This is a genomic window from Streptomyces sp. NPDC046862, assembly GCF_040704615.1.
Classification (GTDB): domain Bacteria; phylum Actinomycetota; class Actinomycetes; order Streptomycetales; family Streptomycetaceae; genus Streptomyces.
Genome location: NZ_JBEYXP010000002.1, coordinates 287,045 through 343,884 on the forward strand (window position 1 = coordinate 287,045; position 56,840 = coordinate 343,884).

The 56,840-nt window shown below is 72.4% G+C and carries 52 protein-coding genes and 1 riboswitch (1 of these 53 cut by a window edge); of the genes, 23 read left to right on the forward strand and 29 right to left on the reverse strand.

The window, feature by feature from the left end; genetic code table 11:
- Positions 1 to 6: 6 nt before the first annotated feature.
- From AB0959_RS03210 to AB0959_RS03230, 5 genes are all read left to right on the forward strand, one after another.
- Positions 7 to 852 (forward strand): transporter substrate-binding domain-containing protein, encoded by an 846-nt coding sequence (locus AB0959_RS03210; protein ID WP_366824503.1) that lies wholly within the window; start codon positions 7 to 9, stop codon positions 850 to 852.
- On the forward strand, positions 849 to 1,688 hold the full coding sequence (locus tag AB0959_RS03215) for an amino acid ABC transporter permease (protein ID WP_366824504.1): 840 nt from the start codon (positions 849 to 851) through the stop codon (positions 1,686 to 1,688). The genes AB0959_RS03210 and AB0959_RS03215 overlap by 4 nt, the downstream gene beginning before the upstream one ends.
- Positions 1,685 to 2,479 carry an amino acid ABC transporter ATP-binding protein gene (locus tag AB0959_RS03220; protein WP_366824505.1) on the forward strand — a complete coding sequence of 265 codons (795 nt, stop codon included), beginning with the start codon at positions 1,685 to 1,687 and terminating at the stop codon, positions 2,477 to 2,479. The genes AB0959_RS03215 and AB0959_RS03220 overlap by 4 nt, the downstream gene beginning before the upstream one ends.
- 18 nt (positions 2,480 to 2,497) lie before the next feature.
- A complete protein-coding gene (locus AB0959_RS03225) occupies positions 2,498 to 3,589 on the forward strand; it encodes an amidohydrolase family protein (RefSeq protein ID WP_366824506.1) in 1,092 nt (363 codons plus the stop codon).
- 238 nt (positions 3,590 to 3,827) lie between these two features.
- On the forward strand, positions 3,828 to 4,742 hold the full coding sequence (locus tag AB0959_RS03230) for an SCO1860 family LAETG-anchored protein (RefSeq protein WP_366824507.1): 915 nt from the start codon (positions 3,828 to 3,830) through the stop codon (positions 4,740 to 4,742).
- A 156-nt stretch (positions 4,743 to 4,898) separates the two neighbouring features.
- Here the strand turns inward: AB0959_RS03230 and cobC are convergent, their stop codons facing one another.
- From cobC to cobM, 6 genes are read right to left on the reverse strand one after another with little or no spacing between them, the layout of a single operon-like run.
- Complete coding sequence (gene cobC, locus AB0959_RS03235) at positions 4,899 to 5,996, reverse strand: Rv2231c family pyridoxal phosphate-dependent protein CobC (protein ID WP_366824508.1); 1,098 nt, start codon at positions 5,994 to 5,996, stop codon at positions 4,899 to 4,901.
- Positions 5,986 to 6,942: a sirohydrochlorin chelatase gene (locus AB0959_RS03240; RefSeq protein ID WP_366824509.1), complete on the reverse strand. Its 957-nt coding sequence runs from the start codon at positions 6,940 to 6,942 to the stop codon at positions 5,986 to 5,988. Before AB0959_RS03240 ends, cobC begins: the two co-directional genes overlap by 11 nt.
- Positions 6,939 to 7,583, reverse strand: a complete 645-nt coding sequence (locus AB0959_RS03245) for a precorrin-8X methylmutase (RefSeq protein ID WP_366824510.1) — start codon at positions 7,581 to 7,583, stop codon at positions 6,939 to 6,941. Before AB0959_RS03245 ends, AB0959_RS03240 begins: the two co-directional genes overlap by 4 nt.
- The gene (cobJ, locus tag AB0959_RS03250; protein ID WP_366824511.1) at positions 7,580 to 9,286 is read right to left on the reverse strand and encodes a precorrin-3B C(17)-methyltransferase; all 1,707 of its coding nucleotides are present in this window, start codon (positions 9,284 to 9,286) and stop codon (positions 7,580 to 7,582) included. Before cobJ ends, AB0959_RS03245 begins: the two co-directional genes overlap by 4 nt.
- Entirely contained in the window at positions 9,283 to 10,533 is a 1,251-nt protein-coding gene (gene cbiE, locus AB0959_RS03255; RefSeq protein WP_366824512.1) for a precorrin-6y C5,15-methyltransferase (decarboxylating) subunit CbiE, read from the reverse strand. Before cbiE ends, cobJ begins: the two co-directional genes overlap by 4 nt.
- A complete protein-coding gene (gene cobM / locus AB0959_RS03260) occupies positions 10,530 to 11,423 on the reverse strand; it encodes a precorrin-4 C(11)-methyltransferase (RefSeq protein WP_366824513.1) in 894 nt (297 codons plus the stop codon). Before cobM ends, cbiE begins: the two co-directional genes overlap by 4 nt.
- Before the next feature lie 174 nt (positions 11,424 to 11,597).
- Here cobM and AB0959_RS03265 point away from each other — a divergent pair, with 174 nt between their 5' ends.
- The gene (locus AB0959_RS03265; protein WP_366824514.1) at positions 11,598 to 12,326 is read left to right on the forward strand and encodes a ZIP family metal transporter; all 729 of its coding nucleotides are present in this window, start codon (positions 11,598 to 11,600) and stop codon (positions 12,324 to 12,326) included.
- A 20-nt stretch (positions 12,327 to 12,346) separates the two neighbouring features.
- Here AB0959_RS03265 and cobI read toward each other — a convergent pair whose 3' ends face one another.
- The 10 genes from cobI to AB0959_RS03315 all read right to left on the reverse strand — a co-directional run bounded on the left by cobI (position 12,347) and on the right by AB0959_RS03315 (position 26,233).
- Positions 12,347 to 13,096: a precorrin-2 C(20)-methyltransferase gene (gene cobI / locus AB0959_RS03270; protein WP_366824515.1), complete on the reverse strand. Its 750-nt coding sequence runs from the start codon at positions 13,094 to 13,096 to the stop codon at positions 12,347 to 12,349.
- The gene (locus AB0959_RS03275) at positions 13,093 to 14,640 is read right to left on the reverse strand and encodes a cobyrinate a,c-diamide synthase (protein ID WP_366824516.1); all 1,548 of its coding nucleotides are present in this window, start codon (positions 14,638 to 14,640) and stop codon (positions 13,093 to 13,095) included. Before AB0959_RS03275 ends, cobI begins: the two co-directional genes overlap by 4 nt.
- Complete coding sequence (gene cobO, locus AB0959_RS03280; RefSeq protein WP_366824517.1) at positions 14,634 to 15,233, reverse strand: cob(I)yrinic acid a,c-diamide adenosyltransferase; 600 nt, start codon at positions 15,231 to 15,233, stop codon at positions 14,634 to 14,636. The genes AB0959_RS03275 and cobO overlap by 7 nt, the downstream gene beginning before the upstream one ends.
- Complete coding sequence (locus AB0959_RS03285; RefSeq protein ID WP_366824518.1) at positions 15,233 to 17,239, reverse strand: putative cobaltochelatase; 2,007 nt, start codon at positions 17,237 to 17,239, stop codon at positions 15,233 to 15,235. The genes cobO and AB0959_RS03285 overlap by 1 nt, the downstream gene beginning before the upstream one ends.
- The gene (gene cobN / locus AB0959_RS03290; RefSeq protein ID WP_366824519.1) at positions 17,236 to 20,889 is read right to left on the reverse strand and encodes a cobaltochelatase subunit CobN; all 3,654 of its coding nucleotides are present in this window, start codon (positions 20,887 to 20,889) and stop codon (positions 17,236 to 17,238) included. The genes AB0959_RS03285 and cobN overlap by 4 nt, the downstream gene beginning before the upstream one ends.
- Positions 20,886 to 22,424 (reverse strand): cobyric acid synthase, encoded by a 1,539-nt coding sequence (locus tag AB0959_RS03295; protein ID WP_366824520.1) that lies wholly within the window; start codon positions 22,422 to 22,424, stop codon positions 20,886 to 20,888. The genes cobN and AB0959_RS03295 overlap by 4 nt, the downstream gene beginning before the upstream one ends.
- Positions 22,421 to 23,362: a cobalamin biosynthesis protein gene (locus AB0959_RS03300; protein WP_366824521.1), complete on the reverse strand. Its 942-nt coding sequence runs from the start codon at positions 23,360 to 23,362 to the stop codon at positions 22,421 to 22,423. Before AB0959_RS03300 ends, AB0959_RS03295 begins: the two co-directional genes overlap by 4 nt.
- Before the next feature lie 108 nt (positions 23,363 to 23,470).
- A riboswitch (cobalamin riboswitch) is annotated at positions 23,471 to 23,613 on the reverse strand.
- Between the two features lie 108 nt (positions 23,614 to 23,721).
- Positions 23,722 to 23,943: a hypothetical protein gene (locus AB0959_RS03305; RefSeq protein WP_366824522.1), complete on the reverse strand. Its 222-nt coding sequence runs from the start codon at positions 23,941 to 23,943 to the stop codon at positions 23,722 to 23,724.
- Positions 23,944 to 23,962: 19 nt separating this feature from the next.
- Positions 23,963 to 25,210 carry an inorganic phosphate transporter gene (locus tag AB0959_RS03310; RefSeq protein WP_366824523.1) on the reverse strand — a complete coding sequence of 416 codons (1,248 nt, stop codon included), beginning with the start codon at positions 25,208 to 25,210 and terminating at the stop codon, positions 23,963 to 23,965.
- A 273-nt stretch (positions 25,211 to 25,483) separates the two neighbouring features.
- Positions 25,484 to 26,233, reverse strand: coding sequence for a lysozyme (locus AB0959_RS03315; RefSeq protein ID WP_366824524.1), 750 nt, complete (start codon positions 26,231 to 26,233; stop codon positions 25,484 to 25,486).
- Positions 26,234 to 26,428: 195 nt separating this feature from the next.
- Here AB0959_RS03315 and AB0959_RS03320 point away from each other — a divergent pair, with 195 nt between their 5' ends.
- The 3 genes from AB0959_RS03320 to AB0959_RS03330 all read left to right on the forward strand — a co-directional run bounded on the left by AB0959_RS03320 (position 26,429) and on the right by AB0959_RS03330 (position 30,214).
- Complete coding sequence (locus AB0959_RS03320; protein WP_366824525.1) at positions 26,429 to 27,160, forward strand: class II aldolase/adducin family protein; 732 nt, start codon at positions 26,429 to 26,431, stop codon at positions 27,158 to 27,160.
- A gap of 259 nt (positions 27,161 to 27,419) precedes the next feature.
- The gene (locus AB0959_RS03325) at positions 27,420 to 28,547 is read left to right on the forward strand and encodes a prolyl oligopeptidase family serine peptidase (protein WP_366824526.1); all 1,128 of its coding nucleotides are present in this window, start codon (positions 27,420 to 27,422) and stop codon (positions 28,545 to 28,547) included.
- A 254-nt stretch (positions 28,548 to 28,801) separates the two neighbouring features.
- Positions 28,802 to 30,214 (forward strand): hypothetical protein, encoded by a 1,413-nt coding sequence (locus tag AB0959_RS03330; RefSeq protein WP_366824527.1) that lies wholly within the window; start codon positions 28,802 to 28,804, stop codon positions 30,212 to 30,214.
- 19 nt (positions 30,215 to 30,233) lie between these two features.
- Here the strand turns inward: AB0959_RS03330 and AB0959_RS03335 are convergent, their stop codons facing one another.
- On the reverse strand, positions 30,234 to 30,647 hold the full coding sequence (locus AB0959_RS03335) for a VOC family protein (RefSeq protein WP_366824528.1): 414 nt from the start codon (positions 30,645 to 30,647) through the stop codon (positions 30,234 to 30,236).
- A gap of 417 nt (positions 30,648 to 31,064) precedes the next feature.
- Here AB0959_RS03335 and AB0959_RS03340 point away from each other — a divergent pair, with 417 nt between their 5' ends.
- The 3 genes from AB0959_RS03340 to AB0959_RS03350 all read left to right on the forward strand — a co-directional run bounded on the left by AB0959_RS03340 (position 31,065) and on the right by AB0959_RS03350 (position 34,243).
- Positions 31,065 to 32,663, forward strand: a complete 1,599-nt coding sequence (locus AB0959_RS03340; RefSeq protein ID WP_366824529.1) for an ABC-F family ATP-binding cassette domain-containing protein — start codon at positions 31,065 to 31,067, stop codon at positions 32,661 to 32,663.
- A gap of 383 nt (positions 32,664 to 33,046) precedes the next feature.
- Positions 33,047 to 33,265 (forward strand): helix-turn-helix domain-containing protein, encoded by a 219-nt coding sequence (locus AB0959_RS03345; protein ID WP_019060653.1) that lies wholly within the window; start codon positions 33,047 to 33,049, stop codon positions 33,263 to 33,265.
- A 174-nt stretch (positions 33,266 to 33,439) separates the two neighbouring features.
- Positions 33,440 to 34,243 carry an enoyl-CoA hydratase/isomerase family protein gene (locus AB0959_RS03350; RefSeq protein ID WP_366824530.1) on the forward strand — a complete coding sequence of 268 codons (804 nt, stop codon included), beginning with the start codon at positions 33,440 to 33,442 and terminating at the stop codon, positions 34,241 to 34,243.
- 224 nt (positions 34,244 to 34,467) lie between these two features.
- On the opposite strand, the gene AB0959_RS03355 is transcribed toward AB0959_RS03350, so the two are convergent.
- Positions 34,468 to 35,214, reverse strand: a complete 747-nt coding sequence (locus AB0959_RS03355) for a nucleopolyhedrovirus P10 family protein (protein ID WP_366824531.1) — start codon at positions 35,212 to 35,214, stop codon at positions 34,468 to 34,470.
- An 86-nt stretch (positions 35,215 to 35,300) separates the two neighbouring features.
- On the opposite strand from AB0959_RS03355, the gene AB0959_RS03360 reads away from it, so the two are divergent.
- The 5 genes from AB0959_RS03360 to amaP all read left to right on the forward strand — a co-directional run bounded on the left by AB0959_RS03360 (position 35,301) and on the right by amaP (position 37,916).
- On the forward strand, positions 35,301 to 35,789 hold the full coding sequence (locus AB0959_RS03360) for an Asp23/Gls24 family envelope stress response protein (protein ID WP_366824532.1): 489 nt from the start codon (positions 35,301 to 35,303) through the stop codon (positions 35,787 to 35,789).
- A gap of 296 nt (positions 35,790 to 36,085) precedes the next feature.
- On the forward strand, positions 36,086 to 36,271 hold the full coding sequence (locus AB0959_RS03365; protein ID WP_366824533.1) for a hypothetical protein: 186 nt from the start codon (positions 36,086 to 36,088) through the stop codon (positions 36,269 to 36,271).
- Between the two features lie 5 nt (positions 36,272 to 36,276).
- Positions 36,277 to 36,654 (forward strand): hypothetical protein, encoded by a 378-nt coding sequence (locus AB0959_RS03370; protein WP_366824534.1) that lies wholly within the window; start codon positions 36,277 to 36,279, stop codon positions 36,652 to 36,654.
- Positions 36,651 to 37,334, forward strand: coding sequence for a DUF6286 domain-containing protein (locus tag AB0959_RS03375; RefSeq protein ID WP_366824535.1), 684 nt, complete (start codon positions 36,651 to 36,653; stop codon positions 37,332 to 37,334). Before AB0959_RS03370 ends, AB0959_RS03375 begins: the two co-directional genes overlap by 4 nt.
- A 3-nt stretch (positions 37,335 to 37,337) precedes the next feature.
- Positions 37,338 to 37,916, forward strand: coding sequence for an alkaline shock response membrane anchor protein AmaP (amaP, locus tag AB0959_RS03380; RefSeq protein ID WP_366824536.1), 579 nt, complete (start codon positions 37,338 to 37,340; stop codon positions 37,914 to 37,916).
- A gap of 811 nt (positions 37,917 to 38,727) precedes the next feature.
- Here the strand turns inward: amaP and AB0959_RS03385 are convergent.
- From AB0959_RS03385 to AB0959_RS03400, 4 genes are all read right to left on the reverse strand, one after another.
- On the reverse strand, positions 38,728 to 39,483 hold the full coding sequence (locus AB0959_RS03385) for an SDR family oxidoreductase (protein ID WP_366824537.1): 756 nt from the start codon (positions 39,481 to 39,483) through the stop codon (positions 38,728 to 38,730).
- Positions 39,484 to 39,535: 52 nt separating this feature from the next.
- Positions 39,536 to 39,853 carry a hypothetical protein gene (locus tag AB0959_RS03390; protein WP_366824538.1) on the reverse strand — a complete coding sequence of 106 codons (318 nt, stop codon included), beginning with the start codon at positions 39,851 to 39,853 and terminating at the stop codon, positions 39,536 to 39,538.
- Positions 39,850 to 40,407, reverse strand: a complete 558-nt coding sequence (locus AB0959_RS03395) for a sigma-70 family RNA polymerase sigma factor (protein WP_366824539.1) — start codon at positions 40,405 to 40,407, stop codon at positions 39,850 to 39,852. Before AB0959_RS03395 ends, AB0959_RS03390 begins: the two co-directional genes overlap by 4 nt.
- Positions 40,408 to 40,562: 155 nt before the next feature.
- Entirely contained in the window at positions 40,563 to 42,125 is a 1,563-nt protein-coding gene (locus tag AB0959_RS03400) for a sodium:solute symporter (protein WP_366824540.1), read from the reverse strand.
- 168 nt (positions 42,126 to 42,293) lie between these two features.
- Between AB0959_RS03400 and AB0959_RS03405 the strand changes: the two genes are divergently transcribed.
- The 4 genes from AB0959_RS03405 (at position 42,294) to AB0959_RS03420 (ending at position 46,067) form a co-directional block, all read left to right on the forward strand.
- Positions 42,294 to 42,545: a DUF3311 domain-containing protein gene (locus AB0959_RS03405; RefSeq protein WP_366824541.1), complete on the forward strand. Its 252-nt coding sequence runs from the start codon at positions 42,294 to 42,296 to the stop codon at positions 42,543 to 42,545.
- Between the two features lie 106 nt (positions 42,546 to 42,651).
- Positions 42,652 to 44,823, forward strand: coding sequence for a carbon starvation CstA family protein (locus tag AB0959_RS03410; RefSeq protein ID WP_366824542.1), 2,172 nt, complete (start codon positions 42,652 to 42,654; stop codon positions 44,821 to 44,823).
- A complete protein-coding gene (locus tag AB0959_RS03415; protein ID WP_366824543.1) occupies positions 44,820 to 45,011 on the forward strand; it encodes a CstA-like transporter-associated (seleno)protein in 192 nt (63 codons plus the stop codon). The genes AB0959_RS03410 and AB0959_RS03415 overlap by 4 nt, the downstream gene beginning before the upstream one ends.
- Positions 45,012 to 45,113: 102 nt before the next feature.
- On the forward strand, positions 45,114 to 46,067 hold the full coding sequence (locus AB0959_RS03420; protein WP_366824544.1) for a hypothetical protein: 954 nt from the start codon (positions 45,114 to 45,116) through the stop codon (positions 46,065 to 46,067).
- Positions 46,068 to 46,100: 33 nt separating this feature from the next.
- On the opposite strand, the gene AB0959_RS03425 is transcribed toward AB0959_RS03420, so the two are convergent.
- The 4 genes from AB0959_RS03425 to AB0959_RS03440 form a co-directional block, all read right to left on the reverse strand.
- A complete protein-coding gene (locus tag AB0959_RS03425) occupies positions 46,101 to 46,904 on the reverse strand; it encodes an SURF1 family protein (protein WP_366824545.1) in 804 nt (267 codons plus the stop codon).
- Positions 46,905 to 46,982: 78 nt separating this feature from the next.
- Complete coding sequence (locus AB0959_RS03430; RefSeq protein ID WP_366824546.1) at positions 46,983 to 47,216, reverse strand: hypothetical protein; 234 nt, start codon at positions 47,214 to 47,216, stop codon at positions 46,983 to 46,985.
- 118 nt (positions 47,217 to 47,334) lie between these two features.
- Complete coding sequence (locus AB0959_RS03435; protein WP_366824547.1) at positions 47,335 to 48,309, reverse strand: DEDDh family exonuclease; 975 nt, start codon at positions 48,307 to 48,309, stop codon at positions 47,335 to 47,337.
- A gap of 176 nt (positions 48,310 to 48,485) precedes the next feature.
- Positions 48,486 to 51,581, reverse strand: coding sequence for an NACHT domain-containing protein (locus AB0959_RS03440; RefSeq protein WP_366824548.1), 3,096 nt, complete (start codon positions 51,579 to 51,581; stop codon positions 48,486 to 48,488).
- A gap of 151 nt (positions 51,582 to 51,732) precedes the next feature.
- Between AB0959_RS03440 and AB0959_RS03445 the strand changes: the two genes are divergently transcribed.
- Positions 51,733 to 52,620 (forward strand): sterol desaturase family protein, encoded by an 888-nt coding sequence (locus AB0959_RS03445; RefSeq protein WP_366824549.1) that lies wholly within the window; start codon positions 51,733 to 51,735, stop codon positions 52,618 to 52,620.
- Positions 52,617 to 53,330 (forward strand): lysoplasmalogenase, encoded by a 714-nt coding sequence (locus AB0959_RS03450; protein WP_366824550.1) that lies wholly within the window; start codon positions 52,617 to 52,619, stop codon positions 53,328 to 53,330. The genes AB0959_RS03445 and AB0959_RS03450 overlap by 4 nt, the downstream gene beginning before the upstream one ends.
- On the opposite strand, the gene AB0959_RS03455 is transcribed toward AB0959_RS03450, so the two are convergent.
- The 3 genes from AB0959_RS03455 to AB0959_RS03465 all read right to left on the reverse strand — a co-directional run.
- Positions 53,230 to 54,225 carry a CopD family protein gene (locus AB0959_RS03455; protein ID WP_366824551.1) on the reverse strand — a complete coding sequence of 332 codons (996 nt, stop codon included), beginning with the start codon at positions 54,223 to 54,225 and terminating at the stop codon, positions 53,230 to 53,232. The two genes, AB0959_RS03450 and AB0959_RS03455, sit on opposite strands and share 101 nt — an antisense overlap.
- A 100-nt stretch (positions 54,226 to 54,325) precedes the next feature.
- Positions 54,326 to 55,720 carry a CoA transferase gene (locus AB0959_RS03460; RefSeq protein WP_366824552.1) on the reverse strand — a complete coding sequence of 465 codons (1,395 nt, stop codon included), beginning with the start codon at positions 55,718 to 55,720 and terminating at the stop codon, positions 54,326 to 54,328.
- Between the two features lie 102 nt (positions 55,721 to 55,822).
- Positions 55,823 to 56,840, reverse strand: the 3' portion of a protein-coding gene (locus AB0959_RS03465; protein ID WP_366824553.1) for a S8 family serine peptidase. It continues 503 nt past the right edge of the window; only the last 1,018 of its 1,521 coding nucleotides appear in the window; its start codon lies off the right edge, out of view; its stop codon occupies positions 55,823 to 55,825.

Below are 56,840 nucleotides of genomic sequence, written 5' to 3' on the forward strand. Positions count from 1 at the left end.
GTCCCCGTGAACTCGGTCCCCGGACGCCGGACCCGCATCCTGGCCGCCACCACCGCGACGGCCGGACTGCTGTTCGTCGCCGGCTGTACTTCGACGGACGACGGCGGCAGCGGCAAGCAGACCGCCGCCGGCGGGGTCACCCTGGCCAAGGCCGGCCGGCTCACCACCTGCACCCACCTGCCATACCCGCCCTTCCAGTCGGAGGTCGACGGCAAGGTGCAGGGCTTCGACGTCTCGCTGATCGACCTCGTGGCCAAGGACCTGGGCGTGAAGCAGAAGATCGTCGACACGCCCTTCGAGAACTTCAAGACGGGCGCCTTCCTGAACTCGGGCGAGTGCGACCTCGCCGCGGCCGGTATGACGATCACCGAGGAGCGCAAGAAGAACGTCGACTTCTCCGACCCGTACTTCGACGCGACCCAGGCCGTCCTCGCCACCAAGAAGAGCGGCATAGGCTCCTTCGCCGACCTCAAGGGCAAGAAGGTCGGCGCCCAGGCACAGACCACCGGCGAGGAGTACGCCCAGAGCAAGGGACTCAACCCGACCTCCTTCGAGTCCTCCGACGCCGTCCTCAACGGGCTGCGCACCGGCCAGGTCCAGGCAGTCGTCATCGACTACCCGGTCGTCCAGGGCTGGCTGAAGGACAAGGCCAACGCCGACGCCTTCCAGGTCGCCGACAACGTCAACACCGGTGAGCAGTACGGCTTCACCGTCAAGAAGGGCAACACCAAGCTCCTCGCCGCCATCAACAAGGCGCTGGGGGAGGCCCGGAGCGACGGCACGTACAAGAAGCTGTACGAGCAGTGGATCGGCCCCTACGACGCGTCCGCCGCCTCGCCCTCCGCCTCATGACCGGCACGAAGGTGGAGGTGACGGTCCAGCCGAAGCGGAAGGGCCTGTCCCGGCGGCAGAAGCGCAGCCTGTCGCGCGGCGTCCAGTACGCCGTCTTCGTCGTGGCCGTGATCGCCTTCGCGGCCACGGCCGACTGGGGCCAGCTGAAGAACCAGTTCGCGCAGGCCGACATCGCCGAGCGGATGTTCCCCGACGTCATCACCCTGGCGCTGAAGAACACCGTGCTCTTCACCCTGACCGGCTTCGCTGTCGGACTGGTCCTCGGCATGGTGATCGCGCTGATGCGGCTGTCGTCGGTGGGTCCGTACCGCTGGCTCGCCGGCATCTACATCGAGATCTTCCGCGGCCTGCCCGCCCTGCTGATCTTCATCTTCATCGGCGTGGCCGTCCCCCTGGCGTTCCCGGGCACCGAGATCGTCGGCGGCACGTACGGCAAGGTCGCCCTCGCGCTCGGTCTGGTGGCCGCCGCGTACATGGCCGAGACGATCCGCGCGGGGATCCAGGCGGTGCCCAAGGGGCAGATGGAGGCGGCCCGTTCGCTGGGCTTCTCGCCCGCGCGGGCCATGGTCTCGATCATCATCCCGCAGGCGTTCCGGATCATCCTCCCGCCGCTCACCAACGAACTCGTCCTGCTCTTCAAGGACTCCTCGCTGGTGCTGTTCCTGGGCGTCACCCTGGAGGAGCGCGAACTGTCCAAGTTCGGCCGCGACCTGGCCAGCCAGACAGCCAACTCCACGCCGATCCTCGTCGCCGGCCTGTGCTATCTGCTGGTCACGATCCCGCTCGGATTCGTCGTACGCCGTATGGAGGCGAAGGCCCAGGAGGCCGTGAAATGAGCCAACCGGAGATCCAGGTCAGCGGCCTGCACAAGTCGTTCGGCGACAACGAGGTCCTGCGCGGCATCGACCTGGAGATCGGCCAGGGCGAGGTCGTCTGCGTCATCGGCCCGTCCGGTTCGGGCAAGTCGACGCTGCTCAGGTGCGTCAACCTGCTGGAGGAGCCGGACAAGGGCCAGGTCTTCGTCGCCGGCACCGAGGTCACCGACCCGGACGTGGACATCGACGCCGTACGCCGCCGTATCGGCATGGTCTTCCAGCAGTTCAACCTGTTCCCGCACCTGACGGTGACCGAGAACCTCACGCTGCCGCAGCGCCGGGTGCTCGGGCGCGACAAGGCGGAGGCGGCGCGGGTGGCCGCGGAGAACCTCCGACGGGTCGGACTGTCGGAGAAGGCGGACGCCTACCCGTCCTCCCTCTCCGGCGGCCAGCAGCAGCGCGTCGCCATCGCCCGCGCGCTCGCCATGGACCCCGAGGTGATGCTCTTCGACGAACCGACGTCGGCGCTCGACCCGGAGCTGGTCGGGGACGTCCTCGGCGTGATGCGCGTCCTCGCGAACGAGGGCATGACGATGATGGTCGTCACCCACGAGATGACCTTCGCGCGGGAGGTCGCCGACCGGGTCGTCTTCATGGACGGCGGCGTGATCGTCGAGGAGGGCACCCCGGCACAGGTCATCGGCGCCCCGCGTCACGAACGCACCCGCCACTTCCTCTCCCGGCTCCTGGACCCCGCGATGGCCGAGGTGACGGAGGAGACATCGGACCAGGTGGGCAAGGCGGGCCAGTAGGTCATTAGGGTGCCGTGCATGAGCGATCGCACGGTGCTGCACGTGAAGGGACGGGTGCTCGTCGGGCCCGAGGACGTCCGGGACGAGGTGTGGGTCGTCGACGGCCGGATCTCCTACGACCGCCCCGCCGGCGCCCGCGACGTCCGTACGGTCGAGGGCTGGGCCCTGCCCGGCCTGGTCGACGCGCACTGCCACGTCGGGCTCGACACCCACGGTCCCGTCCCCGAGGACGTCTCAGAGAAGCAGGCCCTCACCGACCGCGACGCGGGCACCCTGCTGATCCGCGACGCGGGCTCGCCCTCCGACACACGCTGGATCGACGACCGAGACGACCTGCCGAAGATCATCCGGGCGGGCCGGCACATCGCGCGCACCCGCCGCTACATCCGCGACTTCGCGCACGAGATCGAACCGGACGAGCTGGTCGCCTACGTCGCGCGGGAGGCGAGGCGCGGCGACGGCTGGGTCAAACTCGTGGGCGACTGGATCGACCGGGACCTCGGCGACCTGTCCGCCTGCTGGCCCCGGGAGGCCGTGGAGGCGGCTATCGCGGAGGCCCACCGGCTGGGCGCCCGTGTCACGGCCCACTGCTTCGCCAAGGACTCCCTGAAGGACCTGGTCGAGGCGGGCATCGACTGTATCGAGCACGCGACGGGCCTCACCGAGGACCTGATCCCCCTCTTCGCCTCCCGCGGCGTCGCCATCGTCCCCACCCTCGTCAACATCGCGACGTTCCCGCGCCTCGCGGACGGCGGCGAGGGCAAGTACCCGCGCTGGTCGGCCCACATGCGCCGGCTCCACGAACGCCGCTACGACACGGTGCGCTCCGCCTACGACGCCGGGATCCCGGTGTACGTCGGCACCGACGCCGGGGGCTCGCTCGCCCACGGACTGGTGGCCGCGGAGGTCGCCGAGCTGGTGACCGCGGGGATTCCGGCGCTCCAGGCCCTGTCGGCGACGGCGTGGGGTGCCCGGAGCTGGCTCGGCCGCCCGGGGCTGGACGAGGGGGCGCCCGCGGACCTGGTGGTCTACGACCAGGACCCGCGAGCCGACGTACGGGTGCTGGCGGCGCCGCGACGCGTGGTGCTGAACGGCAGGGTGGTCGGCTGACGTCGGATGCGGCGGCCGTTGGCGGAGGTGGTTTGACGGTGGCCGTTGACGGAGAGTAAAGGGCGTGAGCGTCGGGAAGCGCTGATCGGGTGACTGTGGAGAACGTGCGTGCCCGAAGATTCGAAGATGTGCACGGAATGGTCACGTAGGGGTGAAGTCCCGTCAGATTGCTGACGGTTCACCCTCCGTCCGCGATTCTTGCGGGGTCCCGAAGCGATACTTCCCTGGGAGCCCATCCTTGAACGGCAACAACTTCCGCCTGCCCGCACGCCGTTTGGCCGCCATAGCGGCGGCCACGGTCATGACCGCCGGTCCCGCGGTCCTGGCCGGTGCGGGCGCCGCCCACGCGACCGAGGACCACGGTCGCGCGAGCGCCGTCGTGCTCCGCACCGGGCTCGACGTGCACCTGGCGAACAAGACCGTGAACGTCCCCCTCGCGGTCTCGCTCAACGAGGTGAAGGCACCGGCCGACGCCCAGCGGAGCACGCTGAGCGCGCGGCTGGACGGAGTGGACGGCGGTCAGCCGTTCAGCGTGCTGCGAGCGGATGTGGCCACGGCGAAGGCGACGGAGTCCGCGACGAAGGCCGAGGGCCGCACGGACCTGGCGGGCGCCAGGATCCACGTGCCGGGTCTTCCTCTCCTGTCCCTGATCGAGCTGGAGGGTGTGACGTCCCGCGCGACGTGCGAGGCGGGCAAGAAGCCGGTGGCCGAGTCGGACGTGGCGGGCGCGGTGACGGTGCTCGGCAAGAAGGTCACGGTCTCCGCGGGTGGTACGACGGAGGTCAAGGTGCCGGGGGTCGGCGAGGTCACCCTCGACCTCTCCCGGACCAAGACCACGTCCCGTACGGCGGCCGCGACGGCCCTCGAACTCAAGGTGTCCGTCAATCCGTTGAAGCTGAACGTGGCCGAGGTGGAGGGCACGGTCACGCTGGCGGGGGCGACGTGCGAGTCGCCGGCGGCCGCGTCCTCGTCGTCCGACCCCGGGTCAGGCTCCGACTCCTCGTCCGAGGTGAAGCCGCAGGGTGGCGGCTCGGGGTCCGACCTCGCGGAGACCGGGAGCAACTCGATGACGCCGTACGTCGCGGGTGGGGCGGTCGCCTTGCTGGCTGCGGGCGGGGGAGCGGTGGTGCTGGCGAGGAGGGGGAGGGGCTGAGGCCCTCCGGGGCCGGGGAAAATTCAGCCCCTCCGGCGTTTGAGGAGCGGGGGTCCGGGGGGCCGCCCCCCCCGGAAGCGGGGTTGAAGGGGCGGAGCCCCTGGGGGTGGGACGGGTAGGGGCGGCGGGGGCGAAGGAAACCCGTAGCCGAACCCCTCACCGCCCCGCCAGCGTCACCGCCCTGTCCAGCGCCTGCAGGAACCGGTTCACCGTCACCCGATCCCGCACAGCCAGCCTCAGCCACTCCTCGTCGAGCCCGGGAAACGTGTCCCCACGGCGAACGGCGAAGCCGAGGTCGCGCAGGTGGTGCCGTACACGCGCCGCGCGCGGCAGACGCACCAGCACGAACGGCCCCTCCGCGGGCTCGGCGAGGACGAGCCCGTCGGGCGCGAACTCACGGAGCCCGGCCACGAGATGGTCACGGTCCGCGGCGCCGCGGCGCGCCGCGGACGCCGCCTCCGCCAGCGCGAACGCCGACATGCACGCCTCGGCCGCCGCGAGCGCGGGCGTCGACACCGGCCACAGCGGCTGGGCGCGCTCCAGCATGGATATCGTCTCCGGCGCCGCCAGCACGTACCCGATCCGCAGCCCCGCCAGCCCCCACGTCTTGGTGAGAGAGCGCAGGACGACGAGTCCGGGCACGTCCGACCGCCCGGCGAGCGCCTCACGTTCGTCCGGCACGGCGTCCATGAACGCCTCGTCCACCACCAACGTCCGCCCCGGCCGGGCGAGTTCGCAGAGAAGCCCCGCCGGGTGCAGCACCGACGTCGGGTTCGTGGGGTTGCCGATCACCACCAGGTCCGCGTCGTCGGGCACCGCCCCGGGGTCCAGCCGGAAACCGTCCGACGCACACAACAGCACCCGGTCCACGGAGTGCCCGGCATCCCGCAGCGCCGCCTCGGGCTCCGTGAACTGCGGGTGGACCACGACGGGTCGGCGCACCTTCAGGGCGCGCGCCAGCAGCACGAACGCCTCCGCCGCACCCGCCGTCAGCAGCACCCGCTCCACGGGCAGCCCGTGCCGCGCCGCCACTGCGGCCCGCGCGGCCCGGCCGTCCGGGTAGGCGGCCAGGCCGGTCCCGGCCAGCGACTCGGCGATCCGCTCCCGCAGCCACGCCGGGGGCGTGTCCGCGCGGACGTTCACCGCGAGATCGGTGAGCGCGGCCCCGTCGTCCCGGACCTCGGCGTCACCGTGGTGGCGGAGGTCGTGGGCGTCGTCGGGGCCGGGCGGCCCGCTGTCGTGGTCAGTGCGCATGCGTGTGTGCGTGCCCCCCGTGGTGGTGATGCCCGTGATGGTGACCGTGGTCGTGGTGATCGTGGTGGCCGTCGTCGTCCGGGTGGTAGTGCGGCTGCTGCGGCATGCCCACCTTGTCCTCGAAGCCCGGCAGCGCGATCCGGTACACGCACGAGTCGCAGTTCATGCGCAGGTCGCCCTTCACCGCCTCCTCGTACCGCTCCATCACCAGGTCAAGCAGCTCCGGCTCGGGGCCGATGACATCGGCCGAGCGCACCTCGACCTCGGGGTGCGCGGCCGCCCAGCCCTCGGTCTGCTGCCGCACCCGGTCCGGGAGGATGCCCGTGAAGAGGAAGTACGGCAGGACCACGATCCGCCGGGCGCCCAGCATCACGCACCGGTCCAGGCCCGCCGGCACGTCCGGCGCCGCCAGCGACACGAACGCCGTCTCCACGCCCGCGTACCCGCGCCCCTCCCACAGCAGCCGCGCCGCCTTGTGCACCTCGGCGTTGGCGTCGGGGTCCGTGGAACCCCGCCCGACCAGCAGCACGGTGACATCGGCCCGGTCCCCGGGAGTACGGCCCTTGCCGCCGCCCAGCGCCTCGTCCAGGCGCCGCTCCAGCACGTTCAGCAGCGACGGGTGCGGGCCCAGCGGACGGCCGTAGGAGTACGAGATCCCGGGGTGCCGCTCCTTCTCACGGGCCAGCGCCGCCGGGATGTCCCCCTTGGCGTGCCCGGCGGACACCAGCATCAGCGGTACGGCGGCGAAACGGCGCACCCCGCGCTCCACCAGCTCGGCGACCGCGTCGCCCAGCGGCGGCGGGGACAGCTCGATGAACCCGCCCGCCACGGGCAGTTCGGGGTGCCGGAGTCCCAGCTCCCGTACGAAGGACCGGAACGCCTCGGCGCCCGCTTCGTCCCGGGTGCCGTGACCGGCGATGAGCAGGGCGGGGGACGGGGTGGTCACGACTTCTCCTTCGAGACGGGCGCTACGGGGGATGTGAATGATGTGGTGGGTGACGATACGGGGTGGTAGAGGAGAGCGTTCAACGCGGCTGCCGCCACCGCCGAACCGCCCTTCTCGGAGATGTTGCTGACGGCGGGCAGCCCGCTCTCGCGCAGCGCGGCCTTGGACTCGGCCGCGCCCACGAAACCGACGGGCAGCCCGATGACGAGCGCCGGGTCCGCGTCCAGCGTGAGCAGCTCCTCCAGGGCGGTGGGCGCACAGCCGATCACCCACAGCGCCCCGGGGCCGACCTCCTCGTACGCCAGCCGGACCGCGTGCGCCGAACGCGTCAGCCCGGGGCCGGACGTCGCGTCCTTGAGACGGCACACGGTCTCGCGGCGCGTGATGCCCGCCGCGACCATCTCCACGTCGACGACGACCGGCGCCCCGCCGTGCAGCGCGGCGTGCGCCTTCTCCAGCGCGCCCTCGTCCGTGACGAGGTCCTCGGCGTACTCAAGGTCGGCCGCCGAGTGGATCACCCGCTCCACCACCGCGCGCGTCAGCGGCGGGAAGTGCGAGGTGTCCAGGCGGGCACGCAGCCGCCGGAAGGACTCCTGCTCGATCGGGTGCACGACCCGGCCCTCGGGGAACACCTGGCTCACTTGGGCTCCTCCTGCCATCGGTAACCGCGGGGCGTCACCATGCGCCCCGCGATCTGCCTCGTCGCGGTGTTGCCGACGGTCACGACGGTCATCATGTCGACGGTCGCCGGGTCCAGGGCCTGAAGCGTCGTCAGACGGCTGGACTCGTCGGGGCGTGAGGCGTTGCGTACGACACCGACCGGCGTCGTCGGCTCCCGGTGCCCGGCGAGGATCGCGAGCGCCTTCGGCAGCTGCCAGTCCCGGCCCCGGCTGCGGGGGTTGTAGAACGTCACCACGATGTCGGCCTCGGCCGCGGCCCGCACCCGCCGCTCGATGACCTCCCAGGGGGTGTGCAGGTCGGACAGGCTGATCGACACGTGGTCGTGGCCGAGAGGGGCGCCCAGGATCGCGCCGGCCGCGAGCGCCGCCGTCACGCCGGGCACGCCCACCACGTCGATGTCGTCGGACGCCTCCGCGAGCGCGGGCGACGCCATCGCGTACACGCCCGCGTCGCCGCTGCCGATCAGCGCGACCGCCTGCCCGCGCCGGGCCTCGGCGACCGCCGTGCGCGCCCGCTCCTCCTCGGCGCCCAGCCCGGACTCAAGGATGCGGGTGCCGGGACGCAGCAGGTCGCGGATCTGGTCGACGTACTGGTCGAGGCCCACCAGCACGGAGGCGCGGCGCAGTTCGGCCTTCGCGCGCGGGGTGAGCAGGTCGCGGGCGCCGGGACCGAGCCCGACGACCGCGAGCCGGCCGCGCGCGGGGCGCCGTACGACGGCACAGGTCGCCATGGCGGGCCGGCCGTCCGCGCGCTCGGACTTCCGCTTGGGGACGAGGAGTTCACCGCCGCGCACCAGGGCCGCGGCCTCGGCCACGGACGGCGTGCCGACGGCGGCGAGCGGCGCGTCCGAGGGGTTGGGCACCTGTACGAGGGCCAACTCCTCGGCGCCGTACGTCACCACGGGTACCCCGAGCCGCTCGGCCGCCCCGACGATGCCGGGCTCACCGGCCTTGGCGTCCACGGTCGCGAGCTCGGCCACGGAGCCGGCGGACAGTCCCGCGTCGCGCAGAGCGCCCTGGACGAGGTCGAGGACCTCCTCCACCGGGGCGTCCTTGGAGGCGCCCACACCGACGACGAGGGACGGCGGACGGAGGACGACCTCGCGCTCGGCGGGCCGTTCGACGGCACGGTCGGTGAGGCGGATGACGTACGCCCCTTCGTCCGCCCCCTTGTTCGCCACCTTCAGCGGAGGCAACGGCCAGGCCACCTCCGCCTCCAGCACGACCGGCTCACCGTCCAGCAGAGCCCGCGTCACCCCCGCGACATCGCCCTCCACGGGCAGCCCGAGCGTGTCCAGCCCCGGCACGCCCACCGCGTCCGTCGCCGTCGTCACCACCGGCTTGGCGCCCAGCAACTCGCCCACCTCCACGGCGAGTTCGTTGGCTCCGCCCGCGTGCCCGCCGACGAGGGACACGGCGAACCGCCCGGCCTCGTCCACGCACACCACGCCCGGGTCGGACGCCTTGTCGCCCAGCAGCGGAGCGAGAAGCCGGACCACCGCGCCCGTGGCGAGGAAGCACACCAGCTGCTCGCACTCCCCGAACGCCCGCCGCACGGCATCCGGTACGGACCCGTCGTACACACGCGTGCGCTCCGGCCACGCCGCGGCCAGCCGGTCACGGGCGGCCGCGCCCGCCGCCGTGGCGGAAATCAGGCCGATCACTGGGACACTCCTTCAGCTCGCGCCGGAGGCCTGGCGCCCCACAGCAGGAAAACGGGGTTGGTCGCCGCCAGCCGGGTCACGTCGCCCGGCAGCGGCGCCAGCCGCGACGACTGCAACAGGACGCCGTCACAGTCGAATCCGGCGCCGGAGAGCGCCTCGCGCGCGGCGGGAACCCGGTCGAGCGCCGCCATGGCGACCACCACGGTCCGCCGGGCGCGCCGGGCGCAGGCGGTGACGATGGCGGGCAGCTCGCGTCCCCCGCCGCCGATGAACACGGCGTCCGGGTCGTCGAGATCGGACAGCACGGTGGGCGCCGCCCCGTGCACGACCTGGACGTCGACGCCGTGCGCCGCCGCATTGGCCCGGATCCGCTCCACCCCGTCCGGCGTCTTCTCGACCGCGGTGACGGCGGCGCCGAGGCGCGCGCACTCCACGGCCACGGAACCGGAGCCGGCGCCGATGTCCCACACCAGGTCACCGAGGCGCGGACCGAGCCGGGCCAGCGCCAGCGCCCGCACCTCGAACTTGGTGATCATCGAGTCGCGGTGCGCGAACGCCTCCTCGTCCAGAGCCCATCCGGCCGGACGTGGCGCGGGCCCGGCCACGGTGCGCAAGGGGGCGACCGTCCGCTTCTCGTCCAGGCACAGCACGACGTTCACCGCGTCGCCCCACCCCCGGCTCGCTGCCTCGGCCGGTGTGACCCGCTCGATCCGCTCGCGCCGGGGATCGCCCAGCGCGGTCGCCACGACGAGGACGCGTCCGCTGGACCGGAGGCCCGCGCCCAGTTCGGCCGGCCCGGAGCCCGGACCCGTGAGCACCGCCACCTTCGGGTGCGCCCGGCACACGTTCAGCGCTGTCCGCAGATCGCGCCCGTGGGCGCTCACCACCACAGCGTCGTCCCACGGCAGCCCGGCACGCGCGAAGGCGGTGGCGACGGACGACACACCGGGCCGTACGTCGAGGCGCCGCGCCCCGAACCGCTGGGCCAGCACCCGGACGATCCCGAAGAAGCCGGGGTCGCCGGAGGCGAGGACGACGATCCGCCGTTCCTCGGCCTTCTCCAGGTGCTCCTGGATCGCGTCCAGCGCGGGCGCCAGCGGACCGAGGACGATCCGCTCGACGGTGCGCGGCAGCCCCGAGGCCTCCAGATGCCTGCGCGCCCCCACGACCAGTGCCGCCCCGTCCAACGCCTTCTTGGCGTCCGGGGTGAGGGGCGCCCCCGTCCCCGTACCGATGACGGTGATCACGTCGTGGCCTCTCGCCCGGCGCCTTCGGCCATGTTCCTTTCGGCCGTGTCCATTCCGGCGGCGGCCCTTTCCGTCGCGTCCCGCCGCGCCTCACGCAGGGCCCTGCGCGCCGCGGGGTCGGCCTTCCGGTAGCCGTGGAAGTGGCCCGGGTGGTACAGGTGCGACCGTGTGCCGTGCGCGTCGAGGGCCGGGCCGACCAGGAACAGCGTGTGCTTCCACAGCTTGTGCTCCTTGACGGTCTCCTCCAGCGTTTCGATCGTGCACCTCACGACCAGTTCCTCGGGCCAGGTGGCCTGGTACGCGACGATCACGGGCGTGCTGGTCGGATAGCCGCCCTCCAGCAGCTCCCGCACCAACTGGCCGCTGCGGGCCGCGGACAGGAAGACCGCCATGGTCGTGCCGTGCCGCGCGAACTCCCGCACCTCCTCACCCGGCGGCATGGGCGTCTTGCCACCGCCGAGCCGGGTCAGCACCACGGACTGCGCGACCTCGGGAATCGTCAACTCGCGCTGGGCGAGCGCCGCCACGGCCGAGAAGGACGACACCCCGGGCACGATCTCGGTCGCGATCCCGATCCCGGCACACCGGTCGAGCTGTTCCTGCGTACCGCCCCACAGGGCCGGGTCACCGGAGTGGATGCGGGCGACCTTCAGCCCTTCCTCGCGGGCGCGTTCGTACACGGCGACGACGTCCTCCAGCGACATGGTCGCCGAGTCCAGGATCGACGCGTCCTCGCGCGCGTGGTCGAGGACCTCCGACTGCACGAGGCTGGCCGCCCAGATCACGACGTCCGCCTCCGCGATCGCGCGTGCGGCACGGAACGTCAGCAGGTCGGCGGCGCCGGGGCCGGCACCGACGAAGGTCACCTTGCCGGTGGGGGCATCGGCCATGGGGATCGGTCCTCTCTGGGGTGGTGCGGGTACTGCTCGGGGGGTTGCGGGTATCGCCAGGGGTGTTGCCGGCCGGCTGTCGCTCAGGGGCGGTGTCCGCTCCCCCTAGGGGCAGTGACGGGCCATGCGGGGTGCCGCGTGCGTGAACGCCCGCCGATCGGATAGCAAGAGCACATGGCGGTCTTCGTCGCGCTCGGCGCGTTCCTGATGACGCTGGCCGGCGGCTGGACGGCACAGCGCGTGACGGACCGCCGTCACCTGGTGCTGGGCCTGGCCGGCGGCCTGATGCTCGGTGTGGTGGGCCTGGACCTGCTGCCGGAGGCGCTTCAGGCGGCCGGCAACGAGATCCACGGCGTCCCCGCGGCGCTCCTGCTCTTCGTCGCCGGATTCCTCCTGGCCCACATGGTGGAACGCCTGCTGGCGGCCCGTCAGGCGGCGCACGGGGCCGAGGAGAGCAACGGCCGCACGCCCGAAGTCGGCCTCACGGCCGCCGCCGCGATGGTCGGCCACAGCGCGATGGACGGCGTCGCCATCGGTGCCGCCTTCCAGGTGGGCGGAGGCATGGGCGTGGCCGTGGCGCTCGCGGTGATCGCCCACGACTTCGCGGACGGCTTCAACACGTACACGATCACCAGCCTGTACGGGAACGCCCGCCGCCGGGCCCTCGTGATGCTGTTCGCGGACGCGGCGGCGCCCGTCGTCGGCGCGGCCTCGACCCTGCTCTTCACGATCCCCGAGCAGGCGCTCGGCTGCTACCTCGGCTTCTTCGGCGGGGCGCTGCTGTACCTCGCCGCCGCGGAGATCCTGCCCGAGGCACACCACGAACACCCGGCGGGCACCACGCTGTTGGCGACGGTCGCGGGCGCGGGGTTCATCTGGCTGGTGGTGGGCATCGCGGGCTGACGCGGAACCCGGATCGCCGCTCACAACTTCCCGCCGCGTCCGCCGTCGCGCGGGGCGGGCGCGATGAGGGTGGAGAGGTAGGGCAGCGGCCCGTCGTCGAGTGCGTCGGCGGACCGGATGGACTCCTCGGGCAGCCCGAGCGCGGACCCCCACACGGCTCCCTCGACCCGTCCGGTCTCGCGCAGCACCTCGGCCACCTCCCGTGCCTGCCGCCCGAACTTGTACGCGACGACCGTGCCGGGCCCGCTCAGCGCCTCCTTCAGCGTGGCGGCCCCCGCGGTCACCGGCACGAGCGTGAGCGGCTCGGTCCCCTCGGTCAGTACGGCACCGGAGCGGGCGGCGAGATCCTGCATGGCGGTGATCCCGGGCACGGTCTCGACTCCCACCCCAGGCACCAACTCCACGATGGTCTGGGCGAGATAGGTGAACGTGGAGTACACGTTCGGATCACCGATGGTGGCGAAGGCGACCGAGGGGTACTTCCCGAGCAGCTCGGCCACCCGCCGCCCCGCGGCGTCCCACGCGGCCTCGCGCCGCCCCCGGTCGGTGCGCTCGTTCAGCGCGAACACGACCCGTACGACCTTCTCCTGCGGCACGTAGTGCAGGACGGTCGCCTCGGCCCGCCCGGGCTCGACGCCATCTTTTCCATCCGACGCAGCCATCACCGGCACGACGACGACGTGCGCCGCACGCAGGGCGTTGACGCCCTTGACGGTCACCAGCTCGGGATCGCCGGGCCCGACCCCGACTCCGATCAGCCTGCTGCTCATGACGTCCGGCACCTCTCCACGAACCGACGGGCCACACCGGGCGAGGACGCCCAGTGGGTGTGCAGATAACTCGCGTGCACGCCTCGCTGCACGAAACCTTCGACGCGCCTCTCCGGAGCGCGCACGCCCCACGCGGGAGCCGCCCCCGCACCCGGCTCGACCACGGTCCGGTGGAACTCGTGCCCCCGCATCCGGGTCCCGGCGGGGGCGAGCGAACTGTCGCTGACGGCAACGGCGTCCCGGTACCCGAGGGTGAGCCGCTCGCCCATCCCGGCGCTCGCGTCGATCACCCCGCACATGGGCTGCCCGTCGAGCTCCCGGCACAGATACAGCAGCCCGGCACACTCGGCGGCAACGGGAGCACCGCTCCCGGCGAGCGCGGCGACGGCTTTCCGCAGGGGTCCGTTGGCGGACAGCTCGGGGGCGTACACCTCGGGGAACCCGCCGCCGATGACCAGCCCGCGGGTCCCGTCGGGCAGTTGCTCGTCACGAAGGGGATCGAACGCGACGACTTCGGCTCCGGCGGCGGCGAGCAGTTCGGCGTGCTCGGCATAGGAGAAGGTGAAGGCGGACCCACCGGCGACGGCGACAACGGGCCGATCCGGCACCCCCGCCCCGTCCGCCACCCCAGGCCGGTCCGGCACTCCCGGCCGGTCCGGCATCCCCGGCTGGTCCGGCATCCCCGGCTGGTCCGGCATTCCCAGCCCGTCCGGCGTTTGAGGACGAGGCCGTTCAGGCCGATACGGGGGTTCGGGGGCGGAGCCCCCGAGGTCGGGAACGGGAAGGGGCGGCGGGGGCGAAGAACCGAGCACCTCAGCCGCGTCCCAGGCCGCACACGACAACGCACCGGCACTCCGCGCCAGCGCGAGCAACCCCTCGAGGTCGCACCCCGCGGTCACCTGCCCCGCCATGGCGTCCACGGCCTCGACCGCCTCGGCCCGCCGCTCCGCGACCGGCACCAGCCCAAGGTGCCGCGAGGGCGTATCCACCTGGGCGACCCGCCTCAGCACCCCCAACACCGGCACCCCGGCCGAGTCCAACGCCTCCCGGAGCAAAGCCTCGTGCCGGTCCGACCCCACCTTGTTCAGGATCACGCCCCCGACCCGCACCTCCGGGTCCCAGGACGCGAACCCGTGCACCAGCGCCGCCACCGACCGCGACTGCGACGACGCGTCGACGACCAGCACGACCGGCGCCCGCAAGAGCTTCGCCACGTGAGCGGTGGACGCGAGTTCCCCCTCGCCCGCGGCCCCGTCGTACAGACCCATCACACCCTCGACGACCGCGAGATCACACCCGCGCGCCCCGTGCGCGAACAGCGGCCCGACCAACTCCGGCCCGCACAGGTACGCGTCGAGGTTGCGCCCCACGCGCCCCGTGGCGAGCGCGTGATACCCGGGATCGATGTAGTCCGGCCCCACCTTGTGCGGGGACACGGCGAGCCCCCGCGCGGCGAACGCGGCCATCAACCCCGTGGCGACGGTGGTCTTGCCGCTGCCGGAGGCCGGCGCGGCAATGACCAACCGGGGCACAGATGTCACCACTCGATGCCCCTCTGGCCCTTCTGGCCCGCGTCCATCGGGTGCTTGACCTTGGACATGTCGGTCACGAGGTCGGCGAAGTCCACCAGCTTTCCGGGCGCGTTCCGCCCGGTGATCACGACATGCTGGGTCCCGGGCCGGTCGCGGAGCACGTCGACGACCTCATCGGTGTCCACCCACCCCCAGTGCATCGGGTACGCGAACTCGTCGAGCACATACAGCTTGTACGTCTCGGCGGCCAGGTCCCGCTTGACCTGCTCCCAGCCCTCCCGGGCCTTCTCCTCGTTGTCCATCTGGGAGTCCCGCTGGACCCAGGACCACCCCTCGCCCATCTTGTGCCAGTCGACGGACCCGCCCTCGCCGGAGGCGCCGAGCACCCGCAGCGCGTTCTCCTCGCCGACCTTCCACTTCGCCGACTTGACGAACTGGAACACCCCGATCGGCCACCCCTGGTTCCAGGCGCGCAGAGCGAGCCCGAAGGCAGCGGTCGACTTGCCCTTCCCGATCCCGGTGTGGACGACGACAAGCGGCCGGTTACGACGCTGACGAGTCGTCAGGCCGTCGTCCGGCACCACACTCGGCTGTCCCTGCGGCACTACGCGGCCCTCCTTGAGTTGCCCTGAACTTCCTTGACCAGCCCGGCGATCGAGTCCGCCCGCAGCTCGTCCAGCGTCACCGCCGTACCACCGAGCTCACCCGCGAGCTGCCCGGCGAGCCCCAGCCGCACCGGCCCCGACTCGCAGTCCACGACCACGGACGCGACGCCCTCGGCCGCGAACAGCCGGGCCGCCCGCCCGGCCAGCGCCACCGGCTCGGGACCACCGGTGGCCCGCCCGTCGGTGACGACCACGACCAGCGCCCGGCGCGCCGGATCCCGCAGCCGCTCCACCCGCAGCACGTCGTGCGCCTTCAGCAGCCCCGCCGCCAGCGGAGTCCGGCCGCCCGTGGGCAGCGACTCCAGCCGGGCCGCCGCGGCGTCCACGGACGACGTGGGCGGCAACGCCACATCGGCCGCCGACCCGCGGAAGGTCACCAGCCCCACCTTGTCCCGCCGCTGGTAGGCGTCCAGCAGCAGCGACAGCACGGCGCCCTTCACGGCGCTCATCCGCTGCCGGGCCGCCATCGACCCGGAGGCGTCGACGACGAACAGCACGAGGTTGCCCTCACGCCCCTCCCGCGCGGCCTGCCGCAGATCGTCCCGCCGTACGACGAGCCCCGGCCCGGACCGCCCCCGCGCCCGCTGGTGCGGCGCGGCGGCCTGTACTGTCGCCGCCAGGTGCAGCTTGGTGAGCGCCCCCCGGGGCCGCCGGGCCCCGGTGGTCCGCCCGTGCTCCGTCCGCGCCCGCGACCGCCGCCCGGCGGCACCCTCACCGATCCCGGGCACGCTCAGCACCTTGGTGCGGAACGGCTCGGAGGCCCGTGCCGCGGACTGCTCGCCCGAGCCGGACGGCTGCGGCTCCCCGCTCTCACCCGCCTCGGGACGGGCCGCGGAGTCACCGCTCTGCGGTTCGCCGTCGTCCGGCGTCGGCTGTCCGCCGTCTCCGCCGCCCCCTCCGGGACCGTCGGGGTCGGGATCCTGGTCGTCCTCCTCGCCGGAGAACTCCTCCAGGGTCTGGTCCAGCCTGTCCTCGTCCAGGCCCGGCGCGTCGAACGGGTTGCGGCGCCGGCGGTGCGGCAGCGCGAGCAGCGCGGCCTGCCGTACGTCCTCCGCGAGGACGTCGGTCCGCCCGGCCCACGCGGCCAGCGCGGTCGCGGTCCTGGCCATCACGATGTCGGCCCGCATACCGTCCACCTCGAAGGCCGCGCAGGTCGCCGCGATCTGCCGCAGCGCCCCGTCGCCCAGCCGCACCGACGGCAACAGTTCGCGCGCCGCCACGATCCGGGCCCGTACGGCGGTCTCCTCGTCGGCCCAGCGCGCCGTGAAACCGGCCGGGTCGTCGTCGTAAGCGAGCCTGCGCCGTACGACCTCCACCCGCTGGTCGGGCTCCCGCGAGGCGGCGACCTCCACGGTCAGCCCGAACCGGTCCAGCAACTGCGGCCGCAGCTCGCCCTCTTCGGGGTTCATGGTCCCGACGAGCAGGAAACGGGCCGCGTGCCGTACGGAGACACCCTCGCGTTCGACGTACGACGCGCCCATCGCCGCCGCGTCGAGGAGGAGGTCGACCAGGTGGTCGTGCAGCAGGTTGACCTCGTCGACGTAGAGGATCCCGCGGTGCGCGTCGGCGAGGAGCCCCGGCTCGAAGGCCTTCACGCCCTCCGCCAGCGCCCGCTCGATGTCCAGCGCGCCCACCAGCCGGTCCTCGGAGGCACCGACGGGCAGCTCGACCATCCGGGCCGGCCGCTCGGCCCCGGCCCCGGCCTCGTGCGGCCCGTCCGGGCACGCCGGGTCCGGCTTCGCCGGGTCACAGGAGAAACGGCACCCGGGGACGACGGGAACCTCGGGCAGCAGCGCGGACAACGCCCGCACCGCGGTGCTCTTCGCGGTCCCCTTCTCCCCGCGGACCAGCACACCACCGACCGCCGGTGACACGGCGTTCAGCAACAGCGCGAGCCGCAGATCGTCCTGCCCGACGACAGCCGTGAACGGGAACGGGGTACTCACTTGTCGTCGCCCTCCAGGTCGCCTTCCAGTTCCAGGTAGGTGGCGCGCAGCCGCTCCAGCGTGTCCGCGTCCGGCTCCGCCCACAGCCCGCGGTCGGCCGCCTCCAGCAGCCGCTCGGTGACGCCGCGCAGCGCCCACGGGTTGGACTTCTTCATGAAGTCCCGGTTCTCCGCGTCGAAGACGTACTCCGCGCTGAGCTTCTCGTACATCCAGTCGTCGACCACGCCCGCCGTGGCGTCGTAGCCGAAGAGGTAGTCGACGGTCGCCGCCATCTCGAAGGCGCCCTTGTAGCCGTGCCGGCGCATGGCCGCCATCCAGCGCGGGTTGACCACCCGGGCGCGGAACACCCGGTGCGTCTCCTCACCGAGGGTGCGGGTCCTCACCTGGTCGGGTACGGCCGAATCACCCACGTATGCCTCGGGGTTGGCGCCGGTCAGGTGCCGCACCATGGCGACCATGCCGCCGTGGTACTGGAAGTAGTCGTCGGCGTCCACCAGGTCGTGCTCGCGCGTGTCCACGTTCTTCGCGGCGACGGCGATCCGCTTGAACGCGGTCTCCATGTCCCCGCGCGCCGCCCGCCCGTCGAGCCCGCGCCCGTAGGCGTACCCGCCCCAGACGGCGTACACCTCGGCGAGATCGGCGTCCGAGCGCCAGTTCCGGGCGTCGATGAGAGGCAGCAGGCCCGCGCCGTACGCCCCCGGCTTGGAGCCGAAGATACGGGCCGTCGCCCGCCGCCGGTCGCCGTGCTCGGTGGTGTCCTCGTCGGCGTGCGCCTTCACGAAGTTCTGCTCGGCGGGCTCGTCCAGCTCGGCGACCTTGCGGACCGCGTCGTCGATCAGCCCCACCACGTGCGGGAACGCGTCCCGGAAGAAACCGGAGATGCGGACCGTGACGTCGATGCGCGGCCTGCCCAGCTCCGCCAGGGAGATGATCTCGAAGCCGGTCACCCGGCGCGAGGCGTCGTCCCAGACCGGGCGGCAGCCCAGCAGGGCGAGGATCTCGGCGATGTCGTCACCCTGGGTGCGCATCGCCGACGTTCCCCAGACGGTGAGGCCGACGGACTTCGGGTACTCACCGGTGTCCTGCAGATAGCGGGCGACCAGTGAGTCGGCGAGCGACTGCCCGACCTCCCAGCTCAGCCGGGACGGAATGGCCTTGGGGTCGACGGAGTAGAAGTTCCGGCCGGTCGGCAGGACGTTGACCAGACCGCGCGTGGGGGAGCCGGACGGACCGGCCGGGACGTAACCGCCGTCCAGCGCCCTGAGGATGTGACCGATCTCGTCGGTGGTCCGCGCCAGCCTGGGCACGACCTCGGTGCACGCGAACTCCAGCACGGCCACCGCCTCGGGGAGTTCGGTGCCGAGCACGTCCCGCACCAGGGACGGCACGGCCGCGGCGTCCCACCCGCGCTCCTCCATGCCCTCCGCGACCCGCCGGCACAGCTGCTCCAGCAGGTCGATGGCGTCGGCAGCCGTACGGGAGGGGCCGTCGACGAGATCCGACAGCTCCACCGGGACCTTCACCGGAGCACCCGGCTCTCCGAGCAACTCCTTCTCCACCAGCCCGAAATGAGCCGCAAGCGAGGCGCGCAGCCCCGGCAGCGCGTTCGCCTGCCCGCCCCACACCTGGGAGGCGCGCAGGACGGCGAGCACCAGGTTGACGCGCGGCTCGTCCTCCGGCCCGCCACCGAGGATGTGCAGCCCGTCGCGGATCTGCACGTCCTTGATCTCGCACAGATAGCCGTCGATGTGCATGACGAACTCGTCGAAGTCGCCGTCCTCGGGCTGCTCGTCGACGTGCAGGTCGTGGTGCAGCTCGGCCGCCTTGACCAGCGTCCAGATCTGCGCCCGGACGGCCGGGGCCTTCGTCGGGTCCAGGTCGGACACGAGCGCGTACTCGTCGAGGAGCTGTTCCAGCTTGGCGAGGTCGCCGTAGGTGTCGGCGCGCGCCATGGGCGGTACGAGGTGGTCGACGACCGTGGCGTGCCCGCGCCGCTTGGCCTGGGTGCCCTCGCCGGGGTCGTTGACGATGAAGGGGTAGACCAGCGGGAGGTCGCCGAGGACGGCGTCCGGCGCGCAGCCACCGCTCAGTCCGAGGCCCTTGCCCGGCAGCCACTCCATCGTGCCGTGCTTGCCCATGTGGACGATCGCGTCGGCGCCGAAACCGTTCTCCAGCCAGCGGTAGGCGGCCATGTAGTGGTGCGAGGGCGGCATGTCCGGGTCGTGGTAGATCGCGATCGGGTTCTCACCGAAGCCGCGCGGCGGCTGGATCATGACGACGACGTTCCCGAACTGCAGGGAGGCGAGCACGATGTCGTCCCCGTCGACGTAGAGGCTGCCCGGCGGCTCGCCCCACGCCTGAAGCATGCCGTCGCGCAGCTCCGGGTCGAGCTTGTCGAACCACGCCCGGTAGTCGGCCAGCGGCACGCGCGCGGGAGCGGCGGCCAGTTGGTCCTCGGTCAGCCACTCGACGTCGTGACCGCCGGCCTCGATGAGCCGGTGGATCAACTCGTCGCCGTTGTCGGGGTATCCCTCGACGACGTACCCGGCGTCCCGCAGCGCGTCCAGCACCCGCACCGCCGACGCGGGCGTGTCGAGGCCGACCGCGTTGCCGACCCGCGAGTGCTTGGTCGGGTACGCGGTGAAGACCAGCGCGAGCTTCTTGTCGGCGTTCGGCTTGTGCTTCAGCCGGGCGTGCCGTACGGCGATTCCTGCGACTCGGCCGGCCCGCTCGGGGTCGGCGACGTACACCGGGACGTCGTCCGGGCCCTGCTCCTTGAAGGAGAAGGGGACGGTGATCAGCCGCCCGTCGAACTCCGGGATCGCGACCTGCATCGCCGCGTCCATGGGGGAGAGGGCGGCGTCGGACTCGTCCCAGGCGCTCCTCGACGAGGTCAGACAGAGACCCTGCAGCACCGGGACGTTCAGTTCGGCGAGCGCCCCGATGTCCCAGGACTCCTCGTCGCCGCCGGCCGACGCCTGCGAGGCGTGCGTGCCGCCGGCCGCGAGCACGGTGGCGACGAGTGCGTCGGCCCGCCCGAGGAGCTCGTACAGCCCGGCGTCCGCGCCGCGCAGCGAACCGCAGTACACGGGGAGGGCGTTGGCGCCGCGTGCCTCGATGGCGTCGCACAGGGTGTCCACGAAGGCGGTGTTGCCGCTCAGCTCGTGGGCCCGGTAGAAGAGCACACCGACGGTCGGCCGGCCGCCGGCGAGGGAGCGCTCGCCGTGCACGCCGTACTCGGGCATCTTCAGCGGCTCGTCGAAGCCCTCGCCGGTCAGCAGCACGGTGTCGGAGAGGAACCGGGCCAGCTCGGTGAGGTTCGCGGGCCCGCCCTCGACGAGGTACCGCAGCGCCTCCGCCACGACACCCGCCGGCACGGACGACTCGGCCATCAACTCCGCGTCGGGCACGGCCTCCCCGCCGAGCAGCACGGTCGGGACGCCGGACGCCCTGAGCGCGGCCAGCCCGTCCTCCCAGGCGCGCTTGCCGCCGAGCAGCCGTACGACGGCGATGTCCGCGCCCTCGATCAGCCCCGGCAGTTCCTCGGCGACATCGACCCGGGTCGGGTTGCCGATCCGGTAGGAGGCGCCGGAGGCACGGGCCGCCAGCAGATCGGTGTCGGCGGTCGACAACAACAACACTGTGCTCATGCGGGCGCTCCCGGTGGAATGAAAGGCAGTCCTTGCGGCGCGCCCGACTCGATGAGCCGCCACAGCGCGTCCGTGTCCGCGTGCTGTTCGATCAGGTCGCCGAGCCGGTCGAGCTGTTCCTCGCGCAGCGCGGCGAACGACGTGTCGGGGGCCGGGACGAAGCGGCGGCTCGCGGCGGCGGCCACCTCGCGCAGGAAGGCCCGCCGGAAACCGTCCGACTCCAGCGAGCCGTGCCAGTGCGTGCCCCACACGGCACCGACCCGGCATCCGTCCAGGCTGTGTCCATTGTCATCAGAGATGAACGTTTCACCGCCGGTGACGTCGGCGACCCCGTGGTGGATCTCGTACCCCTCGACCCGCTCGCCGAGGGCTTCGCCGACGGGGCGGGTGAGGGTCTTCTCGCGGGCGAACCGCACCCGCACGGGCAGGACCCCGAGCCCGTCGACGTGCCCTCGCCGGGACTCGACGTCGTCCTCGATGTGCTCGCCGAGGATCTGGAAGCCACCGCAGATGCCGAGGACCGGACGTCCTTCCGCGGCCCTTCGGACAAGGGCGTCCGCGAGCCGGCGTTCCCCGAGCCACTCCAGGGCCCGTACAGTGCCGCGCGTCCCCGGGATCACCACCAGGTCGGCGTCCGCCAGCTCCTCCGGCCGGTCCACGAAGCGCACCACGACACCCGGCTCGGCGGCCAGCGCGTCCACGTCCGTGAAGTTGGACATGAGGGGGATGGCACAGACGGCGACCCGGAGCACGTCCTCACCCACGCCAGGGGCGACGTTCGACTCCCGTACCGTCCCTCGCAGGGACACCCTCAGCCCGTCCTCCTCGTCGATGCCGAGCCCGTGCCGGAAGGGCAGTACGCCGTACGTGCGCCGTCCGGTGAGGTCGCGGAGCATGTCGAGCCCGGGTTCCAGCAGGGAGACGTCCCCCCGGAACTTGTTGACGAGGAACCCGGCGACGCACTCCTGGTCCTCGCGCGACAGCAGGGCGACGGTCCCGAAGAAGGAGGCGAAGACGCCGCCCCGGTCGATGTCACCGACGACGAGGACGGGAAGCCGCGGCCGGGCATTTCGGGCGATGCCCATGTTCACGATGTCGGTCCGCCGCAGATTGATCTCGGCAGGACTGCCGGCCCCCTCACAGATCACCGCGTCATACGTGCCCCGCAACTCGGCCAGGCACTCCAGCACGGTCCCGAGCAGCTTCTGCTGCCGCCCCCCGTGATAGCCACGTGCGCTCAACTCGCCCACGGGCTTGCCGAGGAGCACCACCTGACTGCTCTGCTCCCCGCCCGGCTTGAGCAGCACGGGGTTCATCAGCGCGGTCGGCTCGACCCGGCAGGCCTGGGCCTGCATGGCCTGGGCCCGCCCGATCTCGGCGCCTTCACACGTCACGAAGGAGTTGAGGGACATGTTCTGCGCCTTGAAGGGCGCGACCTTGACGCCCTGTCGCACCAGCCACCGGCAGATCCCGGCGGTGACGACGCTCTTGCCGGCGTCCGAGGTGGTGCCGGCGACGAGAAGACCTCCGCTCATGCCCCGCGCCCCCTCGCGACGAGCCGTGCGGCGACACCGGCCCCCAACGCCAGCCAGCTCACCCGCCGCGACAGCCTCACGGCCCGTTCGATGTCGCCCACGTCCACGGCACGCCCCTTCCCGTTCAGCACAGGCCGATGCTCCACACGTCCGCCGTACGACAGGATCCCGCCCAGCCGCACCCCCAGCGCACCCGCGAACGAGGCCTCCACGGGACCGGCGTTGGGACTCGGGTGCCGGTCCGCGTCGGCTCGCCACGCCCGTACGGCGCCCCGCGGACGCGGACCCGCCACGGCCGCGAGGACGGCGGTGAGCCGGGCCCCCGGCCATCCCACGAGGTCGTCGAGCCGGGCGGAGGCCCAGCCGTAGCGCCGGTAGCGGGGCGACTTGTGCCCGACCATGGCGTCGAGGGTGTTCACGGCCCGGAAGCCCAGCAGCCCCGGCACCCCCGCGACGGAGCCCCACACCAGGGCTCCCACCACGGCGTCCGAGGTGTTCTCGGCGACGGACTCGACGACGGCCCGGGCGATCCCGTCGGCGTCGAGGGCCTGCGGGTCCCGTCCGCACAGATGCGGCAGCCGCTCCCGGGCACCCTCGACGTCCCCCGCCTGAAGGGCATGTCCGATGGTCCTGGCCTCGCGCGCGAGCGAAGTCCCCCCGACGACGGCCCAGGTGGCCGCGCCGGTCAGTGCGACGGAGGCGGTGGGCGACGTCCGTACGGCACGGGCGGCGACGGCTCCGAGCGTGACGGCGCCACCGGCGCACACGAGGGTGTGCAGCGCGCCCCACCCCCGGTGGTCCCGCCACAACACCCGCTCCACGGCACCCGCGGCCCGCCCGAACACGGCGACCGGATGCCCACGGCGGGGATCGCCCAGGAGCAGGTCACCGAGAAGCCCGGCGGCGGCGCCGTACGCGAAGACGCGATCGGCACGCATGCGTTCAGCCGACCGTGGTGACCGCTGGATCCGGCAGTGCGGTGGTGCTGAACCTCAATCGGCAGCCGAGCATGGCGTTATGTCCTCACTCAGGGTGTCCACGCCCTGGTTCGACGAGACCGACGGTGAGAGTTCCTGACTCCCGGGGATCGCTCCCCCGGTCACAGTGGCGGGACCGCGCCGGACTTCCACCGGCTTCCTCTTCTGCCGTCGTACATGGCTCCGGCAGTCCACCACGGGGTTGGAAGGGGCGTCAACTTGCCGTTGACCTGCGACGGGAGAGTGTGCTGAGGCCCACATACGTGTGGGGTGCGGGACGGCGTTCCGTCCCGCACCCCACACGCTCGCGTGGCGTGGTGTCAGGCCACGATCAGATAGATCCCGTACGCCACCGCCGCCGCGCAGGCGGCGAAGCACGCGTACGCCGCCGTCGTGGCGAGAGCCGCCGAGTCGCCGGAGGCCGTCGCCGTCTCGCGCTTGGAGAGGCCGACGATGCCGAGGGTGAACAGGCCGACGAGGGCCACGGTGACCACGAGGCTGACTCCGAACACGGAGCCGAGGGCTGCCCAGTCGATGTGCATGGTGGTGTCTCTTCCTTGCTCAGAGAGCGGACGCCGACGACTTCGCCGGGGTGTCGGCGGTGGCGGTGGCCGAGGCGGAGGCGGCGGCCGCGAGGTCGTCGGTGAGCGGGCCGACCGGGGGCGGGGTGACCGCCGCGATGGCCGTGGTCACGACGCCGGCGGGCTCGTCGCCGTCGTTCACGTTGGTGTGGTCGACCACCTCGCGGCGCGAGAGCAGCCAGATCGCCGCGCTGGACGCGACGAGGAAGACGGCTACCAGCGCCGTGCCCCAGGTGCCGAAGGAGGTCACCCACTCGGCGCCGGCGCCGACCAGGGCCGCGGCCGGGAGCGTCAGGCCCCAGGCGACGAACATGCGGGTGGCCGTGGACCAGCGGACCACACCGCCCTTGCGGCCGAGGCCCGCGCCCATCACCGATCCGGAGACGGAGTGCGTGGTGGAGAGGGAGAAACCGAGGTGGGAGGAGGCCAGGATGACCGTCGCCGCGCTGGTCTGGGCGGCGAAGCCCTGCTGCGGCTGGAGGTCGGTGAGGCCCTTGCCCATCGTGCGGATGATGCGCCAGCCGCCCAGGTAGGTGCCGAGCGCGATGGCGAGACCGGCGGAGAGGATGACCCAGACCGGCGGGTCGGAGTCGGGGGCGACCGCGCCGCCGGCGACCAGGGCCAGGGTGATGATGCCCATCGTCTTCTGGGCGTCGTTCGTGCCGTGGGCCAGCGAGACCAGCCCGGCCGAGGTGATCTGGCCGGCGCGGTAGCCCTTGGACGTGGCCTTGCCGTGGGCGTTCCTGCCGAGTGTGTACGTCAGCCGCGAGGCGAGCATCGCGGCGATGCCCGCGACCAGCGGCGCCGCGACGGCGGGGATCAGCACCTTGGTGACGAGGACGTCGCCGTGCACCGCGCCCGTGCCGGCCGAGGCGATGGTCGCACCGATGAGGCCGCCCATGAGGGCGTGCGACGAACTGGACGGGAGCCCGACGAGCCAGGTCAGGAGGTTCCAGAGGATGGCGCCGACCAACGCGGCGAAGATCACCTCTGGTCGTATGCCGGTCTCGTCGACGAGACCTTTGGAGATCGTGTTTGCGACCTCGATCGAGAGGAAGGCGCCGACAAGGTTGAGCACGGCGGACATGGCCACCGCGACCTTGGGCTTCATCGCGCCGGTCGAGATGGTGGTGGCCATCGCGTTGGCGGTGTCGTGGAAACCGTTCGTGAAATCGAACGCGAGAGCGGTGATCACCACGATCGCGAGGATCAGCGAGAAGTTTTCCATTTACCCGGGCTTCTTTTGGACGTCAGTGGCGTGTTGACCGTAGGCAACCTGGATGAACGGAAGATGAACTGGGTTGAACCGAGGGGTGTATCGATCGGGGTGTCGGCATTCCGTTTGTGGTGGGGGCCGGTGCCTGGGCGGTCGCTGGCGAGGCGCTGAGGCCATTGTGCCTCGAACGTATGCGGAGCGTTCCACTCCGCATACCCTCTGTATACCGCCTGTCCGCCCGTGCGCCCGGCACTGCCCGCACGCAGGTCGCGGTCGGTCGGGTTCTCAGCCCTTCGCGAACCGCTTCAGCTGGGCCGTCGACCCGTTGAAGAGGTTCTGGTCGCCCGGCAGGCTGCCACTGCCGTTGTCGTGCTGCCAGATCGTCCAGAACGTCCAGCCGCCGGGCAGTTCACCCGCGTCCGCCGAGTCGTAGCGCGCGAGCCACAGGGCGTGGTTCGAGCGGAAGGCCCTGCTGTTGCCGGTGCACGTCTTCCACCAGTGCGTGGTCGTGTAGATCACCGGACGGCGGCCGGTCTGCCGCCTCACCTCGTTGCTGAAGGCCTTGATCCAGTCGACCATCCTGGTCCTGCTGAGGCCGTAGCACTTCTTCTTCCTGTCGTACGGGTTGTACTCGATGTCGAGCGCCGGTGGCAGCGTCCAGCCGTCCGCGCGCCAGGCCCCGCCGTTGCGCAGGAAGTACGCGGCCTGGGTGGTGCCTGACGACTTGTTCGGCACCGCGAAGTGGTAGGCGCCGCGCACCAGCCCCACGTCACGGGAGCCGTTGTACTGCCGGCCGAAGTAGGGGTTGCGGTAGGTGTGGGACTCGGTCGCCTTGACGTAGACGAACCGGGCGCCCTTCGCCTTCGCCTTGGACCAGTTCACGTTCTTCTGGTGCGAGGAGACGTCGTGTCCCCTGGGCCTGCTCGCGGCCGAGACCTGAACCTCGGCGAGAGCGGCACCCCCTAATGCGAGCGCCGCCACCGACGCCGCTATGACACGGGAGCGGCGACGGGTCGACTTGTGGTCACGGGCCATGTTTCCCCCCGGAATGGCGACGTGTGCGAAAAATCGTCCAGACGTTACTGGAAGATCCTTGAAACACGGGCGATCACTGGCCAATCACGCCCGGGGGTGATGTGTCCGGATAAGTGTGCTGCCGGAGGCCGCCCTTCCGGCCTACACTCGCCCGGCCCGCCGCCACCTCGGCCGCGTGCCTGCCAGGATCGGGACATGGCCGATCGGGAACGGGACTTCAGAGACGTACGGGACGCGCGGGGGAACGAGGGGGAGACGGGCGCCGCCGGGCGAGAGGGCGTGCCGGACGACGTGGCGCGGGCGTGGGACGCACTCGTGGCGACGGCCCGCCGGACCGTGGCCGACGGTCTGGTCGTCGGTACGTCGGGCAACGTCTCCGTGCGCGTCGGCGACACGGTGCTGGTCACACCCACGGGAGTGCCGTACGACCGGCTGGCGCCCGGCGACGTCGTGGGCGTCGACCTCGACGGCCAACAGATCCTCGGCTCCCTCCGTCCGACGAGCGAACTCCCCATGCACCTGGCGGTCTACGGCAACACCGGCGCCCGCGCCGTCGTCCACACCCACGCCGTCCACGCCACGGCCGTCTCCACGCTCCTACGGGAACTGCCGCTGATCCACTACATGTCCGCCGCCCTCGGGGGAGCGGTCCGGGTCGCCGGGTACGCGACCTACGGCACGCGGGAGTTGGCCGAGAACATGCTGCGGTCCCTGGAGGGCCGCACAGCCTGCCTCCTTCAGAACCACGGCACGCTCACATACGGATCCACCCTCTCCGAGGCGTACGACCGCACGGCCCAACTGGAGTGGATGTGCCGCGTCTGGCTCACCGCGTCCTCCGTGCCGGGACTGACCCCGACGCTCCTGAGCCCCGAGCAGGTGGCGGAGGTGGGGGAGCGGTTGCGGGGGTACGGGCAGCCGGAGTGAGGGCAGGGCGGAAGCGAGGCGACCCGGCGTGAGGTGGCCCCGGAGTGAGACGGGCCGGGCGTGAGACGGCCCGGGAGTGAGACGGGCCGGGCGTGAGACGGCCCGGGAAGGGCACCCGCCGCGTGACGGTGACGGCGGTACGGGCGGCGGAGACGGGTCTGCCGGACGTCCGCCGGGCGTTCCCCGGAGTCCCCCGGGCCCGTCACTCCGAACCGTCCTCCCGCTGGCCGGGGGCCGAACCTGACAGGACACTGGAGGCGTGCGCACAGTCAAAGCCGCGGCCGCGGCCGCCACCGTCGCCCTCGCAGCCGGCGCGGCGAGCATCGCCGTCGGCCGGTTCGCCAGTGACGCCGCGCTGAAGGCGCCGGCGGGCGGACGGCTGCCCACGGAGCCCCGGCTGACCGTCCACGCGACGGCCGCGGGGCAGATCACCCTCACCCGGGACCTCGCCTCCCGGCGGCCCGGCACGTACGGCCTCGCGGGCAACGGCTCGCACGCGGTCGTCGGCCCGGTCCTGGACGCGGCCGCCCACTCCGCCGACACCGTCGTACGCCGCCTGGAGCGCGTCACCCACGGCACCCTCGAACCCGGCGACAAGGTGTGGCTCACCCCGAACATCCACCTCGGCGATCCGGGTGCCGCCCTCGGCCTCGACCACACCGACGTCGAGGTGCCCGGCGAACTGGGCGCCCTGCCCGCCTGGTTCGTGCCCGCGGCCCGCGACACCTGGGTCATCGCCGTGCACGGCCTGGGCGCCACCCGTGAACAGGCCCTGAACGTCCTGCAGTTCCTCCACGGCCGCCGGCTCCCCGTCCTCGTTCCCGCCTACCGCGGTGACGCCGGGGCGCCCCGGTCCCCGGACGGACTGAACCACTTCGGCGAGACCGAGTGGCGCGACCTGGACGCGGCCATCCGCTACGCCGTGGGTCGGGGCGCCCAGCAGATCGTCCTGCACGGCTGGTCCACCGGCGCCACCATGGCCCTGCGTGCCGCCGCCCACTCCGCCCTGCGCGAGCGTGTCACCGGTCTCGTGCTGGACTCTCCCGTCCTGAGCTGGGAGACCACGCTGCGTGCCCTCGCGGCGGCCCGCCGCACCCCCGGCGCCCTGCTGCCGCTGGCCGTCCGCGCCGCCCAGGGCCGCACCGGCCTGCGCGGCGACCGGGTCCAGGCCGCCGTCGTGCCCGAACAGCTCAAGGTGCCGGTCCTGATCTTCCACGGCCCCGACGACACGATCGCCCCCTGGTCCCTCTCCCGCGCGCTCGCCGACCGCAATCCGAACCAGGTCGCCCTGCGCACGGTCCCGGACGCCCCCCACGGCGCCATGTGGAACGCCGACCCGGCGGGCTACGAGGAGGCACTGCGCCGCTTCCTGACGCCCTTGATGTAGAGGAGGGGAGGCGGCGCCGAGGGCCGAAGGCCGCGCGAGAAGTACGGCCATCGGGGCGCCGGGGCGCGCTCAGCCCCCGGCCGGGGCCCCGGCAGCCACCCCTCCCGTGGCGGCGGCGCTCATTCCGCTTCTGGGTCGGACAAGGCGCCGCTCACACGTGTCGAGCCCTTGTCGAGCCCCTTCGTTGGCCATCCCTGTCGCCCCCCGTGACATTCCGTTTGGGTTTTCGGACCGTCAACCGGAAGACTGCCCCTGTGACGTCCCGTACCCCGCGCGACTCCAGGCTCCGACTCGTCAGCCCGCGAAACCTGGCCGCCGCTCCCCGAGCAGCAGTGACCCAGCGCCGCCGACCGGCCCCCCGCCCCCCGGAGGGCACCCCTCCACGGGCGGAACTCGCCCGCGTGGCCCGCGCCGTTCTGGCGGACGCGGCCCGCGTCGCCCGCTGGGCCGACGCCGCCCTCCGCCCGGGCCGCGAGGGAGCGAGCTCCGACGGCAATGGCACCCTCTCCGGCGCGACCGCCGAACGGGCCGCCGCCGAGCTGGGGCTGACTCCGGATCAGGTCCGCCACGACTGGGACACGGCACGTCTCGCCGGGCTCGTCGAGGTGCACGGCGACACCGCCCGCCCCGGCTGGCGGCTGCGCGCCTGGAACCGCGACGACAGCGCCGTCCTGCGCGGCTGGGTCGCCCTCTTCGACGCCTGGTCGCTCGCCCTCCCGGAACCCGCGGACCGCGAGCACGCCGCAGTCGCCGAGGTCGTCTCCGCGATGCCCCAGGTCCTCTCCTTCCTCCAGCTCTCCGCCGGTCCCGTACCCGTCGAGCAGCTCCTCGACCTGCTGGAGCAGCGGGTCACCGAATTGCGCACCGAGCGCTGCGAGATCCCCTTCGGGCCGCGGCCCGAGCCCCCCGCGGTCGCCGAGGAGCCGGAGCCGGGCCAGGACGACACCGCGCTCGCCCCGCTCCTCGACTGGGCCCTGCACGCGCTCGCCTCCGTCGGCGCCCTCACCTACGGCGACGGACAGGCCACGCTCACCCCGCTCGGCAGTTGGGCGGTGTGGGTGAAGCTGGAGCAGATCTGCGTCGCCGCGCAGAGCCCGGCCGGGAACATCGAGGTCTCCGCCGAGGACATGCTCCGCGGCTGCGCCCAGCTCCGGCCGAACGCCGCCCGCGCCGAGTACCGCGCCTGGCTCGCCGCCCGCCCCGTCGGCAGCGCCGTCACCGAACTCATCGACGCCGCCCGCGGCGAGGACGCCCTGCTGCGCGGACTTGCCTTCGAGGCGCTCCGTGTCGTCGGCGCCCCCGCCGAGCCCGACGTGCGCGCCGTGGTCGACGAGACCCCGCTGCGGCCCTACGCCCTGCTGTGGCTCGCCGTGCACGACGGCGCCGACCCCGAGGAGGCCCACGAGGTACTCACCCGCGACGAGGCCACCTGGCTCTGGGTGGACACGGCCGCGGCCGTCGCCGACCACGGTGAGGCCCCGCTCCTCGTGCGGCACCTGGAGTCCGCCGTCCAGGGCACCGTGCCCGCCCTGCTCGCAGAGGTCCGGGCCGTCGGGCACCCCCGCACCGTGCAGGTCCTGGTCGCCCTCGCCGCCGCACACCCCGACCCCGCCCTGGCCAAGGCCGTACGCCGCGCCGCCTTCCAGGTCCACACCGGCGGGAGCTGACCGGCCCCGTGCGGCAGCGCTAGCGGCCTATCTCGGGGGCGTACGTGCCGAAGCTCCACACATTGCCCTCGGCGTCCCGGGCCATGTAGTCCCGCGACCCGTAGTCCTGGTCCGTCGGGGGCATCAGGATCTCCGCGCCGTGCCGCACGGCCCGCAGGTGGTGTGCGTCGACGTCGTCCACCACGACGTACACCCCCGTGGTGCCGGCGCCCTTCATGGCGCTGTCGAAGACGCCGCCGCGGCCCTTGGAGCCGAGCATCACCGCGCCGTTGCCCTGTGCCAGCTCGGCGTGCTGCACCGTGCCGTCCTCGCCCTCGTACACCGCCAGGGCGGTGAAGCCGAAGGCCTCCGTGAGCTGCTTGATCGCCGCCTTGGCGTCCGCGTAAAGCAGCGTCGGGTAGACGCTCGGACGCCCGTCGCTCGTTCCCGCCATACCGATCACTTCCTCGTGTCCCGGTGCCGGAATCCGACCGGAAACCCGGCCTGTCGCTCAGTCTCGCACCGGCCACTGACAACGCCCCGCGAGCCGGGAGCCGACCCGTGCGCACCACTCTCGTACGACTCCGCGCAGCGCGTCACCGGACCGTGCTCCGTACGAGGGACGCGCCGCCGTGTCACACGCACACCGGGGGCACACACCACCTACTCTGCGCCCCGCCACCGGCCGCGTCCGCCCCCGCTCCCGCCGCCCGCGGTGACCGAGACCACGTGAGCCCGTCCGGTGGGGGCGTAAAAGCGCTTGCCGCCCCCGTTAGAATCGGCCCCATGGCCATTCTCCTCGCGCATTAGACGGCGTGACCGCCCTCAGCCGCCCACCCCGCCGTCAACGACCCTGCCCTGGAGTCTGTCCGTGATCTCCGCCTCCGGTATCGAGCTGCGCGCCGGTGCCCGCGTCCTCATCGAGTCCGCTTCCTTCCGCATCACCAAGGGCGACCGCATCGGCCTCGTCGGCCGCAACGGCGCCGGCAAAACCACCCTGACCAAGGTCCTCGCGGGCGAGGGCATCCCCGCCGCGGGCACCGTCACCCGCTCCGGCGAGGTCGGCTACCTGCCACAGGACCCGCGTACCGGCGACCTGGACGTGCTCGCCCGCGACCGCGTCCTGTCCGCCCGCGGCCTGGACGTCCTGCTGCGCAAGATGCGCGAGAACGAACAGCGCATCGCCACCGGCACGGGCTCCACCCGCGAGAAGGCGCTCAAGCAGTACGAGCGCCAGGAGACCGAGTTCCTCACCAAGGGCGGATACGCCGCCGAGGCCGAGGCCGCCACCATCGCGGCCGCGCTGAACCTGCCCGACCGGGTGCTCGGTCAGCCGCTCCATACGCTCTCCGGCGGTCAGCGCCGGCGTATCGAGCTGGCCCGCATCCTGTTCTCCGACGCGGACACGCTCCTGCTCGACGAGCCGACGAACCACCTGGACGCCGACTCGATCATCTGGCTGCGCGACTACCTGAAGACCTACCGCGGCGGCTTCATCGTCATCTCCCACGACGTGGAGCTGGTCGACACGGTCGTCAACAAGGTGTTCTACCTGGACGCCAACCGCGCCCAGATCGACATCTACAACATGGGCTGGAAGCTGTACCAGCAGCAGCGCGAGGCCGACGAGAAGCGCCGCAAGCGCGAGCGCGCCAACGCCGAGAAGAAGGCCGCCGCCCTGAACGCGCAGGCCGACAAGATGCGCGCCAAGGCCACCAAGACGGTCGCCGCGCAGAACATGGCCCGCCGAGCGGACAAGCTGCTGTCCGGCCTTGAGGCGGTCCGCCAGTCCGACAAGGTCGCCAAGCTGCGCTTCCCCGAGCCCGCGCCCTGCGGCAAGACCCCGATCACCGCCGAGGGCCTGTCCAAGTCGTACGGCTCGCTGGAGATCTTCACCGACGTCGACCTGGCCATCGACAAGGGCTCCCGCGTGGTCATCCTCGGCCTCAACGGCGCGGGCAAGACGACCCTGCTCCGGCTCCTCGGCGGAGTGGAGAAGCCCGACACCGGCCAGGTCGTCGAGGGCCACGGGCTGAAGCTCGGCTACTACGCGCAGGAGCACGAGACGCTCGACCCGGACCGCACGGTGCTGGAGAACATGCGCTCGGCCGCGCCCGACATGGACCTCGTCGAGGTCCGCAAGGTGCTCGGCTCGTTCCTGTTCTCCGGTGACGACGTCGACAAGCCGGCCGGCGTGCTCTCCGGCGGTGAGAAGACCCGGCTCGCGCTCGCGACGCTGGTCGTCTCCTCCGCGAACGTCCTCCTCCTCGACGAGCCGACCAACAACCTCGACCCGGCCAGCCGCGAGGAGATCCTCGGCGCCCTGCGCACCTACAAGGGCGCGGTCGTCCTCGTCACCCACGACGAGGGCGCGGTCGAGGCGCTGCAGCCCGAGCGGATCATCCTGCTGCCGGACGGCATCGAGGACCTCTGGGGCGCCGACTACGCCGATCTCGTGGCCCTCGCCTGACCTCCGGCAGCCACCCGCGCGGTCATTTCCGCTTGATCCGATGACTGATCCAATGGCTGATCCACTGCGTATGGATCATTCGGCCGATTCGTGATCCACCATCTGTGTGAGATCTCCTCGTACCGAGGTGTGTCCTACATCGATTTCACGGCCGAGCCCTCGCGAACCGGGGGCTCGGTCGTCGCGCGCCTCTGACCTGCCGTTTCGCGGAACAACCCGTTCGGACGTACGGACAGGCTTGCGCGGAATTCCATATTCCGCTCGTGGGGATGTGCTCCCGTCGTCACAAGGTTGTCTCACGGACCTTGCCGAATGGGTGGCCATCAGGGCCCGGAGGGGTGATCATGAGGAGACCAGAGCGCACTTCCCATGAGGAGGCACGGGTGGCCGAGACTCTGAAGAAGGGCAGCCGGGTGACCGGCGCCGCGCGCGACAAGCTCGCGGCAGACCTGAAGAAGAAGTACGACTCCGGTGCGAGCATCCGAGCACTGGCCGAGGAAACCGGCCGCTCGTATGGCTTCGTCCACCGGATGCTCAGCGAGTCGGGCGTCACGCTGCGAGGACGCGGCGGGGCGACACGGGGCAAGAAGGCCTCGGCCTGACGCCGGGCGGCTCATCGGCTTCGACGGTGGCCACCCGGTCGATCGTCCCTCAGTGCCCTTGAGGGACCTGGGGGAACCCCCAGACCGACCGGGTGGTTACTGTGCAGTCACTTGAGGGCGCCGTCGTGCGACAACGTACGGCGTCCCGACCGACCGCACGCACCGGAGACGCCCATGACTTCGCTCGACAAGGACCTCGCTCCCGCACTCGACAAGGACGGCGTACGCCTCACCGTCGATGAGGCGCTCGCCACGGTGACGCTGACCAACCCGGCCAAGCGCAACGCCCAGAGCCCCGCTCTGTGGCGGGCCTTGGCCGAGGTTGGCCGGACGCTGCCGGGCTCCGTCCGCGTGGTCGTGCTGCGCGCCGAGGGCAAGTCGTTCTCGGCGGGGCTCGACCGGCAGATGTTCACGCCCGAGGGAATCGAGGGAGAGCCGTCGTTCGTCGATCTCGCGCGGAGCGACGACGCCGATCTCGACGCGACCATCGCCGCGTACCAGGAGGCGTTCGCCTGGTGGCGGCGCAATGACATCGTGTCCATCGCCGCTGTGCAGGGACACGCCATCGGTGCGGGCTTCCAGCTCGCGCTCGCCTGTGATCTGCGCGTCGTCGCCGACGACGTGCAGTTCGCCATGCGCGAGACGAGCCTCGGACTCGTACCCGACCTGACGGGCACGCACCCTCTGGTGAGCCTCGTCGGGTACGGTCGCGCGCTCGAAATCTGCGTGACCGGGCGCTTCGTCCAGGCGGAGGAAGCGGTGCAGTCCGGCCTCGCCAACCTCGCCGTGCCCGTCGACCAGCTCGACGACGCCGTGGGCGACCTGGCGTCGGCGGTGCTCGCCGCGCCGCGCGACGCCGTCATCGAGACCAAGGCGCTCGTGCGCGGGGCGCAGGACCGCACGTACGACGACCAGCGTGCCGCCGAACGCGCCGCACAGACCCGACGGCTGCGGGACCTGGCGGGGATCGGGGAGTAGGCCGGGGGGCAGGGGCGTGGGCCGCACGGGTCTCGGCGCGGGGGTCCGAAAGGGCGGCGAGTCGTAGGGTTCGCGCCCCAAAGGGGCGCGGGGCTGTATCGATATGCGGCTCCGCCGCGGGGCGCGACCAGCCACAACGGGCCCGCAGCCGCGAGACCACCCCAGCCACCCCACCCGAGGCGCCCCCGCCAGTTCAGCGGAGCGTCAGTCCACCCAGCGGAGCGTCAGTCCACCGCCGTCACCACCACCGCCACGGACGGATGGTCGGGCAGGGCCTCGCCCACCGCCACGCGCACCCCGCGCGCGACGTCGAGGACCCGTTCCGCCGTCGTGACCGCCACCTCGACGCGCACATGGCGACGCGGCAGCGCGGGGCCGGTCTCGACGAGGTGGACCGCGCGGGCCCGTCCGCCGAGCGCCCCGGTCAGACGGGTCACCCCCGGCACGGACAGCGCGGCGGCGGCCACGTGGGCCTCCTCGCCGTCGCCGGGCGGCTCGGGCACGGGTTCATCACCGGGCCGTTCGTCGGCGGGTGCGGCGGTCGTGGTGTCCTCGTCGGCGTCCGCCAGGTCCGTCACCCGCAGATCCACCTCCGTCACCGTCAGGCCGAGGTGTTCATTCGCGGCGGTGGCCAGCGAGTCCCGGAGCCGGGCCGCCGTCACCGGCAGGGATTCGGTGGCCGGGGCCGTGGGATCCGCCGACGCCAGGAAGTCCGCGCCGATCCGCAGCGGCCCCGGCGGCAGCGCGCTCGGGGGAGGCGGCACGGCGGGGTCGTACGACGCCTCCGGATCGATCGGTGAGATCCGCAGCGAGCCCAGCCGGACCCCGCGCGTCGAGTCGGCCGCGCGGCGCAGGACCGAGCCGGCCGCCTTCTCCGTGATCCAGGCACCGTCGCGCGGGCCGCCCAGGGGGAGCAGCCTCCCGAGCCCGACCTGCTGCCGTACCGCCTTCGCCCATCCGTCCACCGTCATTGCTCCAGCCTGCCGCATCCCTGGCGCGCGACCACGCAACCCCACTTACTGTGGTCGAAGGAGGACAACCGGAAGGGACGTACGGCATGACCGACATGACGCAGCGGAACCGGACGGGGGACCCCGAGAGCGAGACCGCGTCGGCACCGGGCGTCGGTACCCGCAAGGCCACCCGGCGTGGTGGTGGAGACCCGGCCACGCGGGGACGCACCACCATCGCCGACGGAGTGGTCGAGAAGATCGCCGGACTCGCCACACGGGACGTGCGTGGTGTGCACGCCATGGGCAGCGGCCTGTCACGGACTTTCGGAGCCGTGCGGGACCGGGTGCCCGGCGGGTCGAAGGCGGTCACCCGGGGTGTGAAGGCCGAGGTCGGCGAGGTGCAGACCGCGCTCGACCTGGAGATCGTCGTCGAGTACGGCGTGTCCATCGCCGACGTGGCCCGCGACGTGCGGGAGAACGTCGTCGCGGCGGTGGAACGCATGACCGGCCTCGAGGTCGTCGAGGTCAACATCGCGGTCAGCGACGTGAAACTGCCGGAGGAAGAGGAAGAAGAAGAGCCCCGTCTTCAGTGAGCCCGCGATTGCCCCTGGTGGGCCCGGGAAAGTTTTGAGCGAGTCGGAAACGGCCGGGAAAAGCGGCCGGGAAAGAGGTTGAGCAACCCCTGGCATTCCGAGGAAAGATCCCGGGACAGTCCCTGCCAGTCCGGGAAAAGCCCGGGACAGTCCCCGACCGGCCGGGAAAAGCCCGCGAGGGTTCCCTCCCTGTTCGGGAAAGAGCCCAGGAGTGCCAGGGGAACGCTCTTGGTACGCCCGTAAAGGCCCCCTGGTAGTACGCCCGCACAAGCCCCTAGGAGCACAGGGAGCACAGCATGACTTTGGCCGTGATCGGCATGATCGCCGGAATGGCACTGGCCTTCGCCGGGTACTTCGGTGGATTCGGTGCCTTCGTGCTGGTGGCGGCGCTGGGTGCCATCGGCTTCGTCGTCGGCCGGTTCCTGGAGGGGGACCTGGACCTCGGTGACTTCTTCCGCCCGCGTGACGGCAGACGGCGGTGAGCCACGTGGACGGCAGCCGCTCCGACGAGGGCCGTCGGCCGGTCACGAGCGTCGCGCCGGCCGAGCGCGGCTCCACCCGGATCGCCGACCGCGTCATCGCGAAGATCGCCTCACAGGCGGCGCGTGAGGCACTCGAAGCGCTGCCGCCCGATGCCATGCCCCCGCACGCCAGCGCCGTCGTCCACCACGAGAGCGCGCGCATCAGCGTCGGACTCGAACTCGACTACCCCTCCGACATCGGCGCCCGATGCGCCGCCGTGCGTCGCCGGGTCGCCCAGCGGGTAGAGGCGTTGGCGGGGATGGACGTACCCGAGGTGGCCGTCCTGGTCGAGCGGCTGCACCTCGTGCACGTTCCCGGCGCGGTACACGGGAGGACCCGATGAGCGAGTCCGAGGGCTCCGAAGACACGCACGGCACACAGCGGCTGCCGGTCATGGAGAAGGGGTCCGACGACGACCCGGTCCAGTCCACGTCGGCGGCCGCGTACGACCCACTGCCCGCCCTCGACAGCGAGAACGGCGACGAGAAGCGTTTCTGGTCCTCGCGCCGCATCCCCGCGGGCGTCGTCGCGCTGCTGCTCCTCGCCGGCGCGGGCCTCCTCCTGTACGACGTCGCCGCCGTCCGCGCCGGCCGGTCCGCCATGCAGTGGCGCAAGACCCTCGCCCGGGAGCTCGCCGAACGTCCCCTGGACGACGTGTGGGTGCTCGTCGGGGCCGGGGTGGCCGCCGCCCTCGGTGTCTGGCTGCTCGTGCTCGCCGTGACACCCGGGCTGCGCGACGTGCTGCCGATGCGCCGCGTCCACGCCCACGTCCGTGCCGGGCTGCACCGGGGAGCCGCCGCGATGGCGCTGCGCGACCGGGCCGTCGAGGTGGCGGGCGTGCAGACCGTCCGGGTCCGCGTGGGCCGCAGGAAGGTCGACGTCCGCGCGATCGCCCACTTCCGCGAGCTCGACGAGGTACGCGCCGACCTGGACGCCACGCTCGCCGACGGGATCCGGGGCCTCGGGCTGTCCCGGCCGCCCGCGCTGGCCGTGCACGTCCGGCGGCCCGGACGGAAGGGGTGACCGGTGCTGAGGACCGTCAACCGGGTGCTGCTGGGCCTCGTCGGGCTGCTGCTCCTCGTGGCCGGAGGGTCCGTGCTCGCCGTCGGGCTCGGAGCGAAGCCGCCCTCCTGGTGGGTGCACGACGGGCGGCACGACGTGCTGCTCAGTGACTCCGCCCGGACACGGTGGCGCGACGAGGGCTGGTGGTGGCCCGCCGTCATCGCCGCACTCGCGGTTCTCGTACTGCTCACCCTGTGGTGGCTCTCGGCCGTGCTGCGGCGCCACCGGCTGGGCGAGGTGCTCGTCGACACCGGCGACGGCGAGGGCGCCCTGCTGCGCGGGCGCGCCCTGGAGGGCGTGCTCTCCGATGAGGCGGGGCAGCTGGACGGCGTGGAGCGCGCCCAGGTGCGGCTGACCGGACGGCGCCGCGCCCCCGAGGCGCGGATGCGGCTGCTGCTCGAACCGCACGTGGACCCCGGGGACGCCCTGCACGGACTGACGACCGAGGCCCTCGCACACGCCCGTGACTCGGCCGGACTGGCCGCGCTCCCCGCCGAGGTACGACTCCGTGGTGTCAAGCACCGGGCCGAACGAGTGAGCTGAGCCGCCCGCTCCTGCGTGGGCCGGGCGAGTTGAACTGCCCGCTCCCGCATGCGCCGGGCGAGCTGAGCCGCCGGCTCGACGAGCCCGGCCGGTCTGGAGCCGTGGGCCTGGGAAGCCACCGGCAGGTCGCAAGCGATGGGCCGGTCGGGAGCCATCGGGCCCGGGAGCCGCCGGCCGGTCTGGAGCCGTGGGCCTGGGAAGCCACCGGCAGGTCGCAAGCGATGGGCCGGTCGGGAGCCATCGGGCCCGGAAGCCACCGGCCGGTCGAAAGCCATCGGGCTCGGGAGTCACCGGCCGGTCGGGAGTCACGGGCCTCGGGAGTCACCGGCAGGTCGCAAGCGATGGGCCGGTCGGGAGCCATCGGGCCCGGAAGCCACCGGCCGGTCGGGAGCCGCGGGCCTCGGGAGTCACCAGCAGGTCGCAAGCCATGGGCCGGTCGGGAGCCATCGGGCTCGGGAGCCGCCGGCCGGTCGGGAGTCATCGGGCTCGGGAGTCACCGGCCGGTCGGGAGCCGCTGGCCGGTCGGGAGTCACGGGCTTCGGGAGTCACCGGCAGGTCGCAAGCGATGGGCCGGTCGGGAGCCATCGGGCCCGGAAGCCACCGGCCGGTCGGGAGCCGCGGGCCTCGGGAGTCACCAGCAGGTCGCAAGCCATGGGCCGGTCGGGAGCCGTGGGCTTCGGAAGCCACCGGCAGGTCGCAAGCCATGGGCCGGCCGGAAGCCACCGGTCTCGGAAGCCACCGGCCGGTCGGAAGCCAACGGCCTCAGAGGCAACCGGCCTCAGAGGCAACCGGCCTAGGAAGCCGCAAGGCCTCAGAAGCCGTGCCGTGACCCGCCGTCGACCGGCAGCATGATGCCGGTCAGGTAGGACGCGGCGGGCGACAGCAGGAACGCCGCCGTGCGCCCGAACTCCTCCGGCGTGCCGTACCGGCGCAGTGGGATGCGGGACTCGTGGCCCGCGCGGGTCGCCTCCGGGTCGGCCGAGAGACCGTCCAGCTCCCGAACGCGGTCGGTGTCGATACGGGCCGGCAGCAGACCGACCACACGGATGCCGCGCGGACCCAGCTCGTCCGCGAGGGACTTGGCGAAGCCCGCGAGACCGGGGCGCAGCCCGTTGGAGATGGTCAGACCCGGAATCGGCTCGTGCACGGAACCGGACAGCACGAAACCGATGACGCCGCCCTCGCCGAGTTCCGCCGCCGCGGCCCGCGCCAGCCGGACCGCCCCGAGGAAGACCGACTCGAACGCGGCCGTCCACTGCTCGTCCGTGTTGTCCGAGAGGAACCCGGGTGCCGGGCCGCCGACGCTGATCAGGATGCCGTCGAACCCGCCGAAGTGCTCGCGCGCGGCGGCGATGAGCCGGGTCGCGGCCTCCGGGTCGGCGTTGTTCACGGCGATCCCCACGGCGTTCGGGCCGAGCGTGGCCGCCGCGTCGGCGGCGCTCTTCTCGTCCCGGCCGGTGATGACCACCTTGGCCCCGTCGGCGACGAGTTCCCGCGCGCTCGCGTTGCCGAGCCCGCGGGTCGCTCCGGTGACGACGTACACACGGTCCTTCAGTCCAAGATCCATGGCCCCTATCCTCCCTCACCCGCTTCGTCCGGCTCCGGGCCCCCTCCTCGGGTCAGCCCGGCCCCGTCCCGGCCACCGTGCCCCCGCTGCCCGAGAAGATGACGCCCGGGTCGGACGGGGTCTGGTTCAGGACCCACAGGCCGATCAGGGTGGCGAGGGTGAAGACGACGGCGATCAGGACGGCGAGGACGAGCCGGCGCCGGCGTTCGCGGCGCAGCCAGTCGCCGCGGGCGGTACGGTACGCGTCGGGCGCGGGCCGCACCCCGCCCGCCAGAGCCTCCAGCGCCGCGCGCAGTTCCTGTTCGGTGCGGCTGACGTCCGTACGGTCCTCGGAGGCGCCCGGAGTGGCGCCCGGAGTGGTGTCGTTCATCGCCGGGCCTCCATCGCCTGGGTCAGCGCGGCCAGGCCGCGGGCCGTGTGGGTCTTCACCGAGCCGCAGGAGATGCCCATCGCGGCGGCGATCTCGCTCTCCTTCAGCCCGAGCCAGTGGCGCAGGACGAGCGCCTCGCGCTGCCGGGCGGGCAGGTGCTGCAACGCGTCGATCAGCACGCGCTGGTCGTCGTGGAGCAGTGCGGTGCTCTCCGCGGAGGCGACGAGCTCGTCCGGCGGGGTCTCCACGTGCCGGCGGACGACCTGGAGGTGCCGTATCCGCATCCGTGTCAGGTTGCAGACCGTGGAGCGCAGATACGCCTCGGCCGCCTCGACGTCCCGCAGCCGCCGCCACTTCCGGTAGATCTGGTAGTACGCCTCGGCCACCACGTTCTCCGGATCGTCGGCGCCCAGCAGCACGGCGAGGCGCAGCATCGACGAGTAGTGCAGCTCGAACAGCCGGGCCAGGCCCGCCTCGCGCTCCAGCTCCTCCGGATCACTCACCGCGGGGGCGAGCGCTTCGGCGGCGGGCTGCGGGACGAGCGCCTCGCGCACGGGAGCAGCGGGTACCGGAGCAGCGGGTACGGGGGGAGGGAGTGCGGGAACAGGGGGTGCGGAAGCCGGGCGTACGGAAACCGGAGGCACGGGAACCGGAGGCACGGGAACCGGAGGCACGGAAACCGGGGGTACGGGAGTAGAGGGTCTGCGTCTCACGGGTTGTTCGCTCCCGTCTCGGGGCGCCGCCTGACGGCCAGGCGGGACGGTAGGTCGGTCAGGTCGGCGCCGCGCGGGACGCCGAGCCGTTCGAGGGCCGCGGTGCCCACCACGGCCACGGTCAGGTTGAGGGCGAGGGCGGCCAGGCCCGCGTAGACCTCCAGCGGCTGGTCGGCGGGGCCGAACGGCACGATCGACGAGAACCCCTCCCGCACCACCAGGAACGTCCCGGCCACCATGCCCACGGCCCACCCGGCGAGCAGCGCCCGCGGATGCAGCCGCCCGGTGAAGAGCCCCACGGCCACCGCCGGGAAGGTCTGCAGGATCCACACGCCGCCGAGGAGCTGGAGGTTGATGGCGTCCTGGTCGCGCAGCCCGAACACGAACGCCACCGCCCCCACCTTCGCGGTCAGCGACACGGCCTTGGCGATGCGCACCTGGCGTTTCGGGGTGGCCGTCGGGTGGACGTACTCGACGTAGACGTTGCGTACGAAGCTCGTGGCGGCCGCGATCGACATCACGGCGGCCGGGACCAGCGCGCCCACGGTGATCGCGCCGAACACCAGCCCGGCCAGCGGCCCCGGCATCAGCCGGTCCACCAGCATCGGCACCGCGGCCTCGGCCCCGCCCTCGGGCGCCCGCACCCCCGTGGCGAGCGCCGCGATGCCGAGGAAGCCGAAGAGCGCGAGCAGCCCCGTCCAGGCGGGCAGCGCCACCGTGGCCTTGCGCAGGCTGCGCGGACCGTCGGCGGCGAACCCGGCCGTGAGCACGTGCGGGTACATCAGCAGCGCCAGCGCCGAACCCAGGGCGAGCGTGGCGTAGGCGGGCTGCTGCTCGGGGGAGAGCAGGAGCGCGGAGTCCGCCGGGTCCGACCCGCCGAGCCGGTGCGCCGCCCCCTCGAAGACCGCGCCCGGTCCGCCGAGCCGCTCCAGGACCAGCCAGCACACGGCGGTCAGCGACACGAACACGGCCACCGCCTTGAGCGCCGAGATCACGGTCGGCGCGCGCAGCCCGTGCCGGTACGTGGCGACGGCCAGCCCCGCGAAGAGCGCCACCATCACCAGATCCCCGGCCGCGCCCTTCGGGTACACGCCTCCGGCCGTCAGCACCGCGCGTATGCCGAGCAGCTGCAGCGCCAGGTAGGGCATCGTCGCGAGGATCCCGGTCAGCGCCACCACCAGCGCCAGCGGCGGCGAACCGTACCGCCCGCGCACGAAGTCGGCCGCCGTGACGTACCCGTGGCGGCGTGCCACCGTCCACAGCCGGCTCAGCAGCACGAAGGCCAGCGGGCAGACGATCACCGTGTACGGCACCGCGAAGAAGGCGGGCGCGCCGTTGCCGTACGCGAGGCCCGGCACGGCGGTGAAGGTGTACGCGGTGAAGATCGTGCCGCCCAGCAGCAGCCAGGTCCACACCGGGCCGAGGCTGCGGTCGGCGAGCGCCCAGCCCTCCAGCGACGGCAGCCGGTCGGTGGGCCGCAGACGGCGCGAGGTGACGGCGAGCAGCGACGCTCCGCCGATCACGGCGAGGAACGTCGTGGTCATGGCGCCATCCGCCATGGTTCACCGTCCTTGGTGTGCCTGGACCCTCGCCTGTTGGTTGCGCGGGCGGCCGGTTCGGAGGACAGGGAACCGGCGGGAAATGTTCTGGAAATTCGCTGTCAACCAGTTCCAGCGGGTGGGCAACTCTTGCACAGACCGACAGCTATCGGGAGAGGAGAGCAGCTCATGGCACGGACCGGGCACCACGGGCATCACGAGCACCACCGGCCACGGCGCGTACGGCGCGTCGCCGCCCTGCTGCTCCTCCTCGCGCCCGCGGCAGGGCTTCTGTGGGTCCCCTGGTACGCCGGTGCGAGCCCGCAACTGGCCGGGACGCCGTTCTTCTACTGGTACCAGCTCGCCTGGGTGCCGGGGTGCGGCCTCTGCCTGCTTGCCGCGTACGTGCTGACCAGGCACGACCGACGTCACGATCCCTGACCCGCGTACCTCCCGCTCTTCCATACGTTCCGCACGTCCCGTACGCCGTACACCCGCACCGCGTACCGCCGTACCCCCAACACCACCGCTCAGGTGAGGAGCCGCCATGCCCACATCAGTCATGCCCGAATCCGGCCGTCCGGCGCCGGAAGGGCCGCCCTCCGCACGGTCGCGGCCGACCCCGCGCTCGATCCTCCTGTGGACCGCCGTCGCCCTGCTGGGCGCGGTCGGCTGGGGCGTCCTCGCGCTCTCCCGGGGTGAGGAGATCTCGGCCGTCTGGCTGGTGATGGCCGCCCTCGGCTCGTACGCCATCGCCTACCGCTTCTACTCGCGGTTCATCGCCCGGCGTGTCCTCCAGGTCGACGACACCCGTGCCACTCCGGCCGAGCGCCTGGAGGACGGCGTCGACTACCACCCCACCGACAAGCGGGTCCTCTTCGGCCACCACTTCGCGGCCATCGCCGGCGCGGGCCCGCTGGTGGGCCCGGTGCTGGCCGCGCAGATGGGCTATCTGCCGGGCACCATCTGGATCATCGCGGGCGTGATCTTCGGCGGCGCGGTCCAGGACATGGTCGTCCTGTTCCTCTCCATGCGCCGGGACGGCAAGAGCCTCGGCCAGATGGCCCGGGACGAGATCGGCAGGGTGGGCGGTGCCGCCGCGCTGATCGGCGTCTTCGCCATCATGATCATCCTGCTCGCGGTGCTGGCGATGGTCGTCGTCAACGCGCTCGCGGAGTCCGCGTGGGGCACCTTCTCCGTCACCATGACCATCCCCATCGCCCTCTTCATGGGTTTCTACCTGCGCTGTCTGCGGCCGGGCCGGGTCGTGGAGACCAGCTTCATCGGCGTGGGCCTGCTGCTCCTCGCCATCCTCGGCGGCGGCTGGATCCAGAACTCCTCGCTCGCCGAGTACTTCGTCTGGAGCCCCGAGACCCTCGTCTTCTGCCTCGTCGGCTACGGCTTCGTGGCCTCCGTGCTCCCGGTGTGGATGCTGCTGGCGCCCCGTGACTACCTGTCGACCTTCATGAAGGTCGGCACCATCGCCCTGATGGCCGTCGGTGTCGTGATCGCCGCTCCGGTCCTCAAGGCCGAGTCGGTGACGGAGTACGCCTCGACGGGCGCCGGGCCGGTCTTCGCCGGTGGCCTCTTCCCCTTCCTGTTCATCACCATCGCCTGCGGCGCCCTGTCCGGCTTCCACGCGCTGGTCTCCTCCGGCACCACCCCGAAGCTGATCCAGAAGGAGTCCCAGGTCCGGCTGATCGGCTACGGCTCCATGCTCACGGAGTCCTTCGTCGCCGTCATGGCGCTGATCGCCGCCTGCGTCCTCGAACCGGGCCTGTACTACGCGATGAACTCCCCGGCCGCGCTGCTCGGCCCGACCGTGGAGACCGCGTCGGCGGCGGTGAAGGGCCTCGGTTTCACCATCACCCCCGACCAGCTGACGGCGGCGGCCAAGGCCGTCGAGGAGCAGACGCTGGTGGGCCGCTCCGGAGGCGCCCCCACCTTGGCCGTGGGCATGTCGGAGATCTTCGCCGGGGTGTTCGGCGGCGCCGGGATGAAGGCCTTCTGGTACCACTTCGCGATCATGTTCGAGGCCCTGTTCATCCTGACCACGGTGGACGCCGGCACCCGTGTCGGCCGCTTCATGCTGCAGGACATGCTGGGCAACGTCTGGAAGCCGATCGGCCGCGTCACCTGGAAGCCCGGCATCTGGATCACCAGTGCCCTGGTCGTGGGCGCCTGGGGCTACTTCCTCTACGCCGGAGTCACCGACCCGCTGGGCGGCATCAAGCAGCTGTTCCCGCTGTTCGGCATCGCCAACCAGCTGCTGGCCGCAGTCGCCCTGGCCGTCACCACCACCATGCTCGTCAAGGCGGGCAGGCTGCGCTGGGCGTGGGTCACCGGCATCCCGCTGGCCTGGGACGTGGCCGTCACCTTCACCGCCGGCTGGCAGAAGATCTTCTCGGACGACCCGAAGATCGGATTCTTCGCCGCGCGGGATGTCTACGCCGACGCCATCGACGCCGGGAAGCTGCTGCCGGGTGCCACGAACACGGACGACATGCACACCATCGTCCTCAACAACACCGTCGACGGCGTGATCATGGCGATCTTCCTGCTGCTGGTCCTCGTCGTCCTGGTCAACTGCGCGGCGGTGTGCGTCCGCGCTCTCCGGTCCGCCGAACCGCTGCCGACGACCGAGGCTCCGTACGTCGAGTCCCGTCTCGACGTGCCGGAGCAGCGCGACTCCGAGCCGCTGGTGGGGGCGGGCTCTTGAGCGCCGTACGGAAGGTGCTGGGCGCCGTGCTCTGGTACGCGCGGGAGCTGACCGGCGAGGCGGAGTACGACCGCTACCGCGCACGGCACCGCCGCCACCACCCGCACGCGCCGGTGCCGACCCGCGGGGAGTACGAGCGGATGCGCACGCTGCGGCGTGAGTGCGAGACCCCAGGCCGCTGCTGCTGAGCAGGAAAGACCCGCAAGTCGGGCGTGCCGTCCCAGCCCCTGACGGCATGCCCGCCCGCTCCGCCCTTCACCGATGCCCCGACTGCCCATGGCGAGACCGAGATGCTCAGACGCCGTTCCTCCCTGCTGATCCGCCCCGAACTCGACGACGAACCGCTGCACACGACCCTCACCGACCTCCGTCCCGCCCAGCAGCTCCACGGCCTCGGCGCGGGCCGCACGCGCCCCCTCTGGGAGCCGGCGGCCGAACTGCTGCGCGCCACGGGGCGCGACTGGGACCGCCGGGCCCACAGGGTCTCCGTCCTGGCAGCAGGCCTGCCTGCCGTCGTCTCGCAGAGGTGGGCCGCCGACCGGCCCGGCGACGGCGACGCCCTGGTCCTGCGGGCCTTCGTGGAGGCGACCCGGGCGCCGGCCGAGGGGCCCGCCGCCGTCCGCCGCGCCGAACAGACCTGCCTGCTCGCCGCCGGGGCCTGCCCCGAGGACCCGGTCCCCTGGCTGGCGCTGCTGTCCCTGATGTACTCCTGCGCCGTGCCGCTCAAGGACGCCGTCCCCGTGTGGACCGAGGCCGTCAGCCGCGCGCCGTGGCACCGGACGGCCTACCACCGGCTGCTGGGGTACCTGTCCCCGCGCGGCCATGGGACGGTCCCCGACATGATGGACTTCGCCTGGCAGGCCGCCGCCCGCGCACCGCACGGATCGCCGGTCGCGCTCCTCCCCGTGGCGGCCCGGGTCGAGCTGACGGCCCACCGTCAGGGGGAGTCGACCCTCGCCGCCCTCGGTGCGAGCGGCCACTGGAACGAGCCCCGGGCGGGCCAGGAGATCGACGTCGCCCTGAAGGGCTGGTTCCACGCCGCCGCCGCGTCCCACGCCGAGGCAGTCACCGACCTCAACGTCCTCGCCTTCGCGCTGACCCGCGCGCACCTTCCGGACGAGGCCGCTCCCGTCTTCCGGCGCATCGGCCGCCACATGACACGTCATCCGTGGGACCTGCTGCCCGAGCCGGAACGTACCTTCGTCTACTGGCGCGACCGACTGACCGACCGCCGCCGAACCTGAGGGGCGGACCTGAGGGGCGGACCTGCGGGGCGGTTACGCCGGGGCCGGCGCCGTCTCCTGCTCCTCCTCGGAGGCGGAGGCCGCGGCCGCCGCCGCACGGTCACGGCGTTCGCGGCGGACCAGGATGACCCAGCCCACGGGGACACCGGCCGCGAACAGCCACCACTGGATGGCGTACGCGTAGTTCAGCGCCGCGTCCTCGTCGCCGGGCCTGCCGATCAGCTCCGGGGTGTCGCCCTTCGGCTCCGGTGCGGTCTGCGCGATGTACCCGCCGAGCACCTCGGCGCCGAGCCGCTTGGCCTGCTCCTCGCTGTTGATCAGCATGATCTGCCGGTCCGGCAGCCCCTTGAGGTCCTTGATGCCGCTCGCCGCGGTCGTCTCGTCGGGCATGAGCCGCCCGGTGACGGTGATCTCGCCGCGGGGCGGTGCGGGGATCTTGGGGAACGTGGTCTGGCTCGGGCCGTCCGAGGGGATCCAGCCGCGGTTGACCAGCAGGACCTTGCCGTCGTCGAGGACGAAGGGGGTCAGGACGTGGTAGCCCACCTCGTCGTCGGAGTTGGTGCGGCGACGGACGACGACCTCGTCGTCGGTGTCGAAGCGGCCCTTCGCGGTCACCCTGTGGTACCGGTCGTCCCTGGTGACGGTGTGTCCGGGGGAGGTCATCTTCTCCACGGGCACAGGCTTGGCGCCCAGCGCGTCGGCGACCAGCTGGTTCCTGGCCGTGCGCTCCTCGTAGCGGTGCATCTGCCAGATGCCCAGCCTGATCATCGTGGGGATGAGAAGGAGGGCGACCAGCGTGAGGATCACCCACTGCCGGGACAACAGGAAGCGGTACACCCCACGACCGTACAACTCGGTCAGGGGGCGCGTTCACGCGGGTGGGAGCCGAGCCGCGTGAGAACCCTTCCCGGCAGCTCAGACCCTGTCGACGATCCCCACCCTCCCCTCCGCGCGGGCGCAGTGGGCGCCGCAGTACCAGTGACCGTCGGCCTCGACGCCCTGGCCGATGATCTGGACGCGGCAGTGCTCACAGATGGGCGCCATGCGGTGGATCGCGCAGGCGAAGCAGTCGAAGACGTGCACCGCGCCCTGGGCGTGCACCTCGAAGGTCATGCCGTAGTCGTTTCCGCAGACTTCGCAACGTGTCATGCGCCACAGGGTGCGGCGCCGACGCGGCGCGGGCGAGCGGGCGCGGGGCGAGTCGCCGGGCAATCACCCGTACGCCCGGGTCACCCGCACGCCCCCGTCACCCCTCCGTCCCCTCCGGTCACCCCTCCGCAGGCTCGACGTCCCGCAGCAGCTGCCCGAACGCCGCCTCGTCGAGCACCGGCGTCCCGTACTGCCGTGCCCTGACCACCTTCGACGTACCGGAGTCCGGGTCGTTGGTGACGAGGAGACTGGTCAGCCGGGACAGGCTCGTCGCGACGTGCAGTCCGGCCTCGACGGCGCGGTCCTCCAGCAGCTCGCGGTCGACCGACGTGTCCCCCGAGAAGGCGACGCGCATGCCCTGCTTGAGTGGTTTGCCGTCCTCGTAGCGCCCCGGATTCGGGTACGGGCACGGGGGCCGCTTGCGCGACTGGCGCCAACTCCCGGGCTGGTAGCCCCCGGAGGACTGCCGTCCGATGTGCGCGGAGCCGGACCACTCGGTCAGCGGCCGGCATTCGAGGAGCGGCAGCCGCACGCCCCGGCTCACGGCCGTGTGCAGACTCGGCCGGAAGGCCTCGGCCAGCACGCGCGCGTCGTCCAGCGCGTGGTGCGCCTGCCGCTGGGCGACGCCGAAGTGGGCGGCCAGCGACTCCAGCTTGTGGTTGGGCAGCGGCAGCGCCAACTCCTTGGAGAGCGTGATGGTGCACAGCCGCTGCCGCACCGGCGCCTCGCGCTCCGCGCGCGCGTACTCCCGCGCGATCATCGACCAGTCGAAGACCGCGTTGTGCGCGACGAGCACACGGTCCGCCAGGCGGTCGGAGAACTCCTCGGCGATGTCCTGGAAAAGCGGGGCTCCTTCGAGCATGTCGCTCGTCAGACCGTGGATCCACACGGGCCCGGGATCACGCTCCGGGTTGACCATCGTGTACCAGTGGTCCTCGACCTCACCCCGCGCGTCCAGCCGGTAGACGGCCGCCGAGATTATCCGGTCGTCCCGGGCCAGGCCCGTGGTCTCCACGTCGACGACCGCGTACCCCTCGGGATACGCGGTCGGCCAAGGTGCGTCGGACGGCGCGGTCGTAAGGTCTTCGAGCATGGTCACTGAGGATACGGGCCGTCACTGACACTCCGAACGGCCACCGCCTCGAACGAGCCCCGGAGCACTGGCGTCTGCGCGCCTGAACTCCCGGTTCCGCGGGATCGTCCGGAAGTCGGCCTCCCCGCCCTGGGTCTGACGGCGTGCCAGTGCCCGCGATGGTGTTGTGCCGCTGGTCAGGGCTTGAACTTGAGACGGTCGGGTGGAAAGAGTTCGGCACCCTTCACCTGCGTGCCGACGATGGCGCGGATGGTGAGGTGCTCCAGCCCGGCGAGGGGCGTGAGGTCGATCGAGCCTCCGCAGCGGCTCAGGCCCAGGTTTCGTAGCTCGGGCAGGTTCGTCAGCGGTTCCAGCCCGGAGGCGAGGTCGCACTCGTAAAGGAAGATCTCCGTCAACTCCTGGTGACGGACCAGTGCGGCCGGTTCGACGGTGGCCTGTGTGATGCGGAGCACCTTCAGCCGGGGGACTTGTTGGAGCCGGGCCAGCTGCTCCGTCTGCCGGTCGCCGGCGACGGACAACCAGTCGAGGATCGGCCAGCGTTCGATCCCGCCGAGGTCGACGTCGCGTGCCCCGTCGTAGAGACCCAGCCTGGAAAGCGCGTCCCCGGCGGGGAGGCCGGCCACACATGACGTTCCGGAGGGCACGAAATCGAGGGTGAGCATCTTGAGGGTGGTGAGTCCGGCGAGCGGAGCCAACGAGACGTCGTGTGAGAGGCGGCCGAGGTAGAGGTGCATGAGGGGAAGTCCCCGCAGCGGGCTCAGGTCGCGCACCTGGGGGCATTGGGTGATGCCGAACGTCGCCAGTTGTGTCAGCGCCTCCAGAGGGGACAGGTCGTGAAGTGAGGGGTCGCTGTCGAGGAACAGCGTCTTCGTCGTCGTGCGTGCGGCGATGACTTCGGGGATCCCGTGCTCGCCCATGAGAAGGAAACGGTCGATGTGGTCCAGTTGTCCGAGGGCCGCCCTCTGCTCGGGTGTGCGGACCTCGACGGCAACGCCTTCCAAGGACGCGTGTGCCAGCACCGTCTCGACGTATTCCTGCGTGTCGAAGGCTCGCCAGCCCTGGGAGAGCTGATCGCCGACCTCGAACCGGGTGTCACCCCGGAACCGCGAGATCAGTTCCAGGGCCGCGTCACCCCCGACCAGCACCGCCGTCCGCACCACAGCCGCCGCGGTCGGACCGTCCAACTCCTCCGGCCCCGGCAGCAGCTCCAACACCAACTCGCCCACCTTCGCGAGCTCCGCCGCGTCCTCCATGGAGCGTGGTGGCATCAGTTTCCCCGTGCGGGCCTCGACCTCCTCCCGAACCGCCGGATCGAGCTCGGGCGCGTGCTCCAGGGAGGCGGCGGCGAGAAGCACCAGCCGCTGCCGCTGCCCCTTCACGCTGCTCGCCCGCCGCAACAACTGCCGAAGCAGTCGCCCCCGCTCCTCCACGCGCGCGTGCCCGACGGCCATCCGCACGACGTCGTCCCACTGGTCGTCGTGCGCGTTGCGGACCAGCACCCCGAAATCGCGGGCCTCGACCGCCGCCTTCGCTCCGAGGTAGTCCTGGAAGGTGCGGTGGACGAAGTCGACGTAGCCCGCCACGGGTTCGCGGAGGAGGCCACTGCGGATCAGCAGGTGAGAGAAGACCTGGTCGGCGTCGCCCTGCTCCCTGACCTGGGGCATCACGGTCAGCCACTCGTCGATCATCTCCACCGCGTCGTCCCGGGCGGCCTCCGCCTGACCGTTGCGGATGAGCCAGTACGCGAACCGCTGGAGCAGCGCGGTCTGCTCCTCGCGGGTCAGGGTGACCCCTTCGGCGTCCGTGATCTCCCGCTCCGTGTCGCGGCGTACCAGCAGCATGTCGAGGGCCGCGTCGTACACCTCCTTGCGGGCCCGGGGGAGGTGCATACGGCGGTCGCGGTTCAGAGCGCAGAGCAGGGCGCACATGAGAGGGCTGGTGGCGAGCCGGCCGAGGTCCCGGCGGGTCGCCACCGCCTGGACCAGCCCTGCCTCGTAGGTGTCCAGCCGTTCCCGTTCGGCGTAGGACAGGCATTCCTGGCGCGCCGCGTCGTGCCAGTGCCCGATGAACGCGCGGATGCCGTCCCGCTCCATCGGCAGCAGTTCGTGCGCCCTGAAACCCTGGCTGGCCAGCCACTCCTCAGGCACGGCGGACGGTCTCGTCGTCACGACGTACCGCGCCTCGGGGAAGGCCGTGACCAGCGACTTGAGCCAGCTCTCCGTACGACTCCGCAACCGCCTCGGCACCTCGTCGACCCCGTCGACCAGTACCAGCGCCCGTCCGCTCGTCAGCAGTTCCTCCACCCAGCCTTCCGGGGCCCGCAGGGGCACTCCGGAAGCGGGCAGGAAGTCGCGTGGCATGGGCAGGCCGTCGGGTGTGTTGAACGACCGCAGCCGCAGGACGAAGGGAATGCAGCGGTTCCAGTCGGCCAGTTCGGGGCCGAAGCTGCGGCGGCCCGCGTTGAGGGCGAGCCACTGGACGAGGGTCGACTTGCCGGAGCCCGCCGGGCCGCGCAGAACGAGCCGGTGGCAGCCGGCCAGTGCCTGTTCCGCCTTGACGGGGTCCTGCGCGGCGCTGGGCAGACCGAGTCGGCCCCTGTGCGTGTCGTCGAGCCGTTCCCCGCTCACGGCGAGACTGATGTAGGCGGTGTCCAGGGACCATTCGGCGACGGCCCGGCTCCCGAGGGTGATTCCGTACAGTTCGGTGCGGCTGTTCGTCTCGCTCACATAGTGTCCGTACCGCTCCTCGAAGCCGAGTGCCACGGTCTCGGGCTGCGGGCCCTGTAACGCGCGCAACAGTTCCTCGGCCCGCCCGGAGCGCCGCGTCTGCTCGACCGCGGCCCGCGCCCCGAACGACGGGTGGGCGGTCAGCTGTTCAACGACATGGGCACAGCAGAGCTCCAGCAACTCCTCGTACAGCTCGCCCGCGCGGGCCGCCAGGTCCTCCACCGGTCGGCGTAGCTCCTCGGCCAGCCGCCCGGAATCCAGGTCCGCCGCGAACAACCGCTCCGCGTCGAGCGGGCCCGCCGCCGCGAACGTGTCCTGGACTGCCGCTACAGCCGCCAGCCGCTCGTGCTCCGGCAGCGCCCCGTACGCCGACGAGATGCGGCGGGACAGGACTCGCGCCAGCTTCTCCGGTGCCGCCGGCTTCGGCAGCGGCCGAACCGGATCGCTCACCAGCCCGGCGCCCGGCCTCGGCGTCAGGAGCGACTTCACGAGCGTCGAGGCCACGGTCGACGCCAGCCGGACGAGCACACCTTCGAGTCCCTGCAATGCCGTCGCCTCCCCGTTTCAGCGGATGACATCGTAGGCAGCGCCTCCCCGGGCGTTGGTGGAGATGGCCAAGAAGCAAGCGCGTACCACCGGAAATACTTGTGGGTAACAACGTCTAGCCGTCGCTGACCGGCGGTTCTACGGTGCCCACATGCCGAACCTGCCCGATGCCGTGCTGTGGTCGATACCCGCCTTCGTGTTGCTCACCGTGGTGGAAGTGGTGAGCGTGCGGATCCATCCCGATGAGGACGCGGCGGGGTACGAGGCGAAGGACGCCGCGACGAGCGTCGGCATGGGGCTCGGCTCGCTCGTCTTCGACTTCCTGTGGAAGATTCCGATCGTCGCGATCTACACGGCGGTCTACGAGGTGACGCCACTGCGTGTGCCCGTGCTGTGGTGGACCGTTCCGCTGATGCTGCTCGCCCAGGACTTCTTCTACTACTGGTCGCACCGCGGCCACCACGTCGTCCGGATCCTGTGGGCGTGCCACGTCGTGCACCATTCCAGCCGGAAGTTCAACCTCACCACCGCCCTGCGGCAGCCGTGGACGACGTGGACCGTCTGGCCGTTCTACGTTCCGCTCGTGGCCCTCGGGGTGCACCCGGCGGCGCTGGCGTTCTGTTCCTCCGCGAACCTCGTGTACCAGTTCTGGATCCACACCGAGCGCATCGGCACGCTGCACCGGGCCTTCGAGTTCGTCTTCAACACGCCCTCGCACCACCGCGTCCACCACGCCTCCCAGGGCGGCTACCTGGACCGGAACTTCGGCGGGATCCTCATCGTCTGGGACCGGCTCTTCGGGTCGTTCGTCGCGGAGACCGAGCGGCCGGTGTACGGACTGACGAAGGACATCGACACGTACAACCCGCTGAGGGTCGCCACCCACGAGTACGCCGCCATCGCCAGGGACCTGAGGGCGGCCGGGAGTTGGGGCGAGCGGGCCGGGCGGGTGTTCCGGGGGCCGGGCTGGCGGCCGGTGCGGCCGGACGCGGGGGAGACGCAGGCCTCCGGCCCGACGGTCACGGAGCCCGTGGCGTGAGAGGCGGCAAGGCGCTGCTCGTCCTCTTCCTCCTCGTCGCCGCCGCCGACCTCGGCTCGCTCGCCGCCGGGTTCACGCCGGGCCACGCCGTCGCCAAACCGCTGCTGATGCCGTTGCTCGCCGCCTACGTCCACGCGCGGGGCGGACCCCGGGCGCTGGTCGCGGCTCTGCTGTGCGGCTGGGGCGGTGACGTGCTGCTGCTGTCCGACGCGCAGGCCGCGTTCCTCGCGGGGATGGGGTTCTTCGCGGCGGGGCACGTGTGCTACCTGCTGCTCTTCGGACGATCCCCGCGCCCCGGGCGACCGGCACTCCTGGCGGCCACGTACGGCACGGTCCTCGTCGTCACCCTCGCCCTGCTGTGGCCCGATCTGCCCGCCGAACTGCGCGTCCCCGTCGCCGGATACAGTCTGCTGCTCACCGCCATGGCGTACCGGGCCGGTCGTGCCGGGCTGGTGGCCGGGCTCGGTGGCGCGCTGTTCCTGGTGTCCGACACGCTCATCGCGACGGGTGTCGCCGACTGGCCGCAGCTCCCGCGCCCCGATCTGTGGATCATGCTCACCTATCTGGCGGCCCAGTACCTGCTGGTCCGGGGGACGCCCACGCCCGGCCTCACCAGCGGATCGGCACCGGCAGCGCCGTCAGCAGCGCCGACACCGCCACGACCGCACCCAGCACCGCCACCTCCGCACGCGCGGGGGAGCAGGCGCTGAGCGGGTCGCTCACGCGGGCCAGCCGGACACGCGCGATCAGCGCGAGAACCGCGACGACGGCCACGAGGAGCACCTTGCCGAGCAGGGTGCGCCCGTAAGCCGTCGCGGTCAGCTGCTCCATGACCGTGTCCGGCGGCATACGGCGCAGCGTGCTCCACACCCCGGTGGCGGTGATGGCGGCCAGGAGAACGGCCGCCACGCGCGCGTAGAGGCCCAACAACGCGGCACCCGCCCCCGTGGCGTCCGTCGGGCCCCACCGCCGGAGCGTCCGCAGCACGTGGAACAGCCCGCCCGCCCACAGCGCCGCGCAGACCACGTGAACCAGCGTCAGGCCGCTGCCGACCAGCGGATCGTGCTCGGTCGACGGATGCGCGCGCAGGGCCTCCGCGACGGCGACCACGGCGAGCGGCCATCCTTGCGTGGCGGGGCGGCGCGAGAGGGCGCACAGGCCGGCCGCGGCGAACGCGTTCACCTCCAGGAGGGCGAGCTTGCCGTCCCGGGTCTCGTAGAGGCCGCCGAAGTCGATGTCGGCGGGGCTCCGTGGCACCAGGTTGCCGGTCGCCACGAGCGAGGCGAGGCCCAGCGCCGCGAGGAAACCGGCGGCTGCCGCGTACGGCGCCCAGCTGCGCGGCGCCTCCCCCGGCGCACCCGGCAGCCTGCGCCCCAGCCACGCCGCGAACAGCTCGCCCGCCGGAACGCACAGCGCCGCGAACAGTACGGTCCGCAGCACGGTGATGCCGCCGACTCCCGGAGCCACCGCCTCGCCGGTGCCGTCCAGGGCGACACGCGGCCCGAGCAGCGGGATCAGGGCGGCGACGGCCACCAGGACGAGTACGGCGACGGCCCGCCCGACACCGGGACGCGCGGTGTCGGCTGTCGGTCTGGTCAAGCTCACTCCCAGAGCTTCGCCAGTTGTCACAGACCAGGGCAAGTCATGGAAAGCAACTGGGCGTACGGTATTCCGCCCATAGGTACGCTTCCGGCCGCCCCCCGATTCAAGCCCAGCGCGCCTCGTCCGCACCCCACGCCCCGGGCGGGCGCGACCAGTCGGCGGGTCCACCGGCGAAGGACACCGGCGGCAGCGCGTACCGCAGCCTCCCGAGGGAGCTGCGGGTCTCGGCGAGCCAGGGGCCGGGACGGTCGTACGAGGCCTCGGCGGGCCCGCCCACACCTCGGCTCTCGCCCACACCCCGGCTCCCGCCCGTCAGCCAGGCGGCCGTCCGCGCCAGTGCCAGCCGGACGAGCCGCGTGCCGCCCTGCTCCCGCTGCTCGGTGAGCGACCGCAGCACGGCCGCGGCCAGCAGGAAGCCGGTGCCGTGATCGAGGGCCTGTGCGGGCAGCGCGCCCGGCCGCTCGGGCGAGCCCTCGGTCACCGCGATCCCGGTGGCGGCCTGCACCAGGCTGTCGAAGCCCCGCCGCCCCGCCCACGGCCCGTCCGCGCCCCACGCCGACAACTGCGCGACCACGAGTCCGGGCCCGCGCTCGGCCAGCGCCTCCGCGTCGAGCCCGAACCGGTCCAGGGCGCCGGGCCGGTAGCCGGTCACCACCACGTCCGCACCGGCGAGCAGTTCCTCGAACGTACGGCGGTCCGCGCGGTCGGCCAGGTCGAGCGTGGCCGACCGTTTCCCGAAGCCGGTGTCCGCGTGCTGGTCGGGGAGTTCGGGCAGGCCGGGGGAGTCCACACGGAGGACGTCCGCGCCCAGGAGGCCGAGCGTGCGGGTGGCGACGGGGCCCGCGATGACCCGGGTGAGGTCCAGGACGCGTACACCCGCCGCGGGCAGCCCCGCGTCACCCGTGAGCCGCCGGACCGGCCCGGCCCCGACGGTCTCGGCCTCCAGCAGCGGCCGGGCGGCGACGGCCCGCCCCTGCTCGTGCTCGGACCACTCCTCGGGCGTACGCAGGGCCACCGCGAGCCCTCCGGCGCCGTACACCGTGTCCTCCACGTCCGTCGCCGGACACTCCGCCAGCGCCGCCGCCACCGTCTCCACCGACGCGTCCCCGGGCAGACCCAACGCGCCCAGCAGACGCTCCCGGTGCTGCGGGTAGTTGGCGTGAGTCCGCACCCACCCGTCCGCCGTCCGCCAGAACCGCGACAGCGGCGCGAAGCCGACCGGCTGCCGCCCGTCGACCAGCAGGTGCCGTTCGCTCACGAAAGCCGTGGCGACCGCCCCGTCGTCCACCCGCACCTCGGGCACGTCCGCCCGTCCCGCCCGCCGCGCCCCCAGCTCGGCGGCCGCCAGCGCGCACGCCCCGACGCAGGCCCGCGCCAGCTCCCGTACGGGCAGCCGCGCGTCCAGCGCCCCGTCCCGTACGACCTCCGACACACGCGGGAGCAGAGCCGGGTCGCCGCCCAGGGCCTGCCACGCGGACTCCGTGTTCACAGCATCCATGGGTGCACTATGCGGTGTGTACGGAATCAACACGTCCGTGCGGGGGCAGCGAAAGGGCCGGGCGGTACATCACCGCCCGGCCCAATTCCTCTGTCGTGCCCCCTACTTCGTCACCGCGTCCAGCGCGTCAGCGGTGCCCCAGCCGTAGAAACCGTTCCGGTTCTTCGACCCCTCGCACACCGCGTCGACCTTGCCGTCGCCGTCGATGTCGTACGGGTCCGTGCACGCCGTGGCGTCCGCCTCGGCGTACAGCAGCGCCTTCACCACCGCCGGCGGAGCGTACGGGTGCGTCGACTTGATGAGGGCGGCGACACCCGCGACGTGCGGCGACGCCATCGACGTACCGGCCATGTAGCCCCACGTGCCGCCGGGCAGCGTGCCCAGGATCAGGCCGCTGGTGGCTGGCGGGGCCGGGGTCTGGAAGCGGGTCGAGTCGCCGCCCGGGGCGGCTATGTCGATCACGCCCAGGCCGTGGTTGGAGAAGGAGGACTTGATGCCCTTCGCGCCCGTCGCCGCGACCGTGACGACGCCCGGCAACTGGGTCGGGATGTCGAGGCACTTCGACGGGTCGACCACACGGTCCGACGGCGTCGTGTCGTTCGGCGACGACGGGTCGGTGATCTCGTCGGAGGCGAGGTCGTAGTTCTCGTTGCCCGCCGCCGCGACGTTGACCGCGCCCTTGCGCTCCGCGTACCGGGACGCCCGGGTGACGGCGTCGACGAGCGCCTTCTGGTCCGGGTCGTTCTTGCAGTTGAAGTACCAGGGGTCCGTGTAATAGCTGTTGTTCGTCACGTCGACACCGTGCTCGGCCGCCCACACGAACCCGCAGACCACGGCCTCCGTGTAGAAGAAGCCGGCCGGCGTGGACACCTTGATGCCGGACACCTTCACGCCGGGCGCCACACCGGTCATCCCGACGCCGTTCTTGGCGGCCGCGATCTCACCGGCGACGTGCGTGCCGTGCGGGCTCTCGGACGCGCCGGGCCGCCAGGCCCCGTCGGTGGTGTCGGGCTTGCCCGTCACGCAGTTCACCGACGCCTTCCGGTCGAAGTTCGGGGCTATGTCGGGGTGCGTGTCGTCGACGCCCGTGTCGATGACGGCGACCGTGACGTTCCGGCTG

Coding starts and splice junctions, on each gene's coding strand:
- AB0959_RS03215 (WP_366824504.1), top strand. CDS start 849: ATGACCGGCACGAAGGTGGAGGTGACGGTCCAGCCGAAGCGGAAGGGC.
- AB0959_RS03220 (WP_366824505.1), top strand. CDS start 1,685: ATGAGCCAACCGGAGATCCAGGTCAGCGGCCTGCACAAGTCGTTCGGC.
- AB0959_RS03225 (WP_366824506.1), top strand. CDS start 2,498: ATGAGCGATCGCACGGTGCTGCACGTGAAGGGACGGGTGCTCGTCGGG.
- cobC (WP_366824508.1), bottom strand. CDS start 5,996: ATGCGCACTGACCACGACAGCGGGCCGCCCGGCCCCGACGACGCCCAC.
- cobM (WP_366824513.1), bottom strand. CDS start 11,423: ATGGCCGATGCCCCCACCGGCAAGGTGACCTTCGTCGGTGCCGGCCCC.
- AB0959_RS03265 (WP_366824514.1), top strand. CDS start 11,598: ATGGCGGTCTTCGTCGCGCTCGGCGCGTTCCTGATGACGCTGGCCGGC.
- cobI (WP_366824515.1), bottom strand. CDS start 13,096: ATGAGCAGCAGGCTGATCGGAGTCGGGGTCGGGCCCGGCGATCCCGAG.
- cobN (WP_366824519.1), bottom strand. CDS start 20,889: ATGAGCACAGTGTTGTTGTTGTCGACCGCCGACACCGATCTGCTGGCG.
- AB0959_RS03295 (WP_366824520.1), bottom strand. CDS start 22,424: ATGAGCGGAGGTCTTCTCGTCGCCGGCACCACCTCGGACGCCGGCAAG.
- AB0959_RS03300 (WP_366824521.1), bottom strand. CDS start 23,362: ATGCGTGCCGATCGCGTCTTCGCGTACGGCGCCGCCGCCGGGCTTCTC.
- AB0959_RS03305 (WP_366824522.1), bottom strand. CDS start 23,943: ATGCACATCGACTGGGCAGCCCTCGGCTCCGTGTTCGGAGTCAGCCTC.
- AB0959_RS03310 (WP_366824523.1), bottom strand. CDS start 25,210: ATGGAAAACTTCTCGCTGATCCTCGCGATCGTGGTGATCACCGCTCTC.
- AB0959_RS03315 (WP_366824524.1), bottom strand. CDS start 26,233: ATGGCCCGTGACCACAAGTCGACCCGTCGCCGCTCCCGTGTCATAGCG.
- AB0959_RS03320 (WP_366824525.1), top strand. CDS start 26,429: ATGGCCGATCGGGAACGGGACTTCAGAGACGTACGGGACGCGCGGGGG.
- AB0959_RS03335 (WP_366824528.1), bottom strand. CDS start 30,647: ATGGCGGGAACGAGCGACGGGCGTCCGAGCGTCTACCCGACGCTGCTT.
- AB0959_RS03350 (WP_366824530.1), top strand. CDS start 33,440: ATGACTTCGCTCGACAAGGACCTCGCTCCCGCACTCGACAAGGACGGC.
- AB0959_RS03355 (WP_366824531.1), bottom strand. CDS start 35,214: ATGACGGTGGACGGATGGGCGAAGGCGGTACGGCAGCAGGTCGGGCTC.
- AB0959_RS03360 (WP_366824532.1), top strand. CDS start 35,301: ATGACCGACATGACGCAGCGGAACCGGACGGGGGACCCCGAGAGCGAG.
- AB0959_RS03365 (WP_366824533.1), top strand. CDS start 36,086: ATGACTTTGGCCGTGATCGGCATGATCGCCGGAATGGCACTGGCCTTC.
- AB0959_RS03375 (WP_366824535.1), top strand. CDS start 36,651: ATGAGCGAGTCCGAGGGCTCCGAAGACACGCACGGCACACAGCGGCTG.
- AB0959_RS03385 (WP_366824537.1), bottom strand. CDS start 39,483: ATGGATCTTGGACTGAAGGACCGTGTGTACGTCGTCACCGGAGCGACC.
- AB0959_RS03390 (WP_366824538.1), bottom strand. CDS start 39,853: ATGAACGACACCACTCCGGGCGCCACTCCGGGCGCCTCCGAGGACCGT.
- AB0959_RS03400 (WP_366824540.1), bottom strand. CDS start 42,125: ATGGCGGATGGCGCCATGACCACGACGTTCCTCGCCGTGATCGGCGGA.
- AB0959_RS03405 (WP_366824541.1), top strand. CDS start 42,294: ATGGCACGGACCGGGCACCACGGGCATCACGAGCACCACCGGCCACGG.
- AB0959_RS03410 (WP_366824542.1), top strand. CDS start 42,652: ATGCCCACATCAGTCATGCCCGAATCCGGCCGTCCGGCGCCGGAAGGG.
- AB0959_RS03420 (WP_366824544.1), top strand. CDS start 45,114: ATGCTCAGACGCCGTTCCTCCCTGCTGATCCGCCCCGAACTCGACGAC.
- AB0959_RS03430 (WP_366824546.1), bottom strand. CDS start 47,216: ATGACACGTTGCGAAGTCTGCGGAAACGACTACGGCATGACCTTCGAG.
- AB0959_RS03435 (WP_366824547.1), bottom strand. CDS start 48,309: ATGCTCGAAGACCTTACGACCGCGCCGTCCGACGCACCTTGGCCGACC.
- AB0959_RS03445 (WP_366824549.1), top strand. CDS start 51,733: ATGCCGAACCTGCCCGATGCCGTGCTGTGGTCGATACCCGCCTTCGTG.
- AB0959_RS03460 (WP_366824552.1), bottom strand. CDS start 55,720: ATGGATGCTGTGAACACGGAGTCCGCGTGGCAGGCCCTGGGCGGCGAC.